Annotated in this window: 53 protein-coding genes (2 of these 53 cut by a window edge); 34 read left to right on the top strand and 19 right to left on the bottom strand. The window is 63.9% G+C overall.

Annotated features, from left to right (window positions below):
- Positions 1-1,075, bottom strand: partial view of a DEAD/DEAH box helicase gene (locus GGQ90_RS19425; RefSeq protein ID WP_051128764.1) — the start only. 2,159 nt of this gene lie to the left of the window's left edge; 1,075 of the gene's 3,234 nt are visible here — the first part of the coding sequence; it begins with the start codon at positions 1,073-1,075; the stop codon falls past the left edge of the window.
- Entirely contained in the window at positions 1,068-2,027 is a 960-nt protein-coding gene (locus tag GGQ90_RS19420) for a hypothetical protein (RefSeq protein WP_223178352.1), read from the bottom strand. The genes GGQ90_RS19425 and GGQ90_RS19420 overlap by 8 nt, the downstream gene beginning before the upstream one ends.
- Before the next feature lie 116 nt (positions 2,028-2,143).
- Between GGQ90_RS19420 and GGQ90_RS19415 the strand changes: the two genes are divergently transcribed.
- The 18 genes from GGQ90_RS19415 to GGQ90_RS19330 all read left to right on the top strand — a co-directional run bounded on the left by GGQ90_RS19415 (position 2,144) and on the right by GGQ90_RS19330 (position 20,707).
- Positions 2,144-3,451 (top strand): abortive infection family protein, encoded by a 1,308-nt coding sequence (locus GGQ90_RS19415; RefSeq protein ID WP_015460440.1) that lies wholly within the window; start codon positions 2,144-2,146, stop codon positions 3,449-3,451.
- Between the two features lie 173 nt (positions 3,452-3,624).
- Entirely contained in the window at positions 3,625-4,839 is a 1,215-nt protein-coding gene (locus GGQ90_RS19410; RefSeq protein WP_015460439.1) for a nucleotidyltransferase domain-containing protein, read from the top strand.
- Positions 4,840-5,045: 206 nt separating this feature from the next.
- Positions 5,046-6,572 carry a ThiF family adenylyltransferase gene (locus GGQ90_RS29855; RefSeq protein ID WP_223178351.1) on the top strand — a complete coding sequence of 509 codons (1,527 nt, stop codon included), beginning with the start codon at positions 5,046-5,048 and terminating at the stop codon, positions 6,570-6,572.
- Positions 6,562-7,038 (top strand): Mov34/MPN/PAD-1 family protein, encoded by a 477-nt coding sequence (locus GGQ90_RS19400; RefSeq protein ID WP_015460437.1) that lies wholly within the window; start codon positions 6,562-6,564, stop codon positions 7,036-7,038. The genes GGQ90_RS29855 and GGQ90_RS19400 overlap by 11 nt, the downstream gene beginning before the upstream one ends.
- Positions 7,035-8,111 carry an SAVED domain-containing protein gene (locus GGQ90_RS19395; protein ID WP_015460436.1) on the top strand — a complete coding sequence of 359 codons (1,077 nt, stop codon included), beginning with the start codon at positions 7,035-7,037 and terminating at the stop codon, positions 8,109-8,111. The genes GGQ90_RS19400 and GGQ90_RS19395 overlap by 4 nt, the downstream gene beginning before the upstream one ends.
- A gap of 244 nt (positions 8,112-8,355) precedes the next feature.
- Positions 8,356-10,353, top strand: coding sequence for a conjugal transfer protein TraG (locus GGQ90_RS19390; protein ID WP_015460435.1), 1,998 nt, complete (start codon positions 8,356-8,358; stop codon positions 10,351-10,353).
- A 17-nt stretch (positions 10,354-10,370) separates the two neighbouring features.
- Positions 10,371-10,808, top strand: a complete 438-nt coding sequence (locus GGQ90_RS19385) for a hypothetical protein (RefSeq protein ID WP_015460434.1) — start codon at positions 10,371-10,373, stop codon at positions 10,806-10,808.
- A 142-nt stretch (positions 10,809-10,950) separates the two neighbouring features.
- Entirely contained in the window at positions 10,951-11,973 is a 1,023-nt protein-coding gene (gene trbB / locus GGQ90_RS19380; protein ID WP_015460433.1) for a P-type conjugative transfer ATPase TrbB, read from the top strand.
- Positions 11,970-12,302 (top strand): TrbC/VirB2 family type IV secretion system protein, encoded by a 333-nt coding sequence (locus GGQ90_RS19375; protein ID WP_015460432.1) that lies wholly within the window; start codon positions 11,970-11,972, stop codon positions 12,300-12,302. Before trbB ends, GGQ90_RS19375 begins: the two co-directional genes overlap by 4 nt.
- Positions 12,302-12,574, top strand: a complete 273-nt coding sequence (locus tag GGQ90_RS19370) for a VirB3 family type IV secretion system protein (RefSeq protein WP_015460431.1) — start codon at positions 12,302-12,304, stop codon at positions 12,572-12,574. Before GGQ90_RS19375 ends, GGQ90_RS19370 begins: the two co-directional genes overlap by 1 nt.
- 15 nt (positions 12,575-12,589) lie before the next feature.
- Positions 12,590-15,040, top strand: a complete 2,451-nt coding sequence (gene trbE, locus GGQ90_RS19365) for a conjugal transfer protein TrbE (RefSeq protein WP_015460430.1) — start codon at positions 12,590-12,592, stop codon at positions 15,038-15,040.
- Entirely contained in the window at positions 15,037-15,759 is a 723-nt protein-coding gene (gene trbJ / locus GGQ90_RS19360; protein WP_015460429.1) for a P-type conjugative transfer protein TrbJ, read from the top strand. Before trbE ends, trbJ begins: the two co-directional genes overlap by 4 nt.
- A 30-nt stretch (positions 15,760-15,789) precedes the next feature.
- Positions 15,790-16,044 carry a putative entry exclusion protein TrbK-alt gene (trbK-alt, locus tag GGQ90_RS19355; protein WP_015460428.1) on the top strand — a complete coding sequence of 85 codons (255 nt, stop codon included), beginning with the start codon at positions 15,790-15,792 and terminating at the stop codon, positions 16,042-16,044.
- Entirely contained in the window at positions 16,037-17,422 is a 1,386-nt protein-coding gene (gene trbL, locus GGQ90_RS19350) for a P-type conjugative transfer protein TrbL (RefSeq protein WP_015460427.1), read from the top strand. Before trbK-alt ends, trbL begins: the two co-directional genes overlap by 8 nt.
- 6 nt (positions 17,423-17,428) lie before the next feature.
- Entirely contained in the window at positions 17,429-18,112 is a 684-nt protein-coding gene (gene trbF / locus GGQ90_RS19345; protein WP_015460426.1) for a conjugal transfer protein TrbF, read from the top strand.
- A gap of 59 nt (positions 18,113-18,171) precedes the next feature.
- On the top strand, positions 18,172-19,149 hold the full coding sequence (trbG, locus tag GGQ90_RS19340; protein ID WP_246428322.1) for a P-type conjugative transfer protein TrbG: 978 nt from the start codon (positions 18,172-18,174) through the stop codon (positions 19,147-19,149).
- Entirely contained in the window at positions 19,146-20,483 is a 1,338-nt protein-coding gene (locus GGQ90_RS19335) for a TraB/TrbI/VirB10 family type IV secretion system protein (RefSeq protein ID WP_084653088.1), read from the top strand. Before trbG ends, GGQ90_RS19335 begins: the two co-directional genes overlap by 4 nt.
- Positions 20,480-20,707 (top strand): DUF2274 domain-containing protein, encoded by a 228-nt coding sequence (locus GGQ90_RS19330; protein ID WP_015460423.1) that lies wholly within the window; start codon positions 20,480-20,482, stop codon positions 20,705-20,707. Before GGQ90_RS19335 ends, GGQ90_RS19330 begins: the two co-directional genes overlap by 4 nt.
- Here the strand turns inward: GGQ90_RS19330 and GGQ90_RS19325 are convergent.
- The 16 genes from GGQ90_RS19325 to GGQ90_RS29070 all read right to left on the bottom strand — a co-directional run bounded on the left by GGQ90_RS19325 (position 20,686) and on the right by GGQ90_RS29070 (position 29,971).
- Positions 20,686-21,000, bottom strand: coding sequence for a type II toxin-antitoxin system RelE/ParE family toxin (locus tag GGQ90_RS19325; RefSeq protein WP_015460422.1), 315 nt, complete (start codon positions 20,998-21,000; stop codon positions 20,686-20,688). The two genes, GGQ90_RS19330 and GGQ90_RS19325, sit on opposite strands and share 22 nt — an antisense overlap.
- A complete protein-coding gene (locus tag GGQ90_RS19320; protein WP_015460421.1) occupies positions 20,997-21,263 on the bottom strand; it encodes a ribbon-helix-helix domain-containing protein in 267 nt (88 codons plus the stop codon). The genes GGQ90_RS19325 and GGQ90_RS19320 overlap by 4 nt, the downstream gene beginning before the upstream one ends.
- 26 nt (positions 21,264-21,289) lie before the next feature.
- Positions 21,290-21,634, bottom strand: coding sequence for a hypothetical protein (locus GGQ90_RS19315; RefSeq protein WP_015460420.1), 345 nt, complete (start codon positions 21,632-21,634; stop codon positions 21,290-21,292).
- 42 nt (positions 21,635-21,676) lie between these two features.
- Positions 21,677-22,087, bottom strand: coding sequence for a barstar family protein (locus GGQ90_RS19310; protein WP_015460419.1), 411 nt, complete (start codon positions 22,085-22,087; stop codon positions 21,677-21,679).
- Entirely contained in the window at positions 22,077-22,790 is a 714-nt protein-coding gene (locus GGQ90_RS19305; protein WP_015460418.1) for a DUF6683 family protein, read from the bottom strand. Before GGQ90_RS19305 ends, GGQ90_RS19310 begins: the two co-directional genes overlap by 11 nt.
- Before the next feature lie 172 nt (positions 22,791-22,962).
- The gene (locus tag GGQ90_RS19300; protein WP_015460417.1) at positions 22,963-23,349 is read right to left on the bottom strand and encodes a type II toxin-antitoxin system VapC family toxin; all 387 of its coding nucleotides are present in this window, start codon (positions 23,347-23,349) and stop codon (positions 22,963-22,965) included.
- Positions 23,346-23,579, bottom strand: a complete 234-nt coding sequence (locus GGQ90_RS19295; protein ID WP_015460416.1) for a type II toxin-antitoxin system Phd/YefM family antitoxin — start codon at positions 23,577-23,579, stop codon at positions 23,346-23,348. The genes GGQ90_RS19300 and GGQ90_RS19295 overlap by 4 nt, the downstream gene beginning before the upstream one ends.
- 105 nt (positions 23,580-23,684) lie before the next feature.
- Positions 23,685-23,942, bottom strand: coding sequence for a hypothetical protein (locus GGQ90_RS19290; protein WP_343053909.1), 258 nt, complete (start codon positions 23,940-23,942; stop codon positions 23,685-23,687).
- A gap of 61 nt (positions 23,943-24,003) precedes the next feature.
- Positions 24,004-24,903 carry a LysR family transcriptional regulator gene (locus tag GGQ90_RS19285; protein ID WP_084653085.1) on the bottom strand — a complete coding sequence of 300 codons (900 nt, stop codon included), beginning with the start codon at positions 24,901-24,903 and terminating at the stop codon, positions 24,004-24,006.
- Between the two features lie 176 nt (positions 24,904-25,079).
- Complete coding sequence (locus GGQ90_RS19280) at positions 25,080-26,285, bottom strand: type II toxin-antitoxin system HipA family toxin (protein WP_015460411.1); 1,206 nt, start codon at positions 26,283-26,285, stop codon at positions 25,080-25,082.
- 35 nt (positions 26,286-26,320) lie between these two features.
- Positions 26,321-26,614 carry a helix-turn-helix domain-containing protein gene (locus tag GGQ90_RS19275; protein WP_015460410.1) on the bottom strand — a complete coding sequence of 98 codons (294 nt, stop codon included), beginning with the start codon at positions 26,612-26,614 and terminating at the stop codon, positions 26,321-26,323.
- Positions 26,615-26,775: 161 nt separating this feature from the next.
- The gene (locus GGQ90_RS19270; RefSeq protein ID WP_187294015.1) at positions 26,776-27,726 is read right to left on the bottom strand and encodes a FecR family protein; all 951 of its coding nucleotides are present in this window, start codon (positions 27,724-27,726) and stop codon (positions 26,776-26,778) included.
- Positions 27,727-27,788: 62 nt separating this feature from the next.
- The gene (locus tag GGQ90_RS19265) at positions 27,789-28,331 is read right to left on the bottom strand and encodes an RNA polymerase sigma factor (protein ID WP_015460408.1); all 543 of its coding nucleotides are present in this window, start codon (positions 28,329-28,331) and stop codon (positions 27,789-27,791) included.
- Positions 28,328-29,023: a secretin and TonB N-terminal domain-containing protein gene (locus GGQ90_RS19260; protein WP_015460407.1), complete on the bottom strand. Its 696-nt coding sequence runs from the start codon at positions 29,021-29,023 to the stop codon at positions 28,328-28,330. Before GGQ90_RS19260 ends, GGQ90_RS19265 begins: the two co-directional genes overlap by 4 nt.
- An 86-nt stretch (positions 29,024-29,109) precedes the next feature.
- Entirely contained in the window at positions 29,110-29,703 is a 594-nt protein-coding gene (locus GGQ90_RS19255; RefSeq protein ID WP_223178349.1) for an energy transducer TonB family protein, read from the bottom strand.
- An 88-nt stretch (positions 29,704-29,791) separates the two neighbouring features.
- Positions 29,792-29,971, bottom strand: a complete 180-nt coding sequence (locus GGQ90_RS29070) for a hypothetical protein (protein ID WP_041865005.1) — start codon at positions 29,969-29,971, stop codon at positions 29,792-29,794.
- On the opposite strand from GGQ90_RS29070, the gene GGQ90_RS19250 reads away from it, so the two are divergent.
- The 14 genes from GGQ90_RS19250 to GGQ90_RS29065 all read left to right on the top strand — a co-directional run bounded on the left by GGQ90_RS19250 (position 29,964) and on the right by GGQ90_RS29065 (position 54,181).
- The gene (locus tag GGQ90_RS19250) at positions 29,964-30,899 is read left to right on the top strand and encodes a helix-turn-helix domain-containing protein (RefSeq protein ID WP_188083571.1); all 936 of its coding nucleotides are present in this window, start codon (positions 29,964-29,966) and stop codon (positions 30,897-30,899) included. The two genes, GGQ90_RS29070 and GGQ90_RS19250, sit on opposite strands and share 8 nt — an antisense overlap.
- A gap of 413 nt (positions 30,900-31,312) precedes the next feature.
- A complete protein-coding gene (locus tag GGQ90_RS19245; RefSeq protein ID WP_015460404.1) occupies positions 31,313-32,905 on the top strand; it encodes a ShlB/FhaC/HecB family hemolysin secretion/activation protein in 1,593 nt (530 codons plus the stop codon).
- Positions 32,906-32,907: 2 nt separating this feature from the next.
- Positions 32,908-34,659 carry a DUF2341 domain-containing protein gene (locus GGQ90_RS19240; protein WP_015460403.1) on the top strand — a complete coding sequence of 584 codons (1,752 nt, stop codon included), beginning with the start codon at positions 32,908-32,910 and terminating at the stop codon, positions 34,657-34,659.
- Positions 34,660-34,682: 23 nt separating this feature from the next.
- Entirely contained in the window at positions 34,683-35,099 is a 417-nt protein-coding gene (locus GGQ90_RS19235) for an ExbD/TolR family protein (protein ID WP_015460402.1), read from the top strand.
- A 150-nt stretch (positions 35,100-35,249) separates the two neighbouring features.
- Entirely contained in the window at positions 35,250-35,951 is a 702-nt protein-coding gene (locus GGQ90_RS19230; RefSeq protein WP_015460401.1) for a cell envelope integrity TolA family protein, read from the top strand.
- Between the two features lie 52 nt (positions 35,952-36,003).
- Positions 36,004-37,782 carry a putative porin gene (locus GGQ90_RS19225; RefSeq protein WP_015460400.1) on the top strand — a complete coding sequence of 593 codons (1,779 nt, stop codon included), beginning with the start codon at positions 36,004-36,006 and terminating at the stop codon, positions 37,780-37,782.
- 214 nt (positions 37,783-37,996) lie between these two features.
- Positions 37,997-38,581: a hypothetical protein gene (locus GGQ90_RS19220; protein ID WP_144062083.1), complete on the top strand. Its 585-nt coding sequence runs from the start codon at positions 37,997-37,999 to the stop codon at positions 38,579-38,581.
- The gene (locus GGQ90_RS19215; protein WP_070933758.1) at positions 38,581-38,760 is read left to right on the top strand and encodes a hypothetical protein; all 180 of its coding nucleotides are present in this window, start codon (positions 38,581-38,583) and stop codon (positions 38,758-38,760) included. The genes GGQ90_RS19220 and GGQ90_RS19215 overlap by 1 nt, the downstream gene beginning before the upstream one ends.
- On the top strand, positions 38,757-51,431 hold the full coding sequence (locus GGQ90_RS19210; protein ID WP_188083570.1) for a filamentous haemagglutinin family protein: 12,675 nt from the start codon (positions 38,757-38,759) through the stop codon (positions 51,429-51,431). The genes GGQ90_RS19215 and GGQ90_RS19210 overlap by 4 nt, the downstream gene beginning before the upstream one ends.
- Before the next feature lie 98 nt (positions 51,432-51,529).
- Positions 51,530-52,375, top strand: coding sequence for a SapC family protein (locus tag GGQ90_RS19205; RefSeq protein ID WP_015460397.1), 846 nt, complete (start codon positions 51,530-51,532; stop codon positions 52,373-52,375).
- Positions 52,372-53,010 carry an OmpH family outer membrane protein gene (locus GGQ90_RS19200; RefSeq protein WP_015460396.1) on the top strand — a complete coding sequence of 213 codons (639 nt, stop codon included), beginning with the start codon at positions 52,372-52,374 and terminating at the stop codon, positions 53,008-53,010. The genes GGQ90_RS19205 and GGQ90_RS19200 overlap by 4 nt, the downstream gene beginning before the upstream one ends.
- A gap of 21 nt (positions 53,011-53,031) precedes the next feature.
- A complete protein-coding gene (locus tag GGQ90_RS19195; RefSeq protein WP_015460395.1) occupies positions 53,032-53,238 on the top strand; it encodes a hypothetical protein in 207 nt (68 codons plus the stop codon).
- Positions 53,239-53,439: 201 nt separating this feature from the next.
- Positions 53,440-53,931, top strand: a complete 492-nt coding sequence (locus GGQ90_RS19190) for a hypothetical protein (RefSeq protein ID WP_015460394.1) — start codon at positions 53,440-53,442, stop codon at positions 53,929-53,931.
- A 34-nt stretch (positions 53,932-53,965) separates the two neighbouring features.
- Entirely contained in the window at positions 53,966-54,181 is a 216-nt protein-coding gene (locus GGQ90_RS29065; protein ID WP_041865002.1) for a hypothetical protein, read from the top strand.
- 49 nt (positions 54,182-54,230) lie between these two features.
- Here the strand turns inward: GGQ90_RS29065 and soxR are convergent, their stop codons facing one another.
- Positions 54,231-54,680 carry a redox-sensitive transcriptional activator SoxR gene (gene soxR / locus GGQ90_RS19185; RefSeq protein ID WP_015460392.1) on the bottom strand — a complete coding sequence of 150 codons (450 nt, stop codon included), beginning with the start codon at positions 54,678-54,680 and terminating at the stop codon, positions 54,231-54,233.
- 104 nt (positions 54,681-54,784) lie between these two features.
- On the opposite strand from soxR, the gene GGQ90_RS19180 reads away from it, so the two are divergent.
- Positions 54,785-55,903 (top strand): efflux RND transporter periplasmic adaptor subunit, encoded by a 1,119-nt coding sequence (locus GGQ90_RS19180; RefSeq protein WP_070933756.1) that lies wholly within the window; start codon positions 54,785-54,787, stop codon positions 55,901-55,903.
- A gap of 1 nt (position 55,904) precedes the next feature.
- Positions 55,905-57,671 carry the 5' portion of an efflux RND transporter permease subunit gene (locus GGQ90_RS19175; protein ID WP_188083569.1) on the top strand. 1,314 nt of this gene lie beyond the right edge of the window, so the window shows 1,767 of its 3,081 coding nt (coding positions 1-1,767); it begins with the start codon at positions 55,905-55,907; the stop codon falls past the right edge of the window.

The raw sequence follows: 57,671 nt of genomic DNA, 5'->3' as shown, positions 1-57,671 counted from the left end.
CAGTCAGCTGATCGACCAGGGCATGTGTGGGGGCAAGGAAGGCGACTTTCTTTCCGCGCGCAAGAACGCCTGCGATCTTGAGCGAGGAGACCGTGGTCTTACCCGCCCCTGTCGGGAGCACGACGACCGCGGAAACCCCGGTCTGGTGAAATTCGTCGGCGATCGCCTTGCGGTGGTTCGGCCAGACAAAGGGAAATTTATCCGCCCGAAACCGAAGCCAACGCTCCCATGTTGCCGCGTCGGCGCCGCTTGGCATCGGGGTGTCGTGCAAGCTCGCCGTCTTGAGGACGCCGTCGGCGGCGGACAGCAACGATGCGAGGTGGAATGGACCGGGATAGAGCGCGCCAAGATCGAACGCGACGGCATCAAGGCCGGGGCGTTCGACTGCCAGCCCGACGACGGTGTCAAAGGCATCGCGCGAGCTGGCGAAGCGGCCAGCGATGGATTCAGGAGCGGGCGCGCGGAGAATATGTGCCGCCAGGAGTTCGATGCCCGTCGCTATGGTTTCTAGCAGCGCAGCAAGCGCCCGATCTTCCATTCCGCCCGGAAGCGCTGGCCGACGCCAGCGGGCCGAGCGGTCTAAGATACGGGCCAGCCTGCCACGCGCCATGTCGGCGACATGCTCGCTCACGATTGCGGCTTCGTAGGTTTCGCCCCCGCGCGCGATCCTGATCTGCAAGGCCGCCTCGTTGGCGTCGCCATACTGTTCCGCCATCAGGAACAGGATTGCGGCCGAGAGCGAGGGATCGACCCGGTCGCGGTCGATGTTGGAGATCGGCTGGTCGGGGGATTGCAACAGCTGCCGGCGGGCAAGGATTTGCTGCGCCGTCCCGGCAACGAATGCCGCGGCGGCTCTTGACGGCGACTCGCGCTGCGTCGACGCGACGAGTTCATAGGTGTCGGCGATGCGCTCGAGGGGCCAGTTAGTGTTTGGCGGCGATGCTTCGCTTCCTCTCAGCCGGGACGAGGCGAGTTCGGCATAGTGCTGAGTGAGGAGCGCCGGAATCATCTCCGGATCGAGATCCGGCAGAGGTGGAGCTGACCGCAGGAAGCGAGACGTCTCGGCGTCAAACATCAAGGTCGTCCTCGAGTGAATTGAGGTAGCCCACTGCCTGAAGCCCAAGTTGGTCAAACCATGGCCGCAGCTCGGCGGGAACGACGAAGCAGGCCGCTTGGCGCTGGTCGGTCGTTATTCCAGTCAAATCTCCATAGGTGGAGAAGATGTTGGCGCGAGCAGAGTCATTGTCCAGCTCTGCAACGGTGGTAACCGCGGCGCGGTAGCGGCGACGGTTGCGGTCGGTAACGGCGGCGGCCATTCTCGCCGCGAACTCGTCGCTGATCCCCGCCCTAGTCAGCAGCGCGCCCGCCGTCGCGATGATTTCCGCGCTTCGCCTGTTGTCGTGGCGCTCCCGGAATCCCGCCATTACCTTACCGGCAAAGATCGATTTCGGATCGTCGGTGCATTTATCTTCAAAGATCGTCGTAGTCTCGATCGCAGACTTGTCCGGCGACAACACCAGCATGAGACCATCGAGTCCTTGGCTCGTCGCACTGACGTGCGGGTCTTTCATGAGCACGGCTGGACCATGAGACTGCCGGGCAGCAATCCAGGACATGGCCTCGAACATGAAGCCGTCACGTTGCCAGCGCGGATAGCCGATACGCGGTGTCTGCGGCCCGTCCTGCACCGTCAGTCGGATGATCGCTTCGGACCGCAATTCCGCGAAGGAGAAGGCCGGGGCAGCCGGCGCCAGACTCGAGACGATGTGCGCGGCTTGACTCACCTGTCCCATGGCGATGATCGCTATCAGGCGCGCCAACTGCGCGGCGTTCGCAACCGTCCAGCGCTCGCCCACGCAACCGGCTCCGGCATGGCAAGCTGCCGCAGTCAGTGGATTCCAACTTATATCGCCAGATTGTTCGATGTCGCGGTCCCCCCGTTCCCCGGCGGCCAACTGACTTCGGTTTGGCAGGAAAGCCAAGCCCCAATTCACGAGCTCGACGTCTTTCGTCGACAAAGCTGTCATTCGTGCTTCGGATTAGCTCGTCGATGAGGCCGCAGCCTCTTATCCTACCCGCATCGATGTCACTTTCGTTCCACCTTCGTTCTGTGTAGACAAGTGGGGATCAAAGGAGTGGGAATGTGGACGGTCAGGACGACGAGGCGCATCTAGCGGCGGTAGAGGCGATGCTGGCGGCCGAAGGCATGGCCGAAGCGGCCGAATTGCTCCGCGAGGCTGATTGCGAGGTAACTGAGACAGGCTGGGACAATTGGAACGGCGGAACGCCGATTTATACCGTCTATCTGTCGATCGACCCGGCGCACTACGGCCGTCTAGGTACAAAGCGCGCTACGCTGGAGGAGCAAATCACGGCGCGCGTGAAGGCCGTATATGAGCGCGACGGAAATGTGTGGTTCAGCGCATCAATCAGGCCGCGCATTCAACCGCGTACCGACTGGCGTTCGGCGCCTGCGAACCTATCGCGCCGAGCACGCCGCAACATCATTGACGGTCTCAAGGTCGACAACATTGCGTGGATGGGATCGCTGGATGATGTCGAATTTCTGCAGCGGCTCTGGGATCTAGAGACACTGCCGTCGCATGACTCGCGCTACAAGGATGCTGCGGGCGATATCTGGCAGCACCGCTGGAACAATCACGACTGGGAAGACGACTGGATTTTCGAGGACAAGCGTTTCGACCTGATCGATGGTCCGGCGGACCGTTTCCTCGCTTTTCTTGCCGAAATGGTCCACCCGGTCGTGCGGCCAGACCGCAATCAAGCGCTGGATATGGTTCGTAACTTCAACGACCAGCTGCGTCCCGAAGGTTGGATGCTGGTCGAGGTTGAGAAGATCGCTGGCCGGCCACGGTTTGTTGCACAGGCCATCGGCGAGTTGGGCAGCAGATCGGTGATGCGGGCGCGAACTGTCGCTGACGCGCTCGACGCCGCTTGGATGCACCGCGAGATCGAGCGGCTCGAAAATGCGGTTGATCGAGATCCGGCGCTGGCGATCGGAACGGCTAAGGAACTGGTCGAAAGCTGTTGCAAATCGGTCCTGACCAAGCGCGGGATCAGCTATTCAACCGGCGCCGATCTTCCAGCGCTCACCAAGCTGGTGGCTAAGGAGTTGGGGCTGGTCCCCGATAACATTACTGACGCAGCCCGAGGCGCTGAGACCATTAGGCTGATTTTGCGCAACCTGTCGGCGCTCACGCAATATCTTGCCGAGCTGCGTGGCCTCTATGGCTCAGGTCATGGTCGCGATGGTCAACACCGCGGCTTACAGCCGCGTCACGCGCGGCTCGCAGTGGGTACGGCTGTATCATTCATCGATTTCGTGACGGAGACCTTCCGCGAACGTCAGTTCAAAGAGGAAGTGGAGTGTTCCGCAGTGGCTCCAAGCAACCAATTGCAAAGCAAGCGCGCAGGATGCCGGGGCGTATGACCCGGTATGTTTATACCTATCCGAGCGCACCATGCTGAAAACGCGACCGCCGATTATATTGTCCGGCGCGCCTTTTCTTCGGTAGAACTTTATCCTTAATGATACGTAACTACATTGTTGCTCACGGGAAATAGCGGGCGAGTAGCCCGATGATGTTATTTGGGGAATACTTTATGACGGCCAAAGCCACCTCTATAGCCAAGACCTATCTCGATGCGCTCGCCGATGAGCTCGAGATCAGCGATACGCGCTATGAGCAGGCGCAGGAGAGCTATCGGTCGCTCGGTCGATGGTTCAATCGTCCCGCCTCCACGCTGCGTGGCTATGATCCCGCTGTCTATGTCCAAGGCTCCTTCGGCCTCGGAACGGTGATCAAACCGCTGCATGCCGAGGAGGAATATGATGTCGATGCAGTCTGCGAACTGAAAGCGCTCAACAAGTCACAGCTTTCGCAAGAGACCCTGAAGGCGATGGTTGGCGCGGAAATGGAGGGCTACCGTCGTTCCCAAGCGATGACCAAGCCCCTCCGCGAGGGCCGGCGCTGCTGGACCCTCAACTATGCCGATGGCGCACAATTCCACATGGACGTGGTACCCGCGCTGCCAAATGCGCGAGACGTTCGCATCCTGCTTGATAGCAAGGGTCTCGACGCCAGCCGGGCGGCAACCGCGATCGCAATCACCGACAATGAACGGCTGGGCTATCAGCAGATCAGCGACGATTGGCCGCGTTCGAACCCCAAAGGCTATCTCGATTGGTTCAAGGGCCGCATGCGCGTCGTGCTCGAGAAGCGCCGCCGCGCCATGGCCGATGCGGTCAAGGCCAGCGTCGAGGCGATCCCGGACTATAAGGTGCGCACGCCGCTGCAATCCTCGATCATGATCCTGAAGCGGCACCGCGATATCATGTATGTAAAGGATGAGCTCAACTGCTGTCCGATCTCGATCATCATCACCACGCTCGCGGCGCATGCCTATCAGGGCGAGGAAGAGATCGCCGACGCGCTGCTGTCGATTCTGAGCGGAATGGAAGCCTATATCGCGCGTGACACGCGCGGTCGTGCAGTGATCGCGAATCCGAGTGACCCGCTCGAGAATTTTGCCGACAAATGGGCCGAATTCCCCGAGCGTGAACGGGCTTTCTATGCGTGGCTGCGCCAGGCGCAGCGGGACTTCGCCCATGCAGCGAGCCTTGCCGATCGACACTCAATCACTGACTCGCTGTCGCCGCATCTCGGGCAGGAGCTGGCCAAGCGCGCAGCCGATCGGAGCGCCAGCAAGCCCGCTGGGCTGCTCCGCGGGGCGACGGCGGCCGCCGCCGGTGCGCTGTCGACCCCAAGCTTTAGCAACACCGCGCGCACGCCGACCAAGCCGCAAGGCTTTGCGTGATCTGGTGGACAGATCTGCCGTCCCGCGCCCGCGCCGAACGGCAGGCGATCGCCGAGCTGGCTGAAGAGGCGGACTGGCTCCAGTCCGCCAAGTGGCGGCTGACCGACGATCTCCAGTTCGTCGCGGATTTCGACATCGTCCATCTCGGTGCCAGCTACCCGCTCAGCCTGACCTATCCGCACTTTTTTCCGGCGGTGCCGCCGCAGGTGACGCCGCGCGACGGCGCGAGAATCTCGGGTCACCAATATGGCGCAGGGGGCGAGCTCTGCCTCGAGTATCGTCCTGACAATTGGGAACCGCAGTTCACGGGCGCGATGATGATCGGAAGCGCTTATCGGCTGCTGTCGGGCGAAAGTCCCTCAGACGGTGAGGTCGCCGATGTCGCCAGCGCCCATCGCCAGACTGTCGCGCAGGAGGTGCGCAACACCAAGCTGCGCCTGATCCTCAACACGACCTTGCTGGATATCCTTGTGGAGCAGCCGCTCTTGCAAGCTCAGCCTTTCACCCTCGATGAACATTGGTTCGCGAAACATTGGCTTGCGCATCCACGCCGACTTGGATCGCCCGACGCCCCGCCGATATGGGCCGCCGCGCCGCCGCTCACGGAGCCGCGCACGCGCGAGGGATTTGCCATCCGGCTCCCCGACGAAACTAACGTTCCGTTCGAAGGCAGTTACGCCTTTCTGAACACCATTCTGACCGCGCTGAACTTCGCCCCGGCGCTGGAGCGCATGACAGCTTCCGACGCCGAGATGCCGCTGCTGCTGGTTCATCGCGGGACGGCGCGGCTCTATTCGCTCGCGCAGGGCACCGGCAGCCGCGCTGTCTATGTCTACCGCACGATCGTCGCGCCGGCGAACGAGCAACGCCTGTCTGCCGAGCACGGGGTGCTTGCGGACCAATGCGTCGCGATCGTTGGTTGCGGATCAGTAGGATCGAAGATCGCGGCAACCCTTACCCGTGCAGGTGTCGGCACGCTGGTGCTGGTTGATGGTGATCTGCTGCTACCGGGCAATCTGGTGCGCAATGAACTCGACTGGCGCGCGGTCGGCCTCAATAAACCTGATGCGCTGGCGGCGCGGCTCGACGACATTAATCCGTCCACCAAGACGATCGTAAGACGATTGCTGCTCGGCGGACAGGAAAGTTCTGCGTCGACCGACTCGGCGCTGCAGCAAATTGGCCAGTGCGATCTGATCATCGACGCGACAGCAGACGCGCAGATCTTCAACCTTTGTGGCTCGGTGGCATGTGCCGAACGGAAGCCGTTGATCTGGGCTGAGGTCTTTGCCGGCGGCATTGGTGGCATGATCGCACGCTCGCGCCCCGATCTCGATCCGCCGCCGTACGCTGCGCGGCGGCAGATACTGCGTTGGTGCGACGACAATGGCATTCCCTGGACCGGTGGCGATGGCGAGCAATACAGCCTGCAGATCGATGCCGAAAAGCCACCGCTGATCGCCGACGACGCGGATGTCTCAGTCATCGCCGCTCATGCCGGACGCATGGCGATCGACTTGCTCAAAGGTGGCGCGACCACCTTTCCGAATTCGGCCTATGCAATCGGGATGGCGCGTGAGTGGATCTTCGCAGCGCCATTCGACACTTATCCGATCGATCTTGTGCCCGAGGGGCAATGGGGTCCGGACGCCGACGAGAATGCGCGAGACGAGTTGGGCGGTTTGCTGCGCGAGTTTTTCCCCAAGGCCGAGGAGGCCGCGGATGAAGGTTGAGTTCACGCAGCCGCTGCGCGCACGTATGCGCCAGGCGCTGGCGAAGGCGCGACGGCGCGAGATCGGCGGTATCCTCATGGCCGAACAGGTGGAGGCCGGCCATTTCAGGCTCGCCGACTTTACGATTGATGAAGTGACGGGTAGCGCTGCTCATTTCGTGCGATCGGTCGAACATCACCACCGCGCGCTCGACCGATTCTACGAGGAAACCGCGTCGGATTTCGTGCGGTTCAACTATCTCGGCGAATGGCATTCGCACCCAAACCATTTACCCATTCCGAGCTCCACCGACCTCGCATCGATGCAAGATCTTGTCGAGGGGGAGCGCGATATTCCCTTCGCCATGCTGCTGATCGTGCGCACCGCTTGGTGGCGGCGGCTGTTGTTGTCGGCGACGCTGTTCCAGCGCGGCGCGCCACCGGAGCCGATCGAGATCATCGACGGCGCGAAGGGGAACCAGACGTGAAAAAGCATTTCGACTATTTCGTTCGCTCCTGGATCGATTTCATCTTCCTGCGCCCGCTGCCGGGCATGCGGCTCATCAAATGGGGCGTGACGCTGATCCTCGCGACCTTTGCCGGGTTCGCTCTGACGGTTGGCATCCCGACCGAGAACGGCCGGATCGATGTGTCCTTCGATTCCGGTGCCGGCATACCGGCCTTTGCTTTGGCGCTCGTCCTCACGCTCGCCTCCCTAATGATTATTGGTGGAGCACTATGGCTGTTTGTCGATCTGCGACGCGAGAGCCGCAAGCAAGTGATTGCGATCGAGCTGCGAGGGCTACGGGACATGAGCGGACAACCGCTTATCTCCGCGGTCCCCACGGGGATTATGAACCGGCGCGTCTCACTCCTACTCGATATCCGGCAGGGTGCGGACGGCGTTTTGCTTTCGCCCGAGCAGGCGTTGGCCAGGCTCGAGAGCCTACCGCACATGATCCATCAGAACTCGACCGGCCGGGACCGTCGCGACCTCACGGTGGTTGCCGGCGGCATGGCCGCGGTGCCGTTCGCCTTTCTGATGGGGGTTCTTCTAGATGATGAGGGCCGTGTGACCCTGCTGGACTGGAATCGGGCCCAAGAATGCTGGCGCCGTCTCGACGAACCAGACGACGGCGAGCGATTGGTGCTGACCGGGCTCGAGACGGTCGGTGATGCCAGCGAAGTTGTGGTCGCGGTCTCGGTGTCTTACCCGGAGGATCGGGTTGCTATCGCACATCGCTTCCCAGGCCTGCCGGTCATTCGGCTAGGGCTACCTGCTCCGACAATCGATCATCATTGGTCAGCGGCGAAACAGGCGGCATGGGCGCAGCAATTCTTCGACTTGGCGCGCCAGCTTTGTGCGACCAACGTCCGGCAAGTTCACCTTGTGCTTGTTGCGCCGACCAGCGTGGTGATCAGCTTCGGCCGCAGCTACGACAAGCGCAATCTGCCGGCACTCACCGTCTATCAATATGAGAATGGATCGCCAGCGACCTACCCATGGGGTATCAAGATGCCCGTCGCGAACGCGCCAGGCGCAACGCTCGTTCGCTCATGAAGCTGAAGCTTTTCGGCTTGTCGAGGGCAACAAGGGTCGAACCGGAAGGCAGTTTTTTGCGTGAGTGAATGTCCGATTTCCTGCTTTCGTGACCTGTAACCTGCCGTTCCGGATCGTCCGACATCTACGCCATTTCTTGTATTTGCACGCTATAATCGCCGTCCCTACGCTGGAGCCCCATAACCTATTGTAAAAGCGCCATTTCGATCCCGACCTTTAGGCAATTTGCCGGAAAGGAAGGGTTATGTCGGCTACCAAGATACTGTGGGGCCAGATCCTCGCAGTCTTCGCGATCGTTCTCGCGTCGGTCTGGAGCGCAACCCAGTGGACGGCCGCCGCGCTCGCCCATCAACCCCAGCTTGGATCACCCTGGTTCACCATAGGCGACTGGCAGATCTATCCGCCGCCCGCTTTCTTCTGGTGGTGGTTTTCGTTCGACGCCTATGCACCCGACATATTTCTGCACGGCGCCTATATCGCCGTCTCAGGTGGATTCGTATCGATTGCCGTCGCCATAGGCATGTCGGTCTGGCGCGCCCGTGAACTGAAGAATGCCGAGACCTATGGCTCGGCGCGCTGGGCGACCGAGACGGAGGCGCGCGCCGCCGGATTGCTGGGTGATGATGGCGTGATCCTCGGTAAGCTGGGAACCGACTATCTGCGCCACGACGGCCCGGAGCATGTGCTGTGCTTCGCGCCAACCCGCTCCGGCAAAGGCGTCGGGCTGGTCGTGCCGAGCCTGCTGACCTGGCCGGGCAGCTGCATCGTCCACGACATCAAGGGCGAGAACTGGGGATTGACCGCGGGATTCCGCAGCCGGTTCGGCAAGGTGCTGCTGTTCGATCCGACCAATGCGGCGAGCGCGGCCTATAACCCCTTGCTCGAAGTGCGCCGCGGCGAATGGGAAGTGCGCGACGTTCAGAATATCGCCGACATATTGGTCGACCCCGAAGGGTCGCTCGAGAAGCGGAACCACTGGGAGAAAACCAGTCATGCGCTGCTGGTCGGTGCCATTCTTCATGTCCTCTACGCCGAACCCGACAAGACACTGGCCGGCGTCGCCAACTTTCTCAGCGATCCGGGCCGACCGATCGAAACCACCCTGCGGGCCATGATGCTGACCCCGCATCTAGGGGAAGCCGGCGTCCACCCGGTCGTCGCCTCCGCGGCACGCGAGCTGCTCAACAAGAGCGAGAACGAACGGTCGGGCGTGCTCTCGACCGCCATGTCGTTCCTGGGTTTGTACCGCGATCCGGTCGTCGCGGCCGTCACCCGGCAATGCGACTGGAGGATCGCCGACCTCGTGAACGGGCCGCATCCAGTCTCGCTTTACCTGGTCGTCCCGCCTTCTGATATCAACCGCACCAAGCCACTGGTCCGGCTCATTCTCAATCAGATCGGGCGTCGGCTGACCGAGGAGTTGAACTCCACTGCCAAGCGGCAGCGCCTGCTGCTGATGCTCGACGAGTTTCCGGCTTTGGGCAGGTTGGATTTCTTCGAGAGCGCACTGGCCTTCATGGCGGGCTATGGGATGAAATCCTTCTTGATCGCCCAGTCGCTCAATCAGATCGAGAAGGCCTATGGCGTCAATCACTCGATCCTGGATAACTGCCACGTCCGGGTTTCGTTTGCGACCAACGACGAGCGGACGGCCAAACGGGTTTCGGACGCCCTCGGAACCGCCACAGAAATGCGGGCGATGAAGAATTATGCGGGCCACAGGCTCAGCCCCTGGCTCGGCCATCTGATGGTGTCGCGATCCGAGACCGCCCGCCAGCTCCTCACGCCTGGAGAGATCATGCAGCTTCCACCCGACGATGAGATCGTCATGGTGGCGGGCACGCCGCCGGTGCGGGCGAAGAAGGCGCGATATTTCACCGATCCCCGCCTCACCCGCCGCTTGCTGCCGGCACCAAAACCCCAGCGCAGCCAACGGCCGCCACGCCCAGACGACTGGACGGGTATCGAACCGCCGCCGCAGCCGGACAGCCCGCCTCCCGGTCAATCCGGCGGAGCGGCCGCCACGCCTGAGAATGCGGACAGCGGTGACGCCAATGCCAATATCCGCCGTGAGCCGGGCCTTCCCGACCATGAGGAAGTGGTGCGTGAGGCGCCGGCGCCCGTCAACGAGTTCGATTTCGATGAACCGGATACAGCCAGCGATGAGGCGACCACCCAGCGCCGGATGCACCGCATCGCCCGCATCGCAAGCCTCGATCCCGGCGACGGCATCGAACTTTGACAGGGAGAACCCAGACCATGCGCGTCAAACGCACCTATCGTCTGCCGCCCGATCTCGTCGATCAAATCGAGGACTATGCCGCCCGCAAGCGCGTGCCGCAGACGCACATCATCGAGGCCGCACTTCTCTCGTTCCTGTCGCCAGACGGGCCTGAGCGCCTGGAGGCGGCGCTGGCGCGGCGCCTCGATCGCCTGTCGCGGCAACTGGAGCGAGCCGAGCAGAACATCACCATCTCCAATGAGGCGATCGCTCTGTTCGTTCGCTTCTGGCTCACCACAACCCCGCCCTTGCCCGACACCGGGCAGGCGGCCGCGAAGGCCAGCGGCAATGAACGCTATAAGGCCTTCATCGAAGCGCTTGGCCGTCGGGTCGAGACGGGGTCGAGTCTCGCTCGTGAGATCACGCAGGACGTTGGTTCACAGGCGAGCCGTCCCGTTACCGGGTTTGAGGACTGAATAAGTCCTACGCCCGGCTTTCTATTCCTTCGACGCCCTTCGCTAAACACAAATAGTTGTTGCGATAGCGTTTTTTCTGTCTCTTCTAACTGTCCCCATGCCCACGCGCGGCTCGCGCCAAGGCGCAATCAGGGGACGGTCATTGGCAAGCTACAGCCTTAAATCGGAGAGTTCGGCACGCGGTGCGCGGATGCTTCGCACGGCGCTGGGCGCTTCGATCGCGGGCTGGCTGGCGGACCCGAAGACCGTCGAGGTCATGCTGAACCCCGATGGCCGGTTATGGCTCGACCGGCTGGGCGAAGGCCTGTCCGATACCGGCGAGCGGCTTTCACCGGCTGACGGTGAGCGGATCATTCGGCTGGTCGCCCATCATGTCGGCGCCGAGGTTCATGCAGGGAGCCCGCGCGTCTCGGCCGAGCTGCCGGATAGCGGGGAGCGGTTCGAGGGGCTGTTGCCGCCTGTCGTCGCAGCACCGGCCTTCGCGATCCGCAAGCCCGCCGTCGCTGTCTTCACGCTCGATGATTATGTCGCCGACGGCATCATGACGCGGTTGCAGGCGTCGGCGCTGCAAATCGCGGTCGCCGACAAGGCCAATATCCTGGTCGCCGGCGGCACCGGCACCGGCAAGACCACGCTGACGAACGCGCTGCTGGCCGAGATCGCCAGGACCGGCGACCGGGTCGTTCTGATCGAAGACACCCGAGAACTCCAGTGCAGCGCTCCCAATCTCGTCGCGATGCGGACCAAGGACGGCGTCGCCAGCCTGTCGGATCTCGTTCGCTCCTCTTTGCGCCTGCGCCCGGACCGGATTCCGATCGGCGAGGTGCGCGGCGCCGAGGCGCTCGATCTCCTCAAGGCCTGGGGCACGGGCCATCCCGGCGGCGTCGGCACGATCCACGCCGGCAGCGCGATCGGCGCGCTACGCCGCATGGAGCAGCTCATCCAGGAAGCGGTGGTGACGGTGCCGCGCGCGCTGATCGCGGAGACCATCGATTTCGTCGCGGTCCTTGTGCGCGACGGTCATGGCCGCCGCCTGTCCGAACTGGCTCGGGTCGATGGGCTCAACGCCGCCGGCGAATATGCGCTGCGCCAGCTGCCCGGCCCGCTCGAGCCCGTCCGCAGGGCGGAAGACGTCCCCATCCATCAGACAGGAGAACTCGGATGACCAACGCACTTTCCCGTTTCCGCAGCACCGCCAACACGGCGATGATCGGCCTCGTGGCCGCGCTCGCCATGTCGAGCGCGGCCAGGGCGTCGGGCTCCTCGATGCCCTGGGAAGCGCCGCTCCAGTCGATTCTTCAGTCGATCGAAGGGCCGGTCGCCAAGATCGTGGCGGTCATCATCATCATTGTGACCGGCCTGACCCTGGCGTTCGGCGACACCAACGGCGGGTTCCGGCGGCTGATCCAGATCGTGTTCGGTCTTTCGATCGCCTTTGCCGCCAGTTCCTTCTTCCTCTCCTTCTTCAGCTTCGGCGGCGGGGCCGTCATCTGATGCAGGGCGGTGGAGATGAGGTTGCGGGCTTCTACGCCCCCGTCCATCGGGCGCTGACCGAGCCCATCCTGCTCGGCGGCGCCCCGCGCACGCTCGCCATCGCCAATGGCACGCTTGCGGCCGCGATCGGTCTCGGCCTCCAGTTGTGGATTGCCGGCGGCGTGTTCTGGCTGGTCGGCCATCTCGCCGCTGTCTGGGCCGCGCGCCGCGACGCGCAGTTCGCCGACGTCGCCCGCCGTCATCTCCGATACCCCGCCTATTTGCGCGTGTGACGAGGAGCACTGCCCATGATGAACCTCGCCGAATATCGCAGCCGCGCCGCCTGGCTCAGCGACTTCCTCCCCTGGGCCGCGCTGATCGCCGAAGGCGTCGTCCTCAACAAGGACGGCTCATTCCAGCGCACCGCTCGTTTTCGTGGCCCCGATCTCGATTCCGCCACACCCTCTGAACTGGTGGGCGTTACCCACCGGCTCAACAATGCACTCCGGCGCCTGGGATCGGGGTGGTCGATCTTCGTCGAAGCCCAGCGCATCCCGTCCGACGATTATCCCGTTTCGGACTTCCCCGACCCGGTCTCGGCGCTGGTCGACGAGGAACGCCGCGCCCAGTTCGTCGACGCGGGTGCGCATTTCGAGAGCCGCTATTATCTCACGCTGCTCTGGATGCCGCCCGCCGAGGATGCGGCCCGCGCCGAAAGCTGGCTCTACGAAGGCAAGGCCAAAGACGGGGTCGATCCCTGGGAACTGGTCAAGAACTTCACGGATCGCTGCGCCCAGCTTCTCAATCTGATCGAGGGGTTCGTGCCCGAATCCGCCTGGCTCGATGATGCGGAGACTCTGACCTATCTCCACTCGACGATCTCGACCCGGCGCCAGCGGGTCCGCGTGCCCGAAACCCCGATGTATCTCGATACGCTGCTGGCCGATGAGCCGCTGACTGGCGGTCTCGAGCCCCGGCTGGGCCAGCATCATCTGCGCGTCCTCACCGTGATCGGCTTTCCGACCATGACCTGGCCGGGCATTCTCGATGAGCTGAACCGGCTCGCCTTTCCCTATCGCTGGTCCACCCGCGCCATCATGCTCGACAAGGGCGACGCGACAAAGCTGCTGTCGAAAATCCGGCGGCAATGGTTCGCCAAGCGCAAATCCATCGCCGCGATCGTCAAGGAAGTGATGACCAACGAGGCGTCGGTCCTCATGGACAGCGATGCGTCGAACAAGGCGGCCGACGCCGACGCGGCGCTACAAGAGCTGGGCGCCGACGATGTCGGTCAGGCTTATGTGACCGCGACCGTCACCGTATGGGACGAAGACCCCGGAATCGCCGCCGAGAAATTGCGTCTGGTCGAGAAGATCGTCCAGAGCCGCGACTTCACCTGCATCCCCGAAGGCATGAACGCGATCGAGGCCTGGCTCGGCTCGCTGCCCGGCCATGTCTATGCCAATGTCCGGCAGCCGCCGCTCTCGACGATGAACCTCGCCCATATGATCCCGCTCTCGGCGATCTGGGCGGGACAATCGCGCGACGAGCATTTCAAGGCGCCGCCGCTGCTGTTCGCCAGGACCGAGGGAAGCACGCCCTTTCGCCTGTCGCTGCATGTCGGCGATGTCGGGCACACGCTTGTCGTCGGCCCGACCGGCGCGGGCAAATCCGTGCTGCTCGCCACCATGGCGCTCCAGTTCCGGCGCTATGCCGGCAGCCAGATCTTCGCCTTCGATTTTGGCGGCAGCATCCGCGCCGCCGCGCTCGGGATGGGCGGCGACTGGCAGGATCTAGGCGGCAGCCTGTTCGCGAGCGAGGCCGGGAAGGAAGAGGACAGCAGCGTCCTGTTGCAGCCGCTGGCGCGGATCGACGATGCGGCCGAGCGCGCCTGGGCCGCCGAATGGCTCGCAGGCATATTCGAATCCGAAGGCGCGACCGTCGATCCGCAGGCCAAGGACCATATCTGGTCGGCCCTGACCTCGCTCGCCAGCGCTCTGCCCGGTGAGCGAACGCTCACCGGGCTCGCCGTGCTACTCCAGTCGCAGGAGCTGAAGCAGGCGCTTGCGCCATGGTGCGTGGGCGGCGCCTGGGGGCGGCTGCTGGATGCCGAACAGGAACGGCTCGGCACCGCCTCGGTGCAGGCGTTCGAGACCGAAGGGCTGATGGACAGCGGCGCGGCGCCCGCCGTTTTGTCCTACCTCTTCCATCGCATCGCCGGGCGGCTCGATGGGAGCCCCACGCTCATCATCATCGACGAAGGCTGGCTGGCGCTGAACTCGCCCGCCTTCGCGCGCCAGCTCTCCACCTGGCTGGTGACGCTGCGCAAGAAGAACGCCAGCGTCATCTTCGCTACCCAGTCTCTCGCCCAGATCGAGAACAGCAGCGTCGCGCCCGCGATCATCGAAAGCTGCAAGACGCGTATCCTGCTCCCCAACGAACGCGCGCTCGAGCCGCAGATCGCCCGCATCTACCGCGCCTTCGGTCTCAATGACCGGCAGATCGAAATCCTGGCCCGTTCGACGCCCAAGCGGGATTATTACTGCCAGTCCCCACGCGGCAACCGGCTGTTCGAGCTGGGTCTCGGCGATGTTGCGCTCGCTTTCGCGGCCGCCTCTTCCAAGACCGACCAGATCACCATCGGCGAACTGATGGACACCCATGGGCAGCAGGGCTTCGCCGCCGCCTGGCTGCGCCATCGCGGTCTGAACTGGGCCGCCGACCTTCTGCCCGCTTTCACAGAGGAGAATCCGCTATGACACGTCATAAACTGCGCCGCAGCATCATCGCTGGCATCGCGATGCTGGGTCTAACAGCCGTCTCAGCGCCTGCCAGCGCGCAGCTCGGCTTCGGCGGGATCGTCTATGACCCGACCAACTATGCGCAGAATGTGCTGACGGCGGCGCGCTCGCTCCAGCAGATCAACAATCAGATACAGCAGATCCAGCAGCAGGCGACGTCGCTCATCAACGAGGCCCGAAACCTCGCTTCGCTGCCGTTCAGCAGCCTGGGCGAGCTTCAGGCGCAGGTTCAGCAGACCCGCCAATTGCTGAGCGAGGCGCAGCGCATCGCCTATGATGTGAAGACGATCGAGGATGCGTTCACGGCCCGCTATCGCGACGTCGATATGAATGCGTCGGAAGCGACGCTGATCGCCAATGCCCGCGAGCGCTGGCGGGACAGTGTCGGCAGCTTCGAGGATGCGCTCCGCGTCCAGGCCGGCGTCGTCGGCAATATCGAAGGCTCGCAGACGGCGATGGCGGACATCGTCGGCGCCAGCCAGTCGGCGACCGGGGCGCTTCAGGCGGCCCAGGCCGGCAACCAGCTTCTTGCCCTGCAATTGCGTCAGATCGCCGATCTCACCGCGCTTCTCGCCGCGCAGGGCCGCGCCCAGGCGCTCGAATCCGCGCGCAACGCCGCCACCGAAGAGCAGGGCCGCGAGCATTTTCGCCGTTTCATGCGCCGCAGCGGCCAGTGACCGGGCGATAATCGACAAGGGGAAACGCACATGAGCCGCAGCGCCAGGATCGCCGGAGTCGCGCTTGCCGGAGGCCTGTTGATGGCGACCGCTATCGCCATAGCGGTCGACGAGCGCAAACCTGCCGCGCCTCTGCCATCGCCCACAGATCTCGCGCCGTACGATCCCTTGCGCGACGAGCTTGCCCGTTGCCGCACGCTCACCATGCCGGATTCCGGCTGTGACGCGGCCTGGGAAGAGCATCGCCGCCGCTTCCTCGGACGCGAGGGTGACCGCCATGAATGATACCGGCGTCATCAACACCTTCCTCGACACCTTCAACAATTACATCGACAGCGGCTTCGGGCTGCTCGGCGGCGAGGTCGCGTTCCTCTCGACCACGCTGATCGTCATCGACATCACGCTCGCCGGTCTGTTCTGGGCCTGGGGCGCCGATGAGGACGTAATGCACCGGCTGGTGAAGAAGGTGCTTTATGTCGGCTTCTTCGCCTTCGTCATCGGCAACTTCTCCGCGCTCGCCGGCATCGTCTTCGAGAGCTTCGCCGGGCTGGGCCTGAAGGCGAGCGGATCGGCGATCAGCCTTGCCGACTTCATGAAGCCGGGCAGCGTCGCGGCCGCCGGATTCAATGCGGGCGAACCGCTGCTCGATGCCGCCGGAGAACTGACGGGTCCGGTCGGCCTGTTCACCAACTTTGTCCAGATCGCGATCCTGTTGATCGCCTGGGTCATCATCCTCATCGCCTTCTTCATCATCAGCGTGCAGCTCTTCGTGACGCTGATCGAGTTCAAGCTGACGACGCTGGCCGGTTTCGTTCTGCTCCCCTTCGCACTGTTCAACAAGACAGCCTTCCTCGCGGAAAAAGTGCTCGGCAATGTCGTCGCCTCCGGCATCAAGGTGCTGGTGCTCGCTGTCATTGTAGGCATCGGCACGGGCCTCTTCGCGCAGTTCGAAAGCGCCTTCGGGGAGATGCCGACCGCCGAACAGGCGATGTCGGTGGCGCTGGCCGCTCTGGCCCTGCTCGGTCTTTCCATCTTCGGTCCCGGCATCGCGACCGGGCTCGTGTCGGGCGCGCCCCAGCTTGGCGCCGGCGCCGCTGTCGGCACCGCGCTCGCCGTAGGCGGAATGGCGGTTGGCGGGGCGATGGGCGCGCGCATGGCCGCGGGCGGCGCCGCCTCCGCCATCGGCGGCGGCATGAAGGCGGGAGCGGCGGCTGCGCGCGGCGGATCGTTCGCCGCGGGCGCCGCCGCCAGCAGCTACAGCCTTGGATCACTCGGCAAGAGCGGGGCCGGCGCCGTTGCGGGCGGTCTCTCCGCGGTTGGACAGAGCGCCGCCAGCGGCGCCGCCAGGGCAGCCATCGACCCCATCAGGAACGCCGCCGCCAAGGCCAGTCAATCCATGAAATCCAATTTCCGCTCCGGCGCGCGCGCCGGCTTCTCGGCCTCGGGCGGAACGATATCGGGCGGGTCTGGCGGTTCGGGCGGTGCTTCGGTCGCATCCACATCCGCCCCCGCAACATCAGGCGGAGGGGCGCCGCCTGCCTGGGCGAAGGCGATGAAGCGTCAGCAGGCGCTGCAACGCGGCGTCGCCTCGGTCTCGCACGCGGTCCGCTCGGGCGATCGCGGCGGCGGCGGCATGTCGCCCGACATCAAGCAGAAGGATTGACCGCTCATGTTCAAGCGACCCTCCATTCGATACGGCAATGCCCCCGAGCCGGAAACGCCTTACCAGCGCGCAGCGCAGGTCTGGGATGAGCGTATCGGCTCCGCCCGTGTCCAGGCCCGCAACTGGCGGCTTGCCGCCTTCGGCTGTCTCGCACTGTCCGCCGGTCTTGCCGGCGGTCTCGTCTGGCAGGGCGCACGGGGCACGATCACGCCCTGGATCGTCGAGGTCGACAAGCTCGGGCAAGCCCAGACGGTCGCACCCGCCAATGCCGCCTATCGGCCGAGCGACCCGCAGATCGCGTTTCATCTGGCGCGGTTCATCGAACAGGTCCGCAGCATTCCCGCTGACCCGGTGATCGTGCGCGAGAACTGGCTACGCGCCTATGACTTCACGACCGATCGCGGGGCGATGGCCCTCAATGATTACGCAAGGTCGAACGATCCTTTCGCCAATATCGGCCGGGTCCAGATCGCCACCGAGATCTCCAGCGTCATCCGGGCATCACCCGACAGCTTCCGGGTCGCCTGGATCGAGCGCCGCTATTCCGACGGCAGTCTTGCCGCCACCGAACGGTGGTCCGCCATTCTCACCATCACCGTGCAGCCGCCGCGCGATCCCGAGCGCCTGAGGAAGAATCCGCTCGGCATCTACGTCAACGCCATCAACTGGTCGAAGGAACTTGGCCAATGACCATGTCCGCATCTTCCCGTCGTCAGGCGCCGTCCCGCATTTACGTGCTTCCGGCCCTCATGATTTCCGTATCCACGCTTTCGGCCTGCGCCACCAGTGCCGCCAGACCACCCGCCATCCGCTATGACGATGCGCCCGCTATCGCCGCCGTCCAGACCTTGCCAGCGCCTGCACCTGTCGAGATCGTCACGGTGCCGGAGCCTCTGCCGCTTCCGGGCCAGTTGAAGCCGCTTGAAGACAGGACGCCGCCGCCCGAGCCGGTCGATCCGTCGGCGCGTGTAAACGAGGCCAATGCGGCCGCGCGGATGCAACCTGTGCGCGATGGCTTCATCAATGCGATCCAGGTCTACCCCTGGTCGGAAGGGGCGCTCTATCAGGTCTATGCCGCGCCCGGACAAGTGACGGATATCGCCCTTCAGGAAGGCGAACAGCTTGTCGGACCTGGGCCGGTCGCCGCTGGCGACACGGTGCGCTGGATCATCGGCGATACGGTGAGCGGGACCGGGGCTTCGGCGCGGGTCCACATCCTCGCGAAGCCGACGCGGCCCGATCTTTCCACGAATCTCGTGATCAACACCGACCGTCGAACCTACCATATCGAACTGCGTGCTACGCGCGCGACATGGATGGCCTCGGTCTCATGGACCTATCCGCAGGACCAGCTGATCGCGCTGCGCGGCCAGAACGCGGCAGCAGCCGGAGCAACGCCCATCGCCACTGGTGTCGACGTCGCCCGGCTCAACTTCCGCTACCGCATCGAGGGTGACGAAGCGCCCTGGCGGCCGCTGCGCGCATTCGATGACGGCGCGCAGGTATTCATCGAGTTTCCCGCCGGCATCGCGCAAGGCGAAATGCCGCCCCTCTTCGTGATCGGCCCCGAAGGCGGCGGCGAGCTGGTCAATTACCGTGTCGCCGAACGCCATATCGTCGTCGATCGCCTGTTCGCCGCCGCTGAACTGCGTCTGGGCGGCGAGCGTCAGCAAGTCGTCCGCGTCGTGCGCGATGACGGGACCCGCCAGCGCAGGAGCCGGCGATGACCGGTGATCGCGATCCCCGTTCCGAGGGTGAAGGGCCGGAAAGGGAAGATGGGGCTGGCGCCGCGGTGTTGGCCGAGGGGTCAGGAGACGAAAAGCCGGAACTCCAGGTGGAGGACGAGCACCACCTCGACGGGCCGCCGCTGGCTGATCCGGCCGGGTTCAGGCTGCGGGGCGATCCGCCGCGCGTCATGCGCCTCTCACGCAAGGCCATGGCGACGCTCGGTGCGGTCGGCGCGCTGGCGGTGGGCGGTGCGCTCACCTTCGCGCTGCAAAGCCGGGACAAGGCCGCGCCGGAAGAACTCTATAATACCGATAGCCGCGCCGTAACCGAGCAGGTGGCCACCGCCCCGCGCGACTATAGCCAGTTGCCGGCTGGCGTACCCCCACTCGGCGAACCGCTCCCAGGCGACCTCGGCGGTCCGATCCTCGCCGCCCAGCAGGAAGGCGGCGCCGTCGATCCCACGGCGGCGCCTCCCGTGGGCGCACAGGCAATGACGCCGGAGGAGCTGGCGGCGCAGCGTGCGGCGCAGGAACGCGAGGCAGCTCTTGCGAGCCGGCTGTTCCTCGGCGGTCAGGGGGGAACCGCAGCGTCAGGTCCTGTCACGCCCACCCCATCGCCCAGCCTGGATCTGGCGGCGCTCGGCGCCGCCTCGCCTGCCGCGCCAGAGCCCGCGGACGGTCCGAACATGCAACGGGCGAAGCGCGAGTTTGTGGAGCGCTCGCCCGAGAACCGCACCGTCAACAGCGGTCAATTGACAGCACCCGTCTCGCCCCATGTCGTGCAGGCGGGCAGCGTCATCGCGGCCGCGCTCATTACCGGCATCAGTTCCGATCTACCGGGCCAGGTCACGGCGCAGGTGACGCAAAGCGTCTATGACAGTCCGACAGGCCGCACCTTGCTCATCCCCCAAGGTTCGCGCCTGATCGGCGACTATGACGCAGACGTCGCCTTCGGACAACGCCGCGTGCTGCTGGTCTGGAACCGGCTGATCCTGCCCGATGGCCGCTCGATCATCCTCGATCGCCAGCCCGCGGGCGACCCCGCCGGTTATGCCGGGCTCGAGGACCGGGTCGATGAACATTGGGGCGGCATCCTGCGCGCAGCGGGTCTTTCGACCCTGCTCAGCATCGGGGCTGAGCTTGGCACGGATTCCGATGACGATATCGCCCGCGCCATTCGTGACGGCGGGCAGAATACGATCAATCAGGCGGGTCAGGACATCGTTCGCCGCCAACTCAATATCCAGCCCACGCTGACCGTGCGGCCCGGCCATCCGGTACGCGTGCTGGTGAGTCGCGATTTGATATTGGCGCCCTGGAGACAGACACGATGACCAAACTCAAACTCGGCGATCTCGCGGAAAGCAAACCGGTCCGCCTCACTATCGAGCTGCCGGCCTCGGTCCACTCCGACCTTGAAGCCTATGGCCGCGTGCTTGCCGGTGACGGCGCCCAGCCTGTTCCGCCCGCGCGGCTTATCGCCCCAATGCTGGAGCGGTTCATGGCGACGGACCGGGGATTTGCGAAGGCGCGTCGTCAGGCGCCGAAGTCGTCTTGAAATCGCTCGATCTGGTGCATCCGCTCATGCAGTACGGTCACGATGCCCACCGTGCCATCCTCGAGCAATTTCCAGTAGATCACGTGGCGCTCATAACGGCATACGAAACCGTCGACGCCAAATTCCGCGGGGATCGGTCGCCACGGGAAGCGGCGTTCAGCGATCGCCGTGAACCGGTCAAAGAGGCCGCGGATGTAGCTGTCCGCCTGCGCCTCTCCCCAAGCGTCGAGCGTGTGGAGATAAATCTCATCCAACCGATGCCCGGCGGCCGATTGGACCCTGAACTTGCTCATTTTTGAGCGCGACGCGCATTTCGACGAATAACGTCTTCGGCATCAAGGGTTTCGTAGCTGCTGTCGGGCGCAGCAAAGGCCCGGGTCAGTTCGGCTTTGAGCCGCTGGAATGACTCGTCTTCGCGACGCGACTTATCTTGTCGGATGAGGTCACGAACATACTCGCTCACATTCTCGTAGGCGCCATTCTCTCCGATATTTGCCGCGACGAAATCGCTGAGCGAGCCGGAAACGCGAACATTCAGGGTCATGGGTTTGGGCATCGCGGCCTCCTTTCCTTGTCCTCATATTAGTGGATATTGTGGACATCACAACCCGACGTTCCATCGCTGATGCACCAATCTGAACTATCCCGATCGCTGTTTCGGTTGCCCATGAAAGCGTCGAATCGCGCCTTGCCGTCGGCTTCGGCGATTGCGATCTCGGCATTGGCGCATTCCTGACCCCGCACCGTGCCTGCGGCGCATTGCACGACGATCTCGCGCGCTTCGTCGAGATGGGCTTCGAAATATTGCGTGCCGCGCGCCTCCCCGGCAGGGGCCGCCAGGCTTGCGCCCTGACTGGCGGCGGGTGCGCTATCGACCGGTATAAGGACAGGTCGCCGCACAAGGCCCGATCCGAAGCCGATCGCCAAAGTGACTATGCCATCGTGACCGCTGGCCCGATCTGATCGCGTCTAATTTTTGGCCTGAACCTCGATGCGGGGATGACCGGCCAGGATCTCGCAAATGATGTCGAAATAGGTTGCACCTGCGCCCCGTTCCAAGGCGGCGAGATCGTCATTGATGCGGGCGACGTTGTACCGATCGGGAGCGTCCAGTTTTGCGCGGTAATAAGCCCGCGTCGCTTCCAGCCCAAGATCGGTGCGGTTTTTCTCCATGCCCCGCCAGATCAGGACGACAGGGCCGCTCCCCTGCAAGGCGCCGTAACCCCCATAGAGCATGTCATCGAGCGCATCGAGGCTCGGCCCCAGCTTCCAATCCCCATTGCCCATGAAGACGCGGTTGATCTCGTCATAGAAGGACGGGATGTCGTGGATATTGCTTCCCTCGATGACGAAGGTTGCAGGCGTCGAGCTATCGTTCAAGAATGAAGCCCCGGCTTGTCAGCTGCATCCGATCGGGATTCAGGCCGGAAGCGACGAGCGCCTGACGGGCGGAGCGCCCCAGCGCGTCGATGGTCACCTGATCCCGCGATTTCTGCGCCTGCTCGGAGGCCAGGTCCATCAGGATCGCCTGATACAGCAGGGTTTCGGCAAACTCCTGACGCCGGGCCGGCGTGTCGAGGCGCGCGGCGGCAAGGTCGAACGTCGAAGCTGTTTGCATCCGCGCACCTGTAATCGCGGAACGCGGTGGCGGCGTGGTGAGCCCTTTTGCAGCGCCCCACATCGCCAGGCGATAGATGGTCACTGCGTCGATGACGTCGCCCGACCGCAGACCGAAGGACGACAAGGCGCGATCCCCCATGGCGATAAGGTCGTGCCGCGCGAAGGTGGCGGACAATTCTTCACCGGCGGCTTCGTTCTGCCGCGTCACGGCTGCGACGAGCTTTTGTTGCACGGTGCGGCGGACATTGGGATCGACCCGATAGGTCGCATCCATCCGTGCTGGCGCCGGGGGCGTGCCGCGCGCTCCGTTTTCGCCTTCCTCTGCCGGATTGACAATCATGTGCTGCCGCATCGTGGCATGGACCTGATTCATCGCCTCGGATGCCGCGAGATTGTTCCAGTCCTGCGCGGCGGCCGGCGTCGCAAACAGTGGAAGAGCAAGGAAGGCCGCGAGAACACGCATTTTAAGTCGATTCCGATCCAACATCAGTTCTGCTCCATAGCGCCCTGCATCGGCTGCGGATCTCAACAGTCAGTCGTTAACCTCACGATCCGCCCGCACGGTCGGATTCTTTTGTTGCGGGTCTGTGACTGCATCCTGCTGGAGATTGACCTTCACCTTCGAGGACGAAATCCTACCAGAGCCGCTTCACTGCGAAGCTATCGAACAGTGCCTCATTCGACACGAGGAGCATATCCTCCGATTGAGCCTGAGCGATCAGAAAACGATCAAAGGGATCCTTGTGGGTGATCTTCATCTCACCCGCCAGTCTGGCGTGGTGAACGGTAATCGGCAGTTCGGTAAACCCTTGGGATGCGACGATCGTCTCGAACTCCTGCGCCAGAAGCGCCGCGTCGGGCAACTTCCCGATCCGAAACTTCGTTGCGACTTCCATCGCCGAAGCCGCGCTCACGGCGACGCTGTTCACATCGTCGGCGATTGCATCGCGGGCGATCTCGCTAAGTGCTTGATCCCCCGCGAGCCACCAGATCAGAGCATGGGTGTCGAGAAGAAGTTTCACCCGAGATCCCAACCCTTCAATTCGTCGTCAGGCAAAGGTTCATTGAAACGGTGATCCATTGCGATCTTGCCCTTTAGCGCTCCAAATCGACGTTTCCCAACAGGAGCAACGGGGACAAGGCGCACAACAGGCTGACTCCCGCGCGCGATCACGACATCACGGCCATCGAGAGCGGCGGCGATGAGTTTGGACAGGTTGGTCTTCGCGTCGTGAACAGAGAACTGAGCCATGGGTATCTCCCTTAGCTAAGAATATAGCTAATTTGACGGCTCTCAACAAGACGCTCCCTGTATAAACGACGCGTCTGGGTGGATGCGGCGGATCAACGCTTCCCTTTATCGCCCCATGAAGGCGTCGAAATTGGCCTTGCCGTCCGCCTCAGCCACAGCGATGTCGGCATTCGCGCATTCTGCCCCGCGCACCATGCCGTCGCGGCATTGCGCGATGACTTGGCGGGCCTCGTCCAGGTTGGCCTCGAAATATTGCGTTCCCCTCGGTTCTGATGATCCTACCGCATCGGCCCCCGGCAATAGCACCGGGCGCAGGACGAACCCCGAACCAAACCCGATCACGAGCGCGACGATCGCGATCACCAATGACTTTGCGGGCATCCGGTTATTCCTTTGCAATATCTGTGGGAACGGGAGCGCCGGATCAGGCATCCGGGTAACGCTCGCGGATGAGCCCGAGGAACCGACGCAGCGCGGGACTTGTGTCGTCGCTACGCCAGTAACAGCCATAGTCGATCCGGGCCTGGCCGGTCGGCTCATGAACCTCGCGGAAGATGATGCCCGGATGATTGACGCCCAGCGCCGATTCCGAAACCAGTGTCAGAAACCAGCCTGCGGACACCATCGCCAGAACATTCTCACGGCTGACATCCTGAGTTTCTACGTCGGGCTCGTAGCCTGGCTCAGCGAGACGGGCCTGAAGGAGGCGAACCAGGTCAGGGCCGGGATCTTGTGTGCCGAGGACGAAAGTCTGGCGGCGCAGATCGTGCCAGTAGATTCTCTCCGTCTCGACCAGCGGATGTTCGTCAGGCAGGGCGACAAGGACGCGTTCGGACCAGAGTGGGCGGCGTCTGACGCCAGGATCGCCAAGGTCGCCGGTAACGACGGCTAGATCGATCACTCCGGCGTGGAGCGCGTGATGCAGAAAGCCGCGATCCCGCTCGACGCCATTCAATCGCACATCGGGAAACCGGCGCTGGAACTCGACGATCGCGAAGCGCAGATCGCCGGCGGTCAGTGAACTGCAAAAGCCGATGGTCAGTTCACCCGCATCACCGTTCCGCATGGCGCGCGCTCGCGTTTGCAGAGTCTCGACCTCCGTGAGTATCCGACGGGCGGTGGCGATGATCGGCAAACCCTCTGGCGTCACGAACGCGCCGCGGGTCCGGCGCTCGAACAGTTTCACGCCGAGGCGGTGTTCCAGGAGCAGCACATTTCGGCTGAGCGTCGCCTGTTTGATCCGCAGCAGCGCCGCAGCCCGTGAAAAGCTTCTGGTTTCCGCAGCGAGCACTGCGTAGCGCAATTGTTTCGTTTCTAACGGCACGACCGACCTCCCCGATGGAGGAAGGGAGGGATGTCCGGGACAGTCTGCCGGTCCGCCCCCGAGATCCGTTGCTCACATCACTTCCTCCTGACTGAAAGACCAGCGCAGGCGGCTGCAAACGAAACGGATTCTGTCATTGAAACGAAATAATTAACCTTGTCAGCTCATCAGGGCGTTCAATCCGTCAGGATCTGCACCATGGTCCTTACATGAGCATCGATCCGCTCCAGCACGGATGGAGGAACGACGTCCCGTTCTGGCAAGGTCCACCAGTGCTTGTCGATCCGATGGACTGTCTCGGCCACGGCTTTGAGTACGGCGGGCTCTGGAAGTCTTGCCCGGTTGGCGAAGGCCTTCCACCGAGCCGGTCCCAGTGCCTTGAACGATCGCTCACCGCCAAGCGACAGCGCCAGGCCATCTGAGGGAATATAGGGAACCGTTGAAAGCGTGTCGTAGATCGGCGCCAGTGCTGGGGTGTCGCCCGCGCCCGGATAGATCAACGACCAGTTCTTGAGATGCATATCTCCGTTGCCCATCACAGCCGAGAGGGTCAGTCTGCGGACGAATTCCAGCGCGGCGAAGGATGAGATTGCGACGTTCAGCACCGAAGCGATGTCGTGGAAGGCGGCCCCGTCATATTTACGTGCGGGATAAAGGCCGAAGATCTGCGCGAAATCTTCGATATGGACGCGCCGTCCATTCGCCGTTCGATCGAAACGGCGAACGAGGAGAACTTGCCCTTCGGCAAGCGTATCAAACTCTTCGGGTATCCCCTCAAACTGGTCGCGGCTGAGAAGCTCCCGCTCGGGCACGTTCATCCCGATCGCTTCGGCGAGCGCGAGGTTCGCGAACTCATTTTCCGACACGCCCGGAAAGGCGGTGGACGGGAATTTGGCGATATATTGCCCTTCGCCGTCACCAAGCGGCAGCGTCAGACCTCCGCCCTTGCCGGTGTTCTTCATCACCGACAGCTTCATTTGCACGCCCGCCAGCGAAAAGCGCACCTTGCGCGGTCCATCTGTGGTTCTCGTCGCGACGCTGGCTTGTCCGTCGGAGGGCAATACGCGCACAGCGCCGGGCAGATCAACGCCGAGCGCCGCCAGGAGATCAAAATCATTGCCCGGCCGCACATTGCCGGCATGGTGCCTCTCCATCGCTGCGCGCAAATGGTCTTCGGGCAGGAGGTTGGCGAAAAAAGGCGGCAAGGCGCCAGAGACGGGACGCGCGTCTTTACGCAAGCCCCCCGAAGCGGAGCGAAGGGACAGGCTCAGGATCGGAACACCGCCGGTCGCGCGATAGGCCGGATCAAGGCTGAAGGCGCTGAAATCACCGGGTGTTCTGACGATCGTGCCGACCTTCACATCCCTCAGCAACACATCCATGCAGGTTATCGTCTCAGCGGTTGGCAAGGCTGTCATCACCGCTCTTCCGGTTGCGGGCTGAAGGCTGGGCGATCATCCTCTGTTTCCGGATGTAAGAGCGCCGCCACAGCCGGCGCCATTGCCTGGGGCACCAGCATCATTTCGAGGCCGACGGCCCGGGCGATGTTGATCAATGTCGTGGCGCGCGCCGCTGCAGCCCCTGTCTCAATGTCGCGATAGCGTGGGCGTGATATGCCGGCGAGATCGGCGACTTGTTCCTGGGTCAGGCGCGCGGCCTGCCGGGCGCGCCGAAGGTGGTCGCCGATCTCTTTCAACGTGCCATCTTCCATTTGATACCTTTACGGATCGATCGACTCATAATTGATCCGAATAGGTATCACATCGACGAAGTGTAATCAATCAAAGATACTAAAACATATCATTTATACACCGAATGGATCGTTTTCAGATCATTGCGCGCGTTCGAGGCGCGGGAATGGCCGGAAGTGGGTTAGCTCATGACCACCACGCCGCCGGCGAGATGGCGGGCGCGCAGGTTCAGCAATTGCTCGATCTGCGGGACGGCTTCCTCGATCCGGTTGGTGTGGAAGATCGCATTGACCTCAAGGCCGCCCAGCGCCGTATTGGCGAGCACAATCTTGCCCGAACGGTAGAGATTGATCTGGTCGACCACCTCGGCCAGCGACGCGCCTTCGAAGATCAGCAGGCCCCGCCGCCAGGCCGTCGCCTTGGCGCCATCGATCTCGCTGCGCCGTGTTCCGCCGTCGGCTGCGACGAACACCTGTTCATTGGCGCGCAACATGATCGGCCGATCGCCGCCAAGGCATGTCACCTCTCTATCGACACAGGCGATGCGAACGCCGCCATCGAGGCGCTGGACGTTGAAGCTGGCGCGCCGTGTCGAGGCCTCCACTGCGCCTGCCTTCACCCGGAACGGCGCACTGCGTTCCCCGGCGGTGATGAAGGCCTCGCCGACCACGAGACTGATGCCGTTTGCACCGTCGCGGGTCGTGTCGAGCAGGGATATGGCGGTGCGGGAATTCATCTCCACCTTGACGCCGTTTACGGGCGCAAAGGCGTATCGCTGCCCGATTGCGGTCCGGTGGTCCGCGGTGAGCTCGGCAAAGGAAGGCCAGAGGCCGAGCGGCGGTCGGGCGACGCCCAGCGTCAGTGCGGCGAGCGCTGCCGTGCCGCCGCCGGCCAGAACAGCGCGGCGGCTCACCATGGCGGGCTTCTTGTTGTGCTTCGCCGCGACGGCGTAATTGCGCACGCCGGCAATCTCACGAAAGGCGGCCTCGTGCGCCGGGCTGGTGGCGCGCCATGCCGCAAGCCGGGCGGCATCGTCGTCCGTCGCTGCGCCGGAGGTCAGGCAGACGAGCCAATCGGCCGCTTCGACGAGCAGGTCGTCGGCGTCATCTTCACGGATCTCCCGATCCGTCATCGGCAATCCGAATCCAACGGGCGCGGCCATTGCGCGGTCTGCATCCTCAATTCTTTCTCCTCCTATCGGGTAGACACGCGAGCGGCCCGCTCAGCGAAAGGGTTTTTTCGCCGGGTACGACGCGCGCAGTGCAAAATGGCGCCGCGCAGGTCCATCTGGATCAGCCGCACCGTCACGCCATAGTGCTCGGCGAGTTGCTCATGGCTCATCGTGCCGGTGAAACTCTCAATGAAGACGTGGCGCTGGCGGGGCGTCAGTTCACCCAGCACTTTCCAGACATGGGCGAGTTCGCTGCGCGCCAGGGCGATCCGTTCCGGGCCGGGCGCGTCATCGGGGATCGACAATATGTCTTCGATATCCTGGCTGCCCAATACGCGGCGCTGTTTCGCCGACAGGGTCGCGGCCATGTTGATCGCCGCGCGATAGATATAGGCGTCGGGGTCGTTGACGGGCGCGTCATCTTTGAGATCGCTGAACTTGATCCAGGTCTCGTGCAGCGCTTCGCCGGCCAGGTCCTGCGAGCCAAGACGCGCGGCCAGGCGATCGCGAATTTGGGTGTAGCGGAGCGCCAGCGTTGTTTTGAGACTGGCCCGCGTCGCGCTCATTGACGCCGCCTCCCGCCAGGCCGCGCTTCACGTCCCGCAAAACGGTCGGTTTCCACTTCGAAGCGCATCGACCGGCTTAGCCCCTCGGGCGGCGGGCTGCTGATAAGCGTGCCGAACAGGATCTGGCGGACGCGGGCGTCCCAATCAGGTTCGGAACTGCCGCGCATCAGGCGCACCTCATCGATGCGGCCGGTCGGATCGACGGAGACGGCGATCTCGATGCGAAAACTACGCCCCTCATAGGCGCCGTCGCGCTTCAGGCGCTCGAAGATTTCCGTCTGAACGCGCTGGGCATAATGGTTGTAGGCGCTCGGATCGCGGCGACCGACCAGGCGCGGCGCGCGAACTTCCGCCATGTCGAGATGGAGCGCGGACGGGCTGGCCGTCACCGCATTTCCGGCCCGGTCGGTCGGTGGCGGCTGGCCCGCGACGAAAATCACCGCGGAGTTGGGGCCGGTGAAGCGCGCCGAGAGGCCGGTGCCTTGCAGCAGATGCCGGAGCGCGGCAGGCGCGGCATAGACGCCGCTGAGCGGTGTGGACTGCCGCGCACCGGCGAGGCTTTGGCGATAGATGATGTTGACGCCGCTCACGGTCGCAAACTCGGCAATCGCCTGCGCCACGGGTTGGGCGGGAATATCGTAGCGCCGCTCTTGCATCGCCGGCGCTGTCTGGGCTGCCGCCGCCCCGGCCATGCAGATCGTGAAGACGATGGCGGCAACGAGCAGAAGCCCTCGTCCGCTTCGCCTGACTGCAATGAAAGGGATGCGCGCAACCCTTGTCATCCGAGCCTGAAGGTCACCGGGAGGACGACGCTGAGCTGGCCGGGCCAGCCTTCCGGGAAAGCCGGGAGGGGCTGCGCGCGCATGACCGCGGCCACCGCTTCCCGGTCGATGTCGGTGGCGCCGGAGCTTTCTCCAACCCAGGCCTCGATCACTCGCCCCTCACGCGACATGGTGAAGTGCAGCATGACCACGCCCTCGCGGCCTGCATCGCGCGCACCGGCGGGATAGAGGCGGTAACGCGCCAGATGAGCCTCTAGTCGCCGGCGATAAGCGAGGACATCGGCGGTCGGGAGATTGGCCAGATCCTGTGCGTCGCCCTGCGCCTCGGCACTGGCGCGCATCCCATCTGACTCAGGCCCGGCAGCGCGCGGCAACGGGTCAGGATCTCCGGTCAGGCCGGACGCCTCCGGGGGGCGTGGTTGCGACAGAGCCTCCGCCATCTCGCCGCGCTGGGGCCTGTCGTCGCGAGCGCGTCCGTCCGCGGGATCAAGGGGGATGAGTTCGACGATCAGTACCGAACCGCGATCGCCGCCGGCGACGTCGCGAACAGGCGTGCCCTTATCCCAGGCCCATAAGAGAGCAGCCCCCATGGCAGCGTGCATGGAGAGCGAGGCGAGCCAGCCTATCAGTCGTGTCGAGACCTCCCGACTCATCGTGCGTCTGTCATCCCACTGTCATTCAAATGCTCAGCCCGTAGGCAGAAATTATCGCGTCTTCGTGACAGCTGGCCGGGCGGCAGAATTCTTTCGCGATGCCGGGCTGAAGAAAAATGCCTCGAAGCGAAAAAAGTCTTTCGTTCGATGTCGCGAGATTGGTCTTCCAGTCGAGGACCATGACCATGAACCCGAATATGGCCATCAGATTGGAGACGCATGACGCGGATAACAGGGCGATCGCCTTGCCATCCGTGCGTGCAGTCGCGCCCCATCGTCACGCGGTTGCCGTCCGTGAAGCGGCACGCCCGGCGGTCTTGCGGCAACGCTTCAAGCTCGGTCCGCTCGACTTCGATTATCGGGCTTTTCCGCGCCAGCGCGTTGTTGCGCTCTCCTCCACCGACGCGACCGTCCACATCGTCATGCCGATCACCGGGACGGCCGTGGTGGTGACGGAGGGGAAAGCGCAGACGCTCAGCGCTGGTTCGGCGCTGCTCCTTGGCGCCATTACACGGACGGCCGTTGTCTGCGCCGCCGGTTCGAGCGCGCTCTTCCTGCATATTCCGCGCGCCGCCATCCAGTCGGCCGCCTCGCGCGTGCTTGGCAGTCCGCGCCGTCTCGCGGCGATCGATCATCTGTTCGGCTGGTCTCTCGACGATCTGGGCGCCCAACTGCCGCGCGCTTCGGTTGCGGCGGAGCCCGGCCAGGACGATCGCGTGCTCGAGCAGCGCACGCTTGATGGACTGGTGAAGCGGTTGCGCGAGGATGCGGCTGCTGACACGCTCTTTCCCGTCGCGCGCTCGGTGCAGCGGGCCGTCGAGCATATCCGCGCCAACCCGCAGCACAGTTGGACGATCAACGATTTGGCGCCGATGGTGGGCGTGACGCCTGGCACCTTGCGCCGGAACTTCCGAACCTGCCTTGGAAACACCGTTACCCAGCTCGTTCAGCAAATCCGCATCGAGTGGGTGAGAGCCCGCCTCGAAAGCGTGACCGAAAGCCGATCTATCAGCGACATCGCGCTCGCCGCCGGCTTCGGCGCGCCAGGCGTGATGAGCCGGACCTATCAACGTCACTTTGGAGAAACGCCGAGCAAGACCCGCGCGCGGGCCTTTCGCGCCATGCGCGACTGAACCTTCCTCCCGCCCCTGGGAGACAATATTCTCTTCAGCGTCCCGACGAATAGTCAGGGCGCAATTTCTGCTGCAATGAAGTAAAAATACAATATTATTCGACATAAATTACTATCAAGTGATTCGCCTGTGGCATTACGATAATACGTATACCAGCGATCCCTGTAACACAACTTACATACTAAACGACCTAGGCGAGACGAAACGCATTTGTTCATGCGTTATGTCTTGAGACTCTCCCGCATCCCTTCTTAAGAGCGCATCGACAACTGGCGCTGCAATGCAGCACGAATCTTTGCGTGCGCCAGCCATGGGACGACAGCGACCGATCGCCGTTCGGCTCCAAGCCGTGGCGGCGCTTCCGGCAGGGGGTACAGGTTTTGAGGTTTGAAAAAGATCACCGGCGTCGCGCTGTGAGCCATGTCGCGCTTGCCGTCGCCATAGGCCTGATCGCAGCCCCGGCATTCGCCCAGGACGGTGTGGCCGGCGACGCCACGGGCGCGCCCGCCGATGCAGGCGCTCAGTTCGACATCATGGCGTTTCAGGTGAAGGGCAACACCGTCCTTGCGCCTGACGATGTCGAGCGGGCGATCCTGCCCTTCATGGGGCCGGGACGAAGTGAGGCCGATGTGGAGGCCGCACGGGCGGCTTTGCAGAAAGCCTATGAGGATGCCGGCTATGTGGCGGTCTCTGTCTATGTGCCTGAACAATCCGTCGACGGCGGGGTTCTGCAACTGGCTGTTCAGCAACAGGCCATCGGCCAGCTGCTCGTCGAAGGCGACACGGGACGCGCCGATGCTCTGCGCGCGATGGCGCCCTCGGTCGCGCCGGGCCAGACGCCCAACCTGACCGCCTTCCAGCGCGATGTCGTCGCGCTCAACAGCAATCCCAATCGCCGCGTCACGCCGGAACTACGTGCCGGCGAAGCGCCCGGAACGCTCGATGTCGTCCTCAAGGTCGAGGAAAGCTCGCCGTTCCATGCCTCTGCGGAGCTCAACAATTTCAGTTCATCGGCCACGACCGATCTGCGGGCGTCCGCGACAATCCGCTACGACAATATGTGGGGACGCGGGGATTCCCTAAGTCTGTCCGCTCAGACCGCCCCCGAGCGCACCGACGACGGCACCGTCTTGTCCGGCAATTATCTGATGCGGTTGGGGCAAGGCACGCAGCTCCTGCTCTATGGGGTCCATTCCGACAGCGACATCGCGGTGGTCGGCGGGACCAATGTCGTCGGCAAGGGCAACATGATCGGCGCCCGGCTGATCCAGTCGCTCGGGTCCAGCGAGGGCTTTTATCATTCGCTGACGCTCGGTTTCGACTGGAAGGACTTTAAGGAGGATGTGATCCTCGGTTCCGACCGTGCGTCCGCCCCGATCGAATATTTCCCGGTCATGGCGAGCTGGCGCGGCGACTGGGCGGGCGATCGCTCGAACAGCAATATCACCGTTTCGGGCACCTTCGGCATCCGCGGTCTCGGCGATCCCTGGGAGCGCTTCGACGCCAAGCGTTACATGGCCCGCCAGAGCTTCATCGCCTTGAAGCTCGACGCGGAGACCACGCGGACGTTCGGACCCGATCTTCAGCTCAACGCGCGGTTCTCCGGCCAATGGTCGCCCGATCCGCTGATCTCGAACGAAGGCTTCTCGCTCGGCGGCATGTCGAGCGTGCGCGGCTATTATGAGTCCGAGGCGATCGGTGATTATGGCTTTGCCTATCAGACCGAACTGCGCTCGCCGGATTTAGGCCGGATGCTCGGCAGCGAGCTCATCAATGAGCTGCGGTTCCACGCCTTTATCGACAGTGGCTATGTCGGCATCCACCAGCCGCTCGAAAGCCAGCTTGCGACCCGCAACACCTGGCTTTCCAGCGCCGGCCTCGGCGCACGGCTCAAGCTCTTCAACCATCTGACCGGCGCGATCAACGCCGGTGTTCCGCTCAGGTCGGGTTCGGAATCCGAGTCCGGCGACATCTTCGTTCGCTTCCGCATCCAGGGGGAATTCTAATCATGTCCGTTATTGCACGTCTCAAAAAGGGTGCGGTTGCCGGTGGCGTCGCGCTGGCCGCGACTGTCGCATTCGCCGCTCCGGCTCATGCCTGGTGGGAGGCCGATTACAGCTATCGCACCAGGATCAATCTCAACGTCGACGCCGCCGGCATCACCGGCGAAGTCACGCGCGCGCCGGTGCTGGTTCGCCTGCACTCGGGCAATTTCAGCTTCAAGGATGTGAAGGCGGACGGTTCCGACCTGCGCTTTGTCGCTGGCGACGATCGCACGCCGCTCAAGTTCCACATCGAGCGCTGGTCGCCGCAGGACGAGCAGGCGCTGGTCTGGGTTGATGTCCAGGGACTTCAGCCGGGTCAGGCGTCCGCGATCTATGCCTATTATGGCAATGAAAGCGCGGCGGCTGCGCAGGATGCAGCCGGCACCTTCAGCGCCGACTATCGCCTTGTCTATCACTTCGACAACGAGGGAGCTCCTCGGGACGCCACCGCCAATGGCGCCCACGCCACTGGCGGAGAAGCGCGGAACGCGGGCGGCCTGATCGGATCGAGCCTCATTCTCGATGGCGCGAACCCGGTGACGCTGCCCGCGTCCGCCTTCGCTTCCGGCCCGCTTTCCATCAGCTTCTGGGTAAAACCCTCGGGCGATGGCGCGATCTTCAGCCTGCCGGGTGCGGTGAGCCTCGTCGCGGAAGGCGGCCAGCTGTTCATCGACGCCAATGGGACGCGCAGCAATGGCGGCGCTCTGGCGGCCGATAGCTGGGCCAATGTCGCGCTGGTGAACGACGGCGCCAAATCGACCCTCTACATCAATGGCCAGCCTGCGGGCGAAGTGGCGGGCGCGCTCGCGGCTGCGACCGGCGCCGCCGTCATCGGTCAGGGCTTCACCGGCGAGATCGACGAATTCCGCGTGGCCGGCGCGGCTCTGCCGCAGAGCCTGTTCCAGCTCGCCGCCGCCAGTGAAGGCCAGGCCTCGCGTCTGGTGACGACCGATACGCCCCAGCAGGTCGAGACCGGCGGCGGCCACAACCATTTCGGCATTCTCTTCTCGGCGCTGACGCTCGACGCCTGGATCGTCATCATCATCTGCGCCTTCATGCTCGCGATCGCCATTGCGATCATGATCACCAAGGGCTTGCTGATCAGCCGCGTCCGCAGCGCGAACGAGGCCTTTATCGACGCCTATAGCCAGCTTTCGCGGCGCGCAGGCGATCATGATGGCCTCCCGGCGTTCGATCCGGGCAATGCCGCCGCGGAGTCCACGCTCGGTCGTCTCTACAATATCGGGCGCCGCGAGCTCACCGAGCGCCTGCGTGAAGGCAAGGCCACCGGCTCTCGCTTTGCGATCCGCGCCCAGTCGATCGCGGCGATCCGCTCGGCCCTCGACGCCGGACGCGTCCGCGAAAGCCAAAAGCTCAACTCGAAGCTGGTGCTGCTGACCATCGCCATCTCGGGCGGCCCCTTCATCGGCCTGCTCGGCACGGTGCTGGGCGTCATGATCACCTTCGCGAGCGTTGCCGCTGCCGGTGAGGTCAACATCAACGCCATCGCGCCGGGTATCGCCGCCGCGCTGCTCGCCACCGTGGCGGGCCTTGCCGTCGCGATCCCGGCGCTGTTCGGCTACAACTATCTGCTCAGCCGGATCGAAGAACTCACCGCCGACCACGACATCTTCGTGGACGAGCTGGAGAAGCGCATCGCCGAGACCTGGCAGGACACGCCGGCTCCCGCACCCGTCCCCGCCAAAGCGGCCTGACCCCAACTTAAGGAGATCAGGCCATGGGTATGCAGGTCGGTGGCGGCAAGAAGCCGTATAATGAAATCAACATCACCCCGTTCGTCGACGTGGTGCTGGTGCTGCTGATCATCTTCATCCTGATGACGACGGCGGCAGTCCAGGGGATCAAGGTGGACCTCCCATCCGCCTCCTCGGCCAAGACGCTCGAGGCGCAGAAGAGCCGGGTCATCGCGGTATCGAACGACGGGACCGTGTCGATCGACGCCATCCCCGTCTCGATGGCCGAACTGGAGAGCCAGTTGCGCTCCTCGATCGCCACGACGCCGGACTTGGCGGTGATCCTGCGCGGTGACCGCGCCGTCCAGTACGACAAGGTCATGCAGGTCCTCGACCTTTGCTCGAAGGTCGGCGTCCCCAGCCTTGGCATGGCGTCCACGCGCCCGCCGAGCGCGAACTGAGGCGGAGGGAATGATGGACCATGCGTGTCAAACGCTCCCGAAGCCACTTTCGTCGTCGCAATCGGCGGCCCTGGTTTCTGCTGGCGCTGGCGATCCTCTTGACGCTTGCGGCGATCTCGATCGTCCGGCTGACGACCTAGGGAGGCGATCATGGCCGCAGGCGCATTGATCGCCCCCGGAAGCCCCAATGGGCCCCGGGGCCGCCGCAAGACATCGCCCATCACCTTCGGACGCGTGCTGGTGGTGGTCGGCGTCGGTCTGGCGCTTGTGATCGGCTATAATTTCCTGGGCAAGCAGACCGTCTCCGATCGTCCCAATGAAATGCGGACGACGCAGGTGATCCTGCCGCCGCCACCGCCCCCTCCGCCGCCGCCCGAACCGCAGCAGGTCGAGCAGCCGCCGGAGCCGACCATCGCGCCGCCGATCGAGCAGCCGCTCGATACGCCGCCGCCGCCCGACGCCAGCAATGATCCAGCGCCCGGCGACAATGCGCTGACGGCGCGCGAAGGCGCGGGCCCGAGCAATTACGGGCTGGCGCGCGGAGACGGATCAGGCACCCGCATCGGTGGCCGCCCCGGCGGCGGCAATCCGTTCGGGGCCTATGCCGCGCAGGCGCAGAGCTGCATCCAGCGGGCCGCCCAGGCTGACCGTGAACTGACACGCGGCCGCTATAGGGCCGAGCTTGCCGTCACCATGGCCGCCAATGGGCGGATCGCCGACGCCCGCGTCAGCGGGGTTGATGACCGCCGCGCCGCGCGCATCCGTGAGGTGCTTTCGGGAACGACCTGCCCGCCGCCGCCGGCAGGGCTCCCGGTCATGCGCCTCGAAATCAACAGCCGCTCGGGAGGCTGATCGCATGTCCGCGCAGCACCCAGTGACCACTCTCTCGAAGGGGATAGACATAATGACGAAGGTTCCCGGCCAGACAGGCCGCCTTAAATCTCTGCTTTTGGCGGCGTCCGCTGGCGCTGCGCTTCTCGGCTCGCCGGCGTTCGCGCAGGACGATGCGGGCATCGATCCGCGTCAGCTCATCGAGCAGATGGTGGCCGAGAATATCATCACCCGCGAACAGGCCGATCGGATGATCAGCAATGCTCGGGCCGCAACCGTCCAGGCGCGGGCCCAGGCGCCGGCGCCGCTCCCGCAGCCCGGTGTCGCCGCTGACGGCACCCAGACCGTGACCTATGTCTCGCCGGTGGTGCGCGAGCAGATCGCCCAGCATGTCCGCGCCGAGCTTGGCACCCAGGCGCAGGCCGAAGGCTGGGCACGTCCCGGTGAGACGCCGGAATGGACGCGCCGCATCCAGCTTTATGGCGATGTGCGGGTGCGCGGCGAAGCGCGCCGCTATGACGACGCCAATGGCGACATCTTCTGGGACTATGGCGCGATCAACGGCGGACAGCCGCAGAACGTCAACGCCAGCTCGACCGGCTATATCGATGCGCCGTTCCTGAACACGCTGGAGGATCGCCAGCGCTTCCGCCTGCGCGCGCGTCTCGGCGTCAAGGCCCAGATCACCGACTGGATCACCGCCGATATCCGCCTCGCGACGGGTGCGAGCAGCTCGCCAGTCTCGACCAACCAGACGATGGGCGCCGACGGCAGCGGCAAATATCATCTCTGGCTCGACCGTGCCTCGATCCGCCTCGCGCCGACCGAGAATGTCGCGCTCGAGTTCGGCCGCTTCGCCAATCCGCTGTGGACGTCGGATCTCGTCTTCGACAACGACATGAACTTCGACGGCGTCGCGATCTCCGGCCAGGGCGCTGTTGCGAATGGCGTGCGTCTGTTCGGCACGCTCGGCGCCTTCCCCGTGTTCAACACCGATCTTAACTTCGGGACCCGCAATGCGCCCACGATCATCGATCCGGAAACGGGCGGCGAGATCGGCACCGGGCGGCCGTTCAAGAGCGAGGATCGCTATCTGTTCGCGGCGCAGGCCGGGGTCGAGTTCAACCCGACCGAACAGCTCAATGTGAAGCTCGCCGGCGGCTATTATCATTTCGACAATATCGCCGGGCGTCTGTCCGAGCCCTGCTACTGGACCGAGCTGGTCTGTTCGACCGACGCCCTGCGTCCGGCCTTCCAGCAGCATGGCAATACGATGATGGCGCTGCGCGATCCGCTTTATACCGGCTCGCCCAATCCCGAACTGGAACCGGATAATCAGTATTTCGGGCTCGCGTCCAAGTTCGAGCTGCTCCACATCCGCGCCCAGGCCGAATACCGCGCCAATGAACGCTTCGGCGTCCGGCTCGAAGGCGATTTCGTCAAGAATCTCGGCTGGGACCGTGATGTGATCTCCGCCGTCGCCTGGAACAATCTCGGCCCCAATGGTGACACCTATAACGGTGGCTACGACGGCGGCGATACCGGCTGGCAGGCCCGCCTGACCGTGGGTTCGGTGATGAACCTCAATCTCGCCGGCGACTGGCAGGCGAAGCGCGGCGACTGGAACGCCTGGGTCGCCTATCGCCGCCTCGAAAGCGACGCGGTGGTCGACGCGTTTGCCGACAGCGACTTCCACATCGGCGGCACCAACAATCGCGGCTGGCAGATCGGCGGCAATTACGCGATCGCCAGGAACACCATCCTCGGCTTCCGCTGGCTGTCGGCTGAAGAAATCGCGTCTGCGCCGTTCAGCGTCGATCGCGGCTTCATCGACCTCATGACGCGGTTCTGAGGCCGACATGTCCACGTCAACGCTCCTGATTGTCTCGACTGCGCTCCGCTCCCACGGCGCCGGCCATCGCAATCGTCCGGTTCCGTCCGGCCCCCTCAACGGGCGGGACCGGGCGTTGACGCACCTTTTCCAGATCTCCGGCGCCGCTACTCGCCTGATCCGGTCCGGTTCCCCCAAAGACGGACAGGACCAGGTTGCGGTGCAGGAGGCCGTCATGGACCGGCTATGCCAACGGCCGGCCCGTGCGGCGGGAGCGGCGCTGGCCATCGGTCAGCGCCCGCTCACCCTTTTCCCGAACCCGCGCACTGGTTCACGCCAGTTCCTGCGCCGCGCAGTGACGGCGGGCTCGCCCGACACGCTCTTCATCGGGCGAGCCTCGCTTGCGCTGGCGTCTTTCGCCACCCTGTTTCTCGCCGGCAGCGCGCTTGCCCAGACGGCCGAGACGAGCGCCGAGGCGCCCCCGCTGGCGATCGAACTCGATCCGGCCGAAGTGCGCGCGCCCGCGCCGCAGCGTATCAGCGGCTCCGGCCCGCAGCCCTGTGTGATCGTCGATATCGCCGGCACACGCGCCGGGCATCTCGATTGCGCGACGGGCCGTCTTCAGGAGGCGGCGCGCGCCGCCCAGGCTGAAAGCCGCGCCGGGCTTGAAGCGCCGACGCCGGGCGCCGGCTCGCCCGATGTTCAGGTCGGCGTCGCCCATCAGGCCGCAACCCGGCTGCGCATGGGTGATGCGCTGGGCCGGTCGGTCCATCCGGAGCGGCCGAACAGCCGTCCGCCCACGACACGGGGACCGCGCTGATGACCCGCGCAATTCTTGCTGAGGAGCTTGGCCGCACCGTCCCATGGGTGCTGGCCTTCTTTCTCGCCGCCTTCCTGCTCGGTGACGGCCCGCCCGGCGCGGCCATCCCGACCTCTCGCGACATTCAAGAACATGCGGCCGCCACGCCTGCCGCAACGATGCTGGAGCCAAAACAATGACGAACACCAACCACTCGCTTCGCACGCGTCTGCTCATCGGCGCTTCGATCGGCTCCCTTCTGCTCGCCGGCGCCGCCGAGGCGCAATCGAACCGCATCGGCCAGGGCCGTGGCGGCGGCAATCCGGCGGCAGCGGCCGCCCGCGTCGCGCAGGCCGAAGCGCAGCGCGTGACCGAGCGCAACAGCGCCACCCAGCGGGCAGTCGAGGCGATGCGCCGCGCGGCGCAGACCCGCGCCCAGATGAACGACGCGCAGGTGCAGGCACGTATCGCCGCGCAGAACGCCATCAACACTATCCCCAACGGCATCGGCCAGGGCGGGCTTCGGCAGGCGCCCGGCATCGAGATCGATCCCAATCTGTGGCAAGGCGCCAATGATCCGGTTGAGAGCGCTGGCCAGGACGGGCGCACCACGGTCACGGTCGATCAGGACCAGCAGCGCGCCATCCTCACCTGGGACAGCTTCAATATCGGCCGTGAAACCGATCTGGTGTTCAACCAGGCCTATGGCGCCGACGCCGTCGTGCTCAACCGCGTGCGCGACGCCAGCCCCTCGCAGATCCACGGCACGCTCACCGCGCCCGGCACGGTGCTGATCCTCAACCAGAACGGCGTGCTGTTCGGCGGCACGTCCGTGGTCAATGTTCGCAATCTGATCGCCTCATCGGCCAATATTCTCGACAGCGATTTCCTCGACACCAATCGCGGCATCTATTCGCAGCTCTCCGGCGCCAACTATCTGCCCTCCTTCCGCGATGCGGGCGGCGCGATCACGATCGAGGCCGGAGCGCAGATCACCACCCATGCGCCTGCCAGCGCCACCCAGGGCGGCGGCTATGTCATGCTCATGGGAACCGAGGTCACCAACGAAGGCAGCATCGTCACGGCAAAGGGCCAGACCCTGCTGTCGGCCGGCGATGATTTCATCATCCGTCGGGGCTACGGCACCGAGGAGAACCAATATTCGACGACACGCGGCAATGAGGTGCGCGGGCTGATCGATGCCGAGTCCACCAGCGGGACAGTCATCAACCGCGGCCTGATCGAAGCTGCCCAGGGCGACATCACGCTGGCTGGCCGCACGATCCGGCAGGAAGGCGTTCTCGTTGCGACCACCGGCGTCAACCAGCGCGGCACGATCCATCTGCTGAACAGCGTGAGCGACGCCGAGGGCTCGGTGACGCTCGCCAGCGGCTGGGAACTGAGCGATGTCGACGGCAAGGTGGTGGGGTCCGGCGAAGGTCTCACGATCATCCTGCCGGAGCTGGATAGTGAGGATACCGCGCTCAACGGCCAGCGGGACTCGCTGATCGAACAGAGCGAGACCGCCAATACCAATCGCTATACAACCACCAATGGCGGGTTTGACGATCGCTCGCTGCTCGCCGATCGCCTGGACCAGTCGCGCATCGAAATTGTCACCGGCGGTGACGTCGTGTTCGAAGGCCGATCGCAGACCAGCGCCCAGGGTGGTCAGGTCGCGGTGCAGGCGGCTGGACGCATCACCGCCGAGGACGGGGCGCTGATCGACGTCTCGGGCGTTCAGGGCATCGCCCTCGACATGGAGTCCAACTCCATCCTTGTGAACATTCAGGGTAATGAGCTGCGGGATTCGCCGGAGAACCGCGAGAACGCCAATCTGCGTAGCACCGACGTCTGGATCGATGTGCGCGACCTGGTTCTGCTTCCGGACGGCACCGGCGGCTATGAAGGCGATCGCTGGTACACTAAGGGCGGCCTGCTCGAGGTGGGTGGTCATCTGAACAATATGGCCCATGGCATCGGTGAATGGGCGGCGATCGGCGGCACGATCACGCTCGCTGCCAATGAGGTGGTGGCGCAGCGCGGCGCGACCTTCGACATATCCGGCGGCAGCCTCGACTACCAGGCCGGTTGGGTGCTTTCGACCCGTGTGCTGGGCGCAGACGGCAAGCTCTATGATCTCGCCAATGCGCCGGCCGGCATGAAGATGGTCGCCTGGGGCGATGCCTTCGTGCGCGAGCATTCGCGCTGGGGCGAACAATACACCCAGGTCTGGTCCCACCCGATATCGGGCGCGCGCAGCGTGCGGCGCTGGAGTGATGGCTATACGGTCGGGCGCGACGCGGGCCAGCTCATTCTCTCGACGCCGACCGCCATCATGGAAGGCGATATCATCGCCGAGGTGATCGAGGGCGAGCGGCAGGTCAATGCGCGCGCCGATGGCATCACCGATGGCTATGATGTGGCGCAGCATACCCGCGCGCAGCCGGGGTCGCTGGCTTTAGGGCGCTATGACCTGTTGGTGAGTAACACCAACCCCTATTCAGTGGAGGTGAAGATCGCGGATGTTGCGAGCATCGCTAAGCATCTCGCGACGGGGGACGCACTGCCTGAAGAGCGGAACGGCACCGCCTGGCTCGACGCAGGCCTGCTCAATCAGGCTGGTCTCGGCGGTCTCAACATCGAAACAACCGGCGTGATCGCCATCGACAATCCCCTGACACTGGCCGATGGCGGGGCGCTAAAGCTGGTTGCGCCAACGATTGACTTCAATGCGGACGTCACCGCCCATAGTGGCTCGATCAATGCGACCAACCGGGCAAGCAATCACTATGGAAGCAGCGCACAGGTTCTCCTGGATGGGAATGGGGGCTCGCTTATCGCGGTCGGTGAAGGCGTAACGCTCGATCTCACCGGCCTGTGGGTCAATACCGCCCTCAATGCTTCCGACACTGGAAAGCTGGGTTATCTCGATGGCGGCAAAGTCACCCTGGCCTCTACCCATGATCTGGCTCTGGCGGAAGGCAGCCTGATAGATGTTTCATCTGGTGGAGCGATCCTCGCCCAGAATGATACAAGGGGCGGAGCCGGCGGTGACGTTTCGCTCGTTGCGGATGGCTATAATGCTATTGTTGCGCCGGATGGCACGCTCCTGCTCGACGGGGAAATACGTGGCGTCGGCGTGCTGGGCGGCGGCACGCTACATCTCGAAACCGGCAAGACGTTCACTGTTGGCGCGGCCGATGAACAGGGCGGCACACAAGTCGATACTGCGATCTTTCAGACCGGTTTCGCTAGTTACGAGTTAGTCGGACGCAAGAGCGTGACAGTGGCCGATGGCACGGATCTGTCCGTAGTCATGCCGGTGTTGCTTTTTGGCGAATTCGCGCCGGATGCGGCTACCGGCGCGCCGCTGTCCGAAGCGCTCGACCTTTGGACGCCACCCACCTATTTGGAAAATCCGGTAGATGGCGTTTTGACCCGGCGGGGGGGAGCAAGCCTGACTATCTCCGCCACGCTGGGAGCGCCGGCTGGAAGCGATGAGGCTATTGGCGGAATTCTCATTGGACGCCAAGCTGCGATAAATGTCGATCCTGGCCAATCCATCACGTTGCTAGGCAAAAATATTGCGGTCGATGGCGGCCTTTACGCTTGGGGAGGCAATGTTACGCTGGATGTTCCTCGCCTGGCGACAGCCGTTTCTGATGGCTACGGTTCTCCCGAACCGGGCCTGATTCGTATCGGCAGCGAAGCTGTGATCGATGTCGCCGCCCGCTCTGCTACCGCCGTGGACAGGCTGGGGCGCCGTTACGGCATTGTTGCGGATGGGGGAACGATCGCCCTCGGTGGCGGCCTTGATTGGGAGGACACCGGCTCGGCCAAGGCTGCGGATGCGTTCATCGTCATCGAAACTGGTGCGCTACTCGATGCCTCCGGTACGCAGGCGACACTCGACCTTCCTTCTACGATGGGTATGCCCTCTATTACGACGCAGGTTGTCAGTGACGGCGGTACGATTGTCGCCAAATCCAATGTCGGGCTCTATCTGGACGGCACTGTGAAGGCCGAGGCCGGCGGTAAAGGCGCTGCGGGCGGAACGCTTGGCCTTGCGCTGGAATCGGCGGCCTATCGTGTGGGGGAAGCGTATGCGGACCTGCTCCGACCGCGTGAATTCATACTGTCGCAGGAGCAGGGCGAAAGCCTGCTTCCTGAAGGTTTCGGCGTCAATGGAGTTCATGGTGACCTTGTCGCGGGGACCGGATATTTCGGAGCCGACAGGATCGAGGCTGGCGGTTTCGACAACGTCTCGCTGTTGGTGAACGGCGCGCTGTCGTTTGACGGTAGCGTCACACTCTCGTTGGGCCAGAGCGCTCGTTTTTATGCGGGCACATATGCGCTGACGGTCGCCGCCGCAGAGGATAGCCGGGTATCCATTGCGACTCCTTACCTGCGCCTGGCCGGCACGACGCGCATAGGTCCTGAGCATTATGAGATGCCTTCGCTTCACTGGGGCGACGGCATATCGCAGGCGCCAACGAACGCGCTGTTCTCGGTCGTAGCCGATTTGATCGATGTGCGCGATCGGGTAGGCTTCGGCGCCCGCACTGCCGATCAATCGACCGGTGAGATATTGGATCGGCGCGGCTTCGCGCAGATCGATCTCACCAGCCGCGGCGACCTGCGGATGCTTGCAGGCACGCCGGGGCGCGGATTGCCGACCAATGCCACTACGGAACTGTCTTCCTCGGGCGACATTACCCTCACAGCAGCGCAAATATATCCGGCAACGGGTGTCGGCGGCAGAATCATGAGTGGCTATCAGGGAGAGGGTGAGGCTTTTCGGGCAGGTAGCAGTTTAACGATCCTCCGCTACGACGACAGTATTGCCGAAATGCCCTATTCCGCTTTTGGCATGCTAGCCTTGGGTGCCGAAACCATCAATCAGGGCGGCGTGGTGCGCGCGCCCTTCGGATTGATTACGATCGGTTCGACCTTCAACAGACAAGTCACGTCCTTGGTCAACCTGCTTCCAGGCAGTGAGACCTCGATCAGTGCCGCCGGACTGACGATGCCTTATGGCGGAACTGTCGACGGCATCGAATATGACTACAATGGTTCGCCCGTTGCACTCACCGCCATCAGCGGTACGGACTGGGGTCATGGCCTCGAAGTGAAGTCCGCTCGTCTCGATGTGCAAAGCGGAGCGCTGCTCGATCTTTCGGGCGGTGGGGATCTTGCCGGCGCCGGCTTCATGAGCGGACGGGGCGGATCGGTGGATATCCTCAAGACCGCGCTGATCAATGCCAACCCAGGCTATGGCGCGAGCGCGAGTGGCAATGCCGTTTACGCGATAGTTCCTTCAAGCAGGTCTTCCTACGCTCCCGTCGCGCCCGATGCTGGGTATGGGAATCCGGTGGTTGGGCAACAGATCACAATCCTTGAGAGCGTACCCGGTCTCGCTGCCGGCACATACACGCTGATGCCATCCAGTTACGCGCTGCTGCCAGGCGCCTTCCGTGTTGAGATCGGTGCGGGAATGACCAGCGGCTATTCGGGTGTCAATGCGATCGGCAACGGCTCTTATCTGACGCAGGGTACACTCGGCATCGCCAATACCGCGATACGGGATACCCTGCCTAGACGGGTGACATTGACTTCCGCGGACGCTGTACGCGCGCATTCCGGCTACAACGAGATGGGCTACAACGCCTTCGTCGCGGCCGATGCCGCCCGACTGGGCATGCCGCGCGCGATGATGACTTCCGATGGCGGGACATTGGATCTTGCGTTCACCCGCGGCACCGACAGCGCGGACGGCTTGGCGCTGCGAGTGCTGGGCGACGTGAATCTTGCGGCTGCGAAGGATAGCGAAGGCTACGCTGGCGCGGTGCAGGTGCGTGGCATCGGCGAGGTCGTGGCGACCGGCGCGCAAGCATCGGCGGGGCTGGATTCCGCGTCGGTTGATGCGGGCGCGCTAAGTGCGCTCGAAGCGCCGCGCCTCATCCTCAATGCCACGCTGTCCAGCCTGTATGGCAAGAGCGGCCGCTACGTCACTGTGAATGGCGAGGGTTCGCTAACCATCCGCAGCGGCGCGGCGATCTCCGCCGCCGACATTATTATGGCCGGTTCAAAGTCCATGGGTAATGACGGGGGCACGTTGACGATCGAGGAAGGGGCCACTCTCAGCACCATTGGCATGGGTGAATCCAGCTATGATTCCGACGACGGCTATATTTTCGGCGGCCTCGGCGTGCTGGCCCTCTCCAACGGGTGGTTCAATCTGTTCCTTCAGGAAGAAAATCCCAATTCTCCCGATGGCCTCTACGTTAATGTTGGAGCATGCGTGACCGATGCTTGCGACCGGACGACGCAACTCCTGTCCGAAGGGACCATCGCTCTTGCGACCAATCGCGTGCTCACCATCGAGAAGAAGGTGGCATATGGTACGCGCAGGCTGGTACTGGGCGTATCCTCGGTAAATCTGGGAGAGAGTGCGGCGCTGGCGGCAGCCGAGGCAAGCGGACAGTTGCCGGATGGGCTGGAACTCAACCAGACCCGCCTTGCCGAGATCCTGGCGGGGAATAACGCGACGCACGCGCCGGCGGTCGAGATGCTGGAGCTCAATGCAACAAGAGCGGTCAATGTCTATGGCGCGGTTGACCTTGATGCCTCGTCGCTCGATCAACTCGTGTTCGGCACGCCTGCTATCTTTGGTTATGGCGCCGATAGCGATGTCGCGACGATCCACGCGGGCGAATTCATCTGGACCGGCACGGACGGTGAGGCAGGCGCTCCGGTCGCCGGTCTGCTGGGTAAGGGCATGCTTGATATCCGGGCGAACTCGATCCTCTTCGGTCATGGGGCGAACACCCAATCTTCCACGGGTATCGATGAGCGGCTTGTGCTCGGCTTCGGGCAAGTCAACCTCACAGCAGCCGAGCGTATTGTCAGCAGCGGCAAAAGCATGCTTTCGGTCTATGAAACACGCGGCGACTATGTGACCGGTAAGGGCTGGGATTATCAGGGCGGCAACCTTGTCGTCACTGCTCCTGTGCTGACCGGGGAAGCCGGATCGATGCTCACCGTGAGGGCAGGCGGCGACGTGAGCGTGATGGCGCCGGAGGGCGTGGCGGGTGAGGTCGCCAGCGATGCGCTGGGGGCGCAGCTGGCGATTTACGGTCGCAACCTTTCGATTGACAGCGCGGTGATCCTGCCATCGGGAAAGCTCACGCTGTCGGCAAGCGGCGACCTCGTGCTCGGCGACCTGGCTCGCATCGATCTTTCGGGTCGAGCGGTCGAGATGGTTGACGTCACGCAGTATAGTTGGGGCGGCGATCTTCTGATGGAAAGCACGGGCGGCAATATCTCTGCCAGCGCCGGTTCGATCATTGACCTGTCCGCCGTCAACAATCGCGCGGGCACGATAAGTGTCACCGCACTTGGCACAGGTGCCGGACATGTCGATCTGGCGAGTACGATTCTCGGTTCCGCTACGGGCAGGGCCGATGCCGGAGGCTCCGAAATCGCCTACAACGGAGCGGAGTTGGCGGTCCAGGCGCAGTCCCTTGCGGATTTCGGAGAGCTAAACACCCAGCTTAACGCAGGCGAGGTTTTCGGAGCAAGGCGCTTTCGCATCCGACAAGGTGACCTCACCGTGGGTGACGGCGTGAAGGCGCAAGATGTTCAGATTGTGCTCGATGGTGGCAGCCTTACCATCGAGGGGACGATTGATGCCAGCGGTCAGGGGGTCGGCGCAATCCGTCTTGCGGCCATTGGCGATCTCGTCGTCAACGGCGCGCTCGATGCCCATGGCACGGGTCTTCGCGTAGATAGCTATGGTCAGATTATCGATAGCCCCAACCGCGCGGTTGTCGATCTCTCCAGCACGGCGGGTACGCTGGTCCTCGGCGACAGCGCGCGGATTGACCTGCGTGCCGGTACCGATGTGCCTGGCCAGAACGATGGCGCAGCACGGGGCTCGCTCGACTTGAACGCGCAGCGCACGGCAACGGACGACGTCGCAATAGACGTGGGCGGCATGGTAGACATCCAAGGCGCCAAGTCGATCGCCGTCAATGCCTTCCGCACTTATGACGATGCGCCGCTGGCCGATCTGCCGGACGTTTCCGGCGAACGGCCCCAGCTTGTCACCCAGGCTTATCTCGACCGGATTGACCTCGACAGCACCACCTTCATCAATTTGGCGTTGGGCAATGCAGCGCTTTCCGCTCGCCTGGCGGGGCTGGGACAATATCATCTGCGCCCTGGTGTTGAGATCGTGAGCAATGCAGCGGTCAATCCTTCAGGAACGCTGACGGTGCTCGGCGACCTCGATATGTCGGGCTATCGTTACGGACCGGAAGCCAACCGGATCGATCCGGCGCTGCGCGGTTTCGGCGAGCCGGGCGTACTGGTGCTGCGGGCCGCCGGCGACCTCAACATCCTAGGCAGCATCACTGACGGTTTCGCGCCACCCGCCGCCACGGCTGATGACGATGGATGGGTGCTCACGGAAACCAAAGGTCCTAACGGACTCGTCGGCGGCCTCACTCCCTTTGGTGGGGATATCATCATTCCGATCGACGGTGTCGTGCTGGATACGGGAACGACTTTCCCGCGGGAAGCGACGCTGAATTATGACGTGCCCGTTGGCGCTCTCACTCTTCCCGCCGGCACGGTGCTGCCGGTCGACGTGGCGCTGACTGGACAGCTCACGCTCGGGGCCGGATCTGCCCTATCCGCCAACATCTATAATGCCGATGGATCGGTGGCTTATTCTGCGGGGATGGTGCTCGACAATATGGTGACGTTGACGCCGGGGATGAAGCTGGGCGCGGGCACTGCGCTCTCCAGCAGCGCAGCGGTGGATGCCTTGATCTGGCCCAAGGGCGCGCCCTTGCCGGTCGAAATGGTGACGAACGAACGGATCACTTTGCCACGTGGGGCCCTCATCCCGTCAATGACGGACGTTCAACTTGTCGATGATCTTGGTATCAACCTCCGTCCATCCGATCAGGGATTCATCAATCGCAATTGGGCCGTGGCCCCGATGCTGGCTTCGGGCACCAGCAGCTGGAGCTTCCAACTCGTTGCTGGGGCAGATGTCGCCTCGGCTGATCGCAAGGCGCTCGATCCGGCCTCGGTCGGGACGATTCGGCTGGCAGACACCCACTATAGTGGTACGCCGACGTTCAGTAGCACGGGCAGCGAGATACTCGTATGGGCAGAAGGTAACTGGCTGGGCTACGAACCGGGCACGCCGGTTTCGGAAGAGGAGGCATCATGGTGCGAGTATGACTCGACATTGTGCGCCATGCAGGAAGTCGGTGGCGAGATACTCGTCTGGGCGGACGGCAACTGGCTAGGCTATGAGCCCGGCACGCCGGTTTCGGAAGAGGAAGCGTCATGGTGCGAATATGATTCGACATTGTGCGCCGTGAAACAGACAGGCGGCGACCAGATTGTCTGGGCGCCTGACAACTGGCTGGGAATGCCTGCGGGCGAGCCCGTGTCAGAAGATGAACAAGCAGCCTGGTGCGCTCCCTTCCCTGATTTGTGCCTCGTTCAGGAAGGCGGTGGGCCGAAGGTTTGGACGGGATATGATTATGTCGCGCCGGGTATCAGCGTGATCCGAACGGGTACGGGCGATCTGTCGCTGACGGCGGCGGGGGACATCCGCATGTCCTCGCTCTATGGAATCTATACTGCCGGCACGGCGACCGATCCGGGCGATGGCTACGACCTTCGGCGTGGAACCTTGCCAACTGGCGTGGTGCTTGGCGGCGATACAGATTATTCGGCCACCCTTGCCAGTTATCATGCCTGGTATCCTGACGGTGGGGGCAATCTGGCGATCACGGCCGGCGGCGATCTAGTCGGTGATATCCTGGGTTTCCGCATGCTGGAGAACGGGCAGAGCTATCAATCGAGTGCGGTCGCCGGCAACTGGTTGTGGCGGCAGGGTTCGGGTGGCGCCGTCACGGATGAAAAGATCCCGACGGCATGGTGGATCAACTTCGGCACCTATGTTTCCTCGGCAAATGGCAGCAGCATTGCGAACCCGGCAATAACCGGCTTTACCGGCTTCGGCACGCTTGGCGGAGGCAATCTGACAGTTCGTATTGGCGGAGATGCGGGCCGCACGGCCAAGCGTGGCGGTGAAAACACTTCATTTAACTATGGTGATAGTCGTAGCGAAGGCCTTGTTCTGGCTGTTGGTTCGACCGGTCGTGTGGCAGCGGACGGCACGCTGAGGCTCACCGGGGGCGGTGACATGGTCATAAGGATCGGCGGGGCGCTCAATCCTTATGTCGAAGGTGATGCCGCCAATGCCAAAGCCAGCCTCGGTGGCAGCATTGTCAACCTGCGGGGATCGACCAGTGTTGATGCCGATTCGATCGGCGCCGTACAGGCCGGCTATCGCTCAATGTCTCTTCCTAATCCGCTCGATCCGCGCGGCACCGATCCGTTCGAGACCACGAAGGCGGAGGCGCTATCGGGTGTCACACTGGTGCCGGGCGATTCAGTCTTTACGGTGCGGACCCTTGGCGACCAGGTGATTGCCGGCGCAGGCGACGCCACACGCAGCATCGGTCTCAATACGCAGCCCTTCACGGTGAATGGGGTCAACTATGGGGGCGGCGGCAACAGCTGGTTCAGCCTCTGGACCGATCACACTGCCATCAATCTACAGTCGGCAGGCGGAGACATCGCGCCGGGCAAGCATGGGATCGAAACGAGCCAGACACTGATCGCCGCGGCCGACATTGCCGACACCTGGCCGGCGATTCTGCGGGTCACGGCGATGGGCGGAGATCTCTATTTCGGCGCATCGGCAGGCATGACGAATGATCTCGTGACCCGCGACCGCCTCTCGCCCTCGCCTTCCGGCGAACTCTCATTGTTGGCAGCAGGGTCCATTTATGGTGGCGATCTGACACGTTCCTCAAACCTCGCGTCGCGCCATGTAATCAGCGTGTCTTTCACCGACACGCTCCTGCCGACACCATTTAACCCGGCATTTGTCGGACGCGAAGATGGCCGGTACAGCGAACGCGCCATGAACCTCTCGCTCGATGGTTCGGCAATCGACGCAACCAACAATGGCGAACTCAAGACGTGGAACGATACATATTCGCTCTTCGCCTTCGGACCCAACTCAGCTGCCGTCTCGTCGTCGAACTGGGCTGATCGACTTCCTGTGCGAATCTATGCTGTCGGGGGCGATATCGTCGGCCTGGGCAGTGGTGAAATGCTCAGCTTTAATTCGGGAAGTGGGCGCACCTTGTTGGACTGGTATGTCGGCGGAGGCCCGCTGCGCATGACTGCTGGGCGTGACATCGTTGCAAGCGGCACCGTGGGCGCATCCAATCTCATCGTCCACAGCAACGATACTGATGTTTCGGTGATTTCGGCCGGTCGGGACATCATCTACAGCAACTTCGACATTGCCGGTCCGGGGACGCTTGAGGTCACAGCGGGGCGCAACATCCTCCAGGAGGATCGGGGTTCCTTCACCTCGATCGGGCCGATCCGGGCCGATGATACGTCCGATGGCGCCTCGATCGCGTTGATAGCGGGCATGACCGGCGTGAACTGGGATGCGGTGCGGGACTTCTATCTCGATCCGTCTCGGCTGGCCGATCCGGCGCGTCCTCTGGGCGAACAGAATGGCGTGACCGACGAGGGCATTGTCGAGAGCGTCGGCAAGTTGGTGAAGGTCTATGACGCCGAACTCGCCGCCTGGCTGTTCGACCGTTACGGCTACGTCGCTGAGGGTTCATTTGCCGAATTCGTCTCCGCTAATGGGCTGGTCGACGCGAATGGCGTGAAGCTTCCCGCCGCACAGCTCGGGGAGCGCCTTTCGGCCCTGGGCTTCAAGGATGCGGCGACCAACCAGGGCAATCTCTCGGCCCTGCTGCGCTCGACCGATATGTTCGACTATGGCTATGCCGATGGCGCAGCGTCGCTGAATGAAGCGCAGTCCGGCTTACTGACACAGGTGCAGGAGCGGTTCGACGGTCTCTCACCGGAGCAACAGCGCATCTTCCTGCGGCAGGTCTATTTCTCGGAACTGCGTGAAGGCGGACGCGAATATAACGACGCCGATGGCCCGCGCCTCGGTTCCTATCTTCGCGGGCGTCTCGCGGTCGCTACCTTGTTCCCGGACAAGGATGCAGACGGCAATGTCATCGACCGCAGCGGCGATATCATCATGTATCGCGGCTCGGGCGTTCGCACCAACTTCGGCGGCGACATCGAAATGATGGCGCCCGGCGGCCAGATCGTCGTCGGCGTTCAGAATGTGATGACCGACGAGGACCAGAAGACCGCCGGCGTCATGACGCAGGGCAGTGGCGATATCCGCATCTTCAGCGAACAATCGCTCCTGCTCGGTCTCTCACGCATCATGACCACCTATGGCGGCAGCATCCTCGGCTGGTCCGAGGAGGGCGACATCAACGCCGGACGCGGGGCGAACACCACGGTGCTGTATACCCCGCCACTTCGCACATATGACGCCTATGGCAATGTTCGCCTCGCCCCGCAGGTGCCCTCGTCCGGCGCGGGCATCGCCACGCTGAACCCGATTCCCGAGGTGCCGGCCGGTGACATCGACCTGATCGCGCCTTTGGGCACGATCGATGCGGGCGAAGCGGGCATCCGCGTGTCGGGGAACATCAACCTCGCCGCGCTCCAGGTGCTCAACGCCGCCAACATCAAGGTGCAGGGCGAAGCCGCCGGCATCCCGGTGGTCGCGGCGGTCAATACCGGCGCGCTCACCTCGGCCTCCTCGGCCTCCAGCGCCGTCGCCAATCAGGCGGCGGAGCTGGCCGAGCGGGCGCGGCCGCAGGTTCGGACCGAGATCCCGACGATCCTGAACGTCCGCTTCCTCGGCTTCGGCGAGTAAGCCGAACAGTTTGGGCCGAATGGTCGGCCCGCTCCCACCGGGACGGCGGCAGTCCACTGCCGCCGTCCCGGACTACCTCATTCGGAGATTGTTTAATCATGGCAGACAACGCCAATGCTGCGGCCTCGACCGCTGCCCCCATGCTTCCGCTCTTCTACAAGGCCTTGCAGCCGCTCCATTCGACCGTTCACGCTGACTGGCGCCTGAAGGCCGGCGATGTGTCCTTCGCGGCCGAAACGCCATTCCTGCCGATCGTGGCGAGCGAAATCGTTGCGGCGGCACGTAGCTATCCGGTCCTATTCGCCGGCGACACCGCGCAGCCGATCGTCGTGCTGGGCCTGGAGCCGACCAATCTCTTCGTCGAGGACGGCCGCTGGGCGAGCGATTGCTACATCCCCGCTTATGTCCGCCGATATCCCTTCACCTTCGTCAGGACCGAGGAGCCCGACGGCTTTGCCCTGTCGATCGACAGCGGTTCGGATCGGGTCGTCCAGGGCGGGACTGAAGGTACGGCGCTGTTCGAGGACGGCAAGCCCTCCGCGTTGACGCAGCAGGCGCTGGAGTTCTGCACAGCGTTCGGCCGGGAAGCGGAACTGACCAAGCTGTTCACGGATGCGCTGAAGGAAAAGGATCTGCTGGTCGACCGGCGGGCGGATGCGACCCTGCCCGATGGCCGCAAGCTGGGTCTCAATAACTTCCTGATCGTCGACGCTCAGAAATTTGCAGGCCTCGATGATGAGACGGTCGTTGCCTGGCACAAGCAAGGCCTGCTTGCGCTCGTGCATCATCACCTGGCCTCGCTCGACCGCTTCCGCGCGCTGGTCGATCGGCAGGCGCTGCGTCTCGTCGCGGAACCGTCATCGTCAGGTGCTTCGAACGAACCCGCTACTGCCGAGGCCGACGCCCCGGCAAAGTCCAACAAGTCCAGGAAAGTCGTATCATGAACAGCCGTCCTCTTCTCCTCTCCGCCCTTATTCTCGCTTCCGCCTTCACAGGCGCCTCTGCCTGGGCGCAGACGGTCGGTGGCGGACAGGCACCTGCCGCTGCCCCAGCCGCGCAGCCCCTTGGCGGCCCAGTCGTGCCCGGTGTCTGCCTGCTCTCGCGCGAAGCCATCTTCGCCAATGCCGCTGTCGGCAAGGCCGCGTCTGCGCGTCTGGCCGAGCTGACCCGCGCCGCTCAGGCCGAAATCGACGGGCAGCGCCCGGCTCTGGAAACCGAAGCACGCGCACTCGAAGGTCAGCCCGACAATGCGGCCAACCGTCAGCGCCGCGAAACCTTGGCGCGCAACTGGCAGGCGCTGCAAACGCAGGCCGCCCATTCCAGCCGTGAGATCGACGCGACCCGCGCCAAGGCGCTGGAGCGCATCGCGACCGAAGCGCAGCCGGTCATTGCCCAGGTCTATCAAGCCAAGAATTGCGGCCTGCTGTTCGATCGCGGCGCGGCGCTCGGCGGCAATTTCGCCAACGATCTGACAGCGGACGTCGTGCGCGCGCTGGATGCCCGCATCCAGACCATCAGCTTCGAACGCGAGCGCCTGCCGCAGCAACAGCCAGCCGTCCAGGCGCCAGCGCAGCGATAGGCCGGAAAGAGGGAAGCGACCATGGGGACGATCCTGATTGCCCTTGCGGCCTTCATGCTGGGGGTTCTCATCACCAGCCTGTTGGCCCTTGGCGCGATCGCAATCCTCTACCGCGAGGCGGAGGCCATGGTCGATTCCTACATGAACGCCATCCCCGGCGCCTGCATCCCTCGGGGTAGCCGGGACTGGCGGCCGCGCATCATCGCCGGCGGAGGCGCCGGTGTCTGAGGGTCCGGTCGCCGGCGTTCGCGGGTTAGCGGGCTGGGTCCAGGCGATCCGTGCTGATTGCGTTGCCGAACAAAAGCGCCGGGCGCGGGTCCGGGCGGTCAAGCGGAGCCGCCCGGTCGGCGCTTTCGAGCTTCATTTCTATCGCATGGTGAGTGTCGCAGCCGCAGTGCTTGTCGGCCTCATGTTTCTGGGAGCGCGCTGATGCGGTCTACCTCCAAATCCTCACCTTTGTCCCGCGTCACACGCTGGATTGCGGCCCTTGTCGGCGCCGGGATCGCCTCGACCACGCCTGTTGCGGCGCAGAGTGTCGCGCCTTCGGCCGCGCCGGTCGAATGGGTGCGCTACGCCGAGTTCGCGACAACCTCCATCACCGGTTGGCTCGAGGCGCACAACGAGCCGGTGACAGGTCTGCGCGCCTATCTCGATGCGACCCGACCCGCACCAGACGCGGCAACCGCGCCCCTGGTCATCAAGGTCTGGATCGAGCGCGACGGCAAAATCTCACGCATCGACTATCCTGCCTTCACCCATGCGGAGGCCAATGCCGATATGCAGGCGCTGATCGTCGGCCAGCAGCTCGCGGCCGCGCCGCCGCGCGACATGCTGCTGCCGCTCCGCATCGCCGTCCAGCTGGATGCGCCGGCATCAGCTCCAGCGCCTGCCGCAAGCGAGACGTCGCTTCCGCGGACATGACCCTTACTCTTCCCCTTTCCGGCTCGATCCGATCATGATGAAGCGGTGGCTCCACGGCCTTCGCTGGCAGCGCTCCCGCCGGTTCGAGAACGCGGTGTCGCTCGCAGTCGAAGAGCTTCTGCTTGAACATGGCGACGCAGCGTTGGATCAGGCCCGCCGCAAGGCACGTCCGCGCGACCAGCCCACCCGCCGAGAGGGACCTGAGAGGCGGCCTGACGTTGACGAAATGATGATGGGCGCAAAATTCTAAGCACAAATTGTCCATTAATATTTACCCACCCTCTCGAGGGTAGCGCAGGCTAGCGATTATTCAGTCGCCGCGGCCCCGGTCCCGACCGCCCCAGTTCATCCATCGGATTGCGTAGCGGACATTCCTCAAGCGACAGGCAGCCGCAGCCGATGCAGCTCACGATCTGGTCGCGAAGCTGAGTCAGCGACATGATCCGCTCGTTGAGCATGCCGGTCCAGGCATCGGTGAAATTCCGCCAGTCCCGCGCGGTTGGAACATGGTCGTGCGGCATATCGGCCAGCGCGTCCTTGATGATCGCCAGCGGGATGCCGGCACGCTGGGCAATGCGGATGATGGCGATCCGGCGCAGGACGGAGCGGTGATAACGGCGCTGGTTTCCTTCCGTGCGCCAGCCCGCGATCAGACCCTGCTTCTCGTAGAAATGAACCGTCGAAACGGGAACGCCGCTGCGGCGCGCCACTTCGCCAACGGACAGCGCCTGCGGCATCGCGGGAGACATAAATAGTCCTTGACCTCAACAAATGTTGAGGTTGTATGAGGCAGGTCGGCTTGTTCCGCAAGCATCCATTCCGTCCGAACTCGCGGACATAAACCGGAGCCGACATGAGCTTGATCGAGCGCACGAAAGCGCGCCTCCCACACATTCGCACCATCCTTGCAACGGTCTTCGCCCTTGCCCTTGTGCTGGGAGGCTTGTTCGTCTGGCGCATGCTCAAGGCGGGACAGGCGCAGGAGTGGCATCAAGCACCGCTGCCCGTGGCCGCCGTGCAACTGGAGCCAAGGAACGTTCCCCTGTCCCTGGAAGCGATCGGCACTCTCAGGGCCGTGCGCGAAGTCGAATTGTCAGCCGAAGTTGCCGGTCGCGTTTCGGTAATCCGGTTTGATTCGGGCGCAGAGGTCGGTGCCGGGGCCTTGCTTGTTCAGCTTTTCGACGGGCCGGAACGGGCGGACCGGGACGCGGCGCGGGCAAGGGCTGCCTTCGCGCGCATGCAGGTTGTGCGCTCGGAAGAGCTTGCACCGAGCGGCGCGGAACCGCGCGAACAGCTTGAAGAGCGCCGCGCGGAACGGGATCAGGCGCTTGCGGCGGTGCGCCAGCTCGACGCCCGGCTGATCCAGAAGCAGGTGCGCGCGCCCTTTGCCGGACAGATCGGCATCCGCCGCGTCAATCCCGGCCAGTATCTCAATCCCGGCGATCCGATCGCCACGCTGACCGACCTGTCGCGCCTTTATGTGGAATTCGCGCTGCCGCAGCAGAACCTCGGGATGATCAAGCCGGGCGCCACGGTCACGGTCGCGAGCGATGCCTATCCGCAGCGGACATTCACCGCGCGCGTGAACGCGGTCGAACCCCGGATCGGCGAGGACACGCGCAATATTGCCGTACAGGCGATCCTGCCCAACCCCGACCGGGTGCTTCGCCCCGGCATGTATGTCACCGCCTCGCTGGTGCTGCCGCCCCAAACAGGTGCGCTCGTCGTTCCGGCGACGGCTATCCAGACATCGGCGCAGGGCGACAGCGTGATCGTCATTCGCGGCAAGGATGCCCGGAAAGGCGGCAAGGCGGAGTTCGTTCCGGTCCGCACCGGACGACGAATCGGCAATGACATAGTGATCGAACGGGGCCTGAAGCCCGGCGATGTCGTGGTGACGGCAGGGCAGCTTCGCATCCAGCCCGGCGCGGACGTGACCGTGACCGCCCCCGCACGAGCTGGAGGCCGCTGATATGGCGTTCACCGACATCTTTATCCGTCGCCCCATCCTCGCGATCGTGGTCAGCCTGCTGATCCTGCTGGTGGGCGTCAGTGCGACGTTCAGCCTTCCGGTCCGGCAATATCCCCGGATGGAAAGCGCGACGATCACGATCGACACGGCGTTTCCCGGCGCGACGCAGGATGTGATGCAGGGTTTCGTCACCACGCCCATCGCCCAAGCCATCGCGACCGCCAGCGGCATCGAGTATATAACCTCGACATCGCTGCAAGGCAGCAGCCGGATCAGCGCGAAGCTGGTGCTCAATGCCGACGCGGACCGGGCGATGACGGAAATCCTCGCCAAGGTGCAGCAGGTCAAGTTCCGCCTGCCCACGGGCGTTACCGATCCCGTCATCACCAAGATCACCGACGGCGCTTCGGCGATCCAGTATATCTCCTTCATCAGCGACGATCTGCCGCCGCCGCAGCTGGTGGATTTCGCGACGCGCGTCGCCCAGCCGCTTCTGACCTCGGTCCGCGGTGTGGCATCCGCCCAGATCAGCGGCGGCGCGCCGCTGGCAATGCGCGTGTGGGTCGATCCGGTGAAGCTCGCCGCGCGCGGCCTGACGGCGGGCGATATCGCGGCCGCCTTGCGCGCCAACAATGTGCAGGCGTCCCCCGGAAAGCTGAAGGGCGAGAATACCGCGATCAACATCACCGCCGGCACCGACTTGCGGGATGTGGAATCCTTTCGCCGCATGGTCGTGAAGACCGGCAACAGCGGCGTCGTGCGGCTGGGGGATATCGCCACCGTGGAGCTTGGCGGCCAGAATTATGACGCTGCCGCGCAGGCCTCCGGCCGCCCCGGCGTGTCCATCGCCATTTCGCCGACGCCGGACGGAAACCCGCTGGAAATCGTCGCAGCGGTAAAGGCGCTGCTGCCGGAAATCCAGCGCGTCGCCCCGCCGGGGGTGGAGGTTGCCAATGATTTCGACGTCGCCCATTTCGTCAACGCCTCCATCGATGAGGTCGAGCGCACGTTGATCGAGGCAGTCCTGATCGTGGTTGTCGTGATCTTCCTGTTCCTCGGCTCTCTGCGCGCCGTCATCATCCCCATCGTCACCATTCCGCTTTCGCTGCTGGGCACGGCGGCGCTGATGCTGGCGTTCGGTTTCTCCTTCAACTTGCTGACGCTGCTGGCGATGGTCCTTGCCATCGGGCTGGTGGTCGATGACGCGATCGTCGTCGTCGAGAATATCCACCGGCATATCGAGGAAGGGCTGAAGCCGTTCGACGCCGCCCTGGTCGGCGCGCGGGAAATCGTCGGGCCGGTGATCGCGATGACGATCACGCTCGCCGCCGTCTATGCCCCGATCGGACTGATGGGCGGCCTGACAGGGGCGCTGTTCCGCGAATTCGCCTTCACGCTGGCAGGCTCCGTCATCGTCTCCGGCGTGGTCGCGCTGACTTTGTCGCCCATGATGAGCGGCAAACTGCTCCATTCGAAACTGGGCGAAGGCAGGCTGAGCCAGGCCATCGAGCGCAGCATGCACCGCCTCACTACCGGCTATTCCCGCCTGCTGGACCGGACGCTGGCGGCGCGGGCGGCCGTCCTGATCGTGGGCGTCGCCATGCTCGGCGCGATTGTGTTGCTGTTCACCGGCGCCCAGCGCGAACTCGCCCCGCCGGAGGACATGGGATATGTCTTCGTGCAGACCAAGGCGCCGCAATATGCCAACCTCGATTACACGCGGCGCTATAGCGATGAAGTCGAGCGCATCTTCCAGACCCTACCCGAG

The organism is Sphingobium scionense (assembly GCF_014197035.1).
Classification (GTDB): Bacteria; Pseudomonadota; Alphaproteobacteria; order Sphingomonadales; family Sphingomonadaceae; genus Sphingobium; species Sphingobium scionense.
The sequence above is the reverse complement of the archived record's forward strand: the minus strand, read 5'-3'. Positions and strand labels throughout refer to the sequence as shown.

What these genes read in the sequence shown, in the direction of transcription:
- GGQ90_RS19210 (WP_188083570.1), top strand. Translation starts at nt 38,757, where the DNA reads ATGACGAACACCAACCACTCGCTTCGCACGCGTCTGCTCATCGGCGCT.
- GGQ90_RS19370 (WP_015460431.1), top strand. Translation starts at nt 12,302, where the DNA reads ATGCAGGGCGGTGGAGATGAGGTTGCGGGCTTCTACGCCCCCGTCCAT.
- GGQ90_RS19420 (WP_223178352.1), bottom strand. Translation starts at nt 2,027, where the DNA reads ATGACAGCTTTGTCGACGAAAGACGTCGAGCTCGTGAATTGGGGCTTG.
- trbF (WP_015460426.1), top strand. Translation starts at nt 17,429, where the DNA reads ATGTTCAAGCGACCCTCCATTCGATACGGCAATGCCCCCGAGCCGGAA.
- GGQ90_RS19255 (WP_223178349.1), bottom strand. Translation starts at nt 29,703, where the DNA reads ATGGGGGCTGCTCTCTTATGGGCCTGGGATAAGGGCACGCCTGTTCGC.
- trbL (WP_015460427.1), top strand. Translation starts at nt 16,037, where the DNA reads ATGAATGATACCGGCGTCATCAACACCTTCCTCGACACCTTCAACAAT.
- GGQ90_RS19400 (WP_015460437.1), top strand. Translation starts at nt 6,562, where the DNA reads ATGAAGGTTGAGTTCACGCAGCCGCTGCGCGCACGTATGCGCCAGGCG.
- GGQ90_RS19305 (WP_015460418.1), bottom strand. Translation starts at nt 22,790, where the DNA reads ATGCGTGTTCTCGCGGCCTTCCTTGCTCTTCCACTGTTTGCGACGCCG.
- GGQ90_RS29065 (WP_041865002.1), top strand. Translation starts at nt 53,966, where the DNA reads ATGATGAAGCGGTGGCTCCACGGCCTTCGCTGGCAGCGCTCCCGCCGG.
- GGQ90_RS19220 (WP_144062083.1), top strand. Translation starts at nt 37,997, where the DNA reads ATGGACCGGCTATGCCAACGGCCGGCCCGTGCGGCGGGAGCGGCGCTG.
- GGQ90_RS19410 (WP_015460439.1), top strand. Translation starts at nt 3,625, where the DNA reads ATGACGGCCAAAGCCACCTCTATAGCCAAGACCTATCTCGATGCGCTC.
- GGQ90_RS19265 (WP_015460408.1), bottom strand. Translation starts at nt 28,331, where the DNA reads ATGAGCGCGACGCGGGCCAGTCTCAAAACAACGCTGGCGCTCCGCTAC.
- GGQ90_RS19195 (WP_015460395.1), top strand. Translation starts at nt 53,032, where the DNA reads ATGGGGACGATCCTGATTGCCCTTGCGGCCTTCATGCTGGGGGTTCTC.
- GGQ90_RS19270 (WP_187294015.1), bottom strand. Translation starts at nt 27,726, where the DNA reads ATGACGGATCGGGAGATCCGTGAAGATGACGCCGACGACCTGCTCGTC.
- GGQ90_RS19200 (WP_015460396.1), top strand. Translation starts at nt 52,372, where the DNA reads ATGAACAGCCGTCCTCTTCTCCTCTCCGCCCTTATTCTCGCTTCCGCC.
- GGQ90_RS19320 (WP_015460421.1), bottom strand. Translation starts at nt 21,263, where the DNA reads ATGCCCAAACCCATGACCCTGAATGTTCGCGTTTCCGGCTCGCTCAGC.
- GGQ90_RS19280 (WP_015460411.1), bottom strand. Translation starts at nt 26,285, where the DNA reads ATGGATGTGTTGCTGAGGGATGTGAAGGTCGGCACGATCGTCAGAACA.
- soxR (WP_015460392.1), bottom strand. Translation starts at nt 54,680, where the DNA reads ATGTCTCCCGCGATGCCGCAGGCGCTGTCCGTTGGCGAAGTGGCGCGC.
- GGQ90_RS19385 (WP_015460434.1), top strand. Translation starts at nt 10,371, where the DNA reads ATGCGCGTCAAACGCACCTATCGTCTGCCGCCCGATCTCGTCGATCAA.
- GGQ90_RS19260 (WP_015460407.1), bottom strand. Translation starts at nt 29,023, where the DNA reads ATGGCCGGGGCGGCGGCAGCCCAGACAGCGCCGGCGATGCAAGAGCGG.
- GGQ90_RS19335 (WP_084653088.1), top strand. Translation starts at nt 19,146, where the DNA reads ATGACCGGTGATCGCGATCCCCGTTCCGAGGGTGAAGGGCCGGAAAGG.
- GGQ90_RS19240 (WP_015460403.1), top strand. Translation starts at nt 32,908, where the DNA reads ATGTCCGTTATTGCACGTCTCAAAAAGGGTGCGGTTGCCGGTGGCGTC.
- GGQ90_RS19295 (WP_015460416.1), bottom strand. Translation starts at nt 23,579, where the DNA reads ATGGCTCAGTTCTCTGTTCACGACGCGAAGACCAACCTGTCCAAACTC.
- trbJ (WP_015460429.1), top strand. Translation starts at nt 15,037, where the DNA reads ATGACACGTCATAAACTGCGCCGCAGCATCATCGCTGGCATCGCGATG.
- GGQ90_RS19325 (WP_015460422.1), bottom strand. Translation starts at nt 21,000, where the DNA reads ATGAGCAAGTTCAGGGTCCAATCGGCCGCCGGGCATCGGTTGGATGAG.
- GGQ90_RS19215 (WP_070933758.1), top strand. Translation starts at nt 38,581, where the DNA reads ATGACCCGCGCAATTCTTGCTGAGGAGCTTGGCCGCACCGTCCCATGG.
- GGQ90_RS19375 (WP_015460432.1), top strand. Translation starts at nt 11,970, where the DNA reads ATGACCAACGCACTTTCCCGTTTCCGCAGCACCGCCAACACGGCGATG.
- GGQ90_RS19230 (WP_015460401.1), top strand. Translation starts at nt 35,250, where the DNA reads ATGGCCGCAGGCGCATTGATCGCCCCCGGAAGCCCCAATGGGCCCCGG.
- GGQ90_RS19275 (WP_015460410.1), bottom strand. Translation starts at nt 26,614, where the DNA reads ATGGAAGATGGCACGTTGAAAGAGATCGGCGACCACCTTCGGCGCGCC.
- GGQ90_RS19390 (WP_015460435.1), top strand. Translation starts at nt 8,356, where the DNA reads ATGTCGGCTACCAAGATACTGTGGGGCCAGATCCTCGCAGTCTTCGCG.
- GGQ90_RS29070 (WP_041865005.1), bottom strand. Translation starts at nt 29,971, where the DNA reads ATGGCCATATTCGGGTTCATGGTCATGGTCCTCGACTGGAAGACCAAT.
- GGQ90_RS19235 (WP_015460402.1), top strand. Translation starts at nt 34,683, where the DNA reads ATGGGTATGCAGGTCGGTGGCGGCAAGAAGCCGTATAATGAAATCAAC.
- GGQ90_RS19330 (WP_015460423.1), top strand. Translation starts at nt 20,480, where the DNA reads ATGACCAAACTCAAACTCGGCGATCTCGCGGAAAGCAAACCGGTCCGC.
- trbG (WP_246428322.1), top strand. Translation starts at nt 18,172, where the DNA reads ATGATTTCCGTATCCACGCTTTCGGCCTGCGCCACCAGTGCCGCCAGA.
- trbE (WP_015460430.1), top strand. Translation starts at nt 12,590, where the DNA reads ATGATGAACCTCGCCGAATATCGCAGCCGCGCCGCCTGGCTCAGCGAC.
- GGQ90_RS19180 (WP_070933756.1), top strand. Translation starts at nt 54,785, where the DNA reads ATGAGCTTGATCGAGCGCACGAAAGCGCGCCTCCCACACATTCGCACC.
- trbK-alt (WP_015460428.1), top strand. Translation starts at nt 15,790, where the DNA reads ATGAGCCGCAGCGCCAGGATCGCCGGAGTCGCGCTTGCCGGAGGCCTG.
- GGQ90_RS19225 (WP_015460400.1), top strand. Translation starts at nt 36,004, where the DNA reads ATGACGAAGGTTCCCGGCCAGACAGGCCGCCTTAAATCTCTGCTTTTG.
- GGQ90_RS19250 (WP_188083571.1), top strand. Translation starts at nt 29,964, where the DNA reads ATGGCCATCAGATTGGAGACGCATGACGCGGATAACAGGGCGATCGCC.
- GGQ90_RS19205 (WP_015460397.1), top strand. Translation starts at nt 51,530, where the DNA reads ATGGCAGACAACGCCAATGCTGCGGCCTCGACCGCTGCCCCCATGCTT.
- GGQ90_RS19190 (WP_015460394.1), top strand. Translation starts at nt 53,440, where the DNA reads ATGCGGTCTACCTCCAAATCCTCACCTTTGTCCCGCGTCACACGCTGG.